A 57,671-nucleotide genomic window follows, 5' to 3' on the forward strand; every position below is an offset into this window, starting at 1 on the left:
GTAACGCCCCCAACCCCACCACTGTCACGCTGGAATACAGCATGTAAACGCACAAGCCAGAAAACAGCAGCGGCAAAACCGGATAAAACGGCACCCTGACCGGCCGGGGGATCTCGGGGAAACGCCGCCGCAGAATGATCAACGCCAGACTGCTCAGACTCAGAAACAACCAATACACCGGCGTCAGATACTCAACCATGGTGTTGAAACCGCTCTGGGTAAAACTGCCAAACAACACCAGCAACAACGCGACCGCCCCCTCCGCCAGCAACGCCTTGCGCGGCACGCCGTCGCGTTCGTCCCATTCGCCGAAACGGCGCAGTTGCGGCACATCGCGGGCGGCGGCGTAGGTGGTGCGGGCGCCGACCAGCAAGGTCGAGTTGATGGTGGCGATGGCCGCGATGCCGACCATCAGCAAAATCAGCAGCACGCCGGGAGCCCCGAAGGCGCGGTTCAACAGTTCCACCGCCGGCGCGTTGCTCGCGGCCAGACCTTCGAATCCCAGCCCTTGGACAAACGCCCAGTTCAGCGCCAGATAGATCGCCATTAGCACCGTCAGCGCACCGAGCATGGCAATGAAAATGCCGCGTCGACCGTCGCGCACTTCAGCCGATAACGTCGCCGCATCACTCCAGCCGCCGAAGGCCAGAAACACAAAAATCATCGCCGCAGAAAACCCCGCCGCGCCAGTGTGTTCGGGCACCACCGGATCGCTGGGCAGCGTTGGTTCGATCCCTTGCCACGCCAGCCAGACCCCGGCGCTGGCGATGCTCAGAAACCCGAGAGCAAGCAGCCCGACCAACACAGTCTGAGTAATGAAACCGATGTGCTTGCCCGTCAGATTCAACAGCACCAACGCGGCAATGATCGCACCGGCAAACACTCCCGATCCGTAATGCCCCAACGGCACGACCGCATTGAAGTAGTCGGCAAACATGAACGCCGACAAGGCGATCCACCCGGTGTGCATCACCGAGAATCGCGACCAGGCAAACAGGAAACCCATGCGCTCGCCGTAAGCGGTGCGCAGGAAATGATAGTCACCGCCCGGATGCGGAAACGCGGTGGCCATCTCGGCAAAGCACAAGGCCCCGGCCATCGACGCCAGTCCGCCGAGCACCCAGACCCAATAGAAATGTTCCGGCCCGACGTTCAAGGCAACGGTCGGCGCGGTTTTGAGAATGTCGGTGGTGATGACCATGCCCAGCGTGATCAGCAACGCCTGAAACACCGGCAGGTGCCGCTTGGGGCCATAGGTTTGAGTCATGAAGGTTCCCGCTGATGATCCGCCATCCATGGCGGAAAAAGCTCAGAAGCCGTAAGTAGCGGTGGCGTAGTAATAAGCGCCGTTGGTGCCGATCGGCGACAGCACGTCGTACGGCAGGTTGCCGCCGTAGTTGATGGCCGAACCCGAGCGTTCCGGGTAGTTGTCGGTCAGGTTGTTGCCACCCAGGGCGATGCTGAATTTCGGGGTGAATTTGTAGGTCACCTCGGCGTCCAGTTGCCATACCGCGCCGTAGGTTTGCTCAGGCTGCGAGTCGCCGAAATCGAACACCCGAGTGGTTTCGCCCTGACGGGTCAGACGCCCGAGCAGGCCCCAGTGTTCGCTGGTCCAGTTGGCGGAAAACACGAAGCGATCCTTGGGCGCGGCGTCGGTCAGGGTGTTGCGTTCTTCGACCCCGACCAGCGCGTCGTTGCCGATCCCTAAGGCGGTCAGTTGCGACGGCGTGCCCTTGGTGCTGGTGACCTTGGTGTGGTTGTAGGTGTACGCGGTGGTCAGGCCCAGTTGCCCGTCGTAGAACGGCTGATGGTAGTTGAGCACCAGTTCGGCGCCGTCGGTGCTGGTGTCAGCGGCGTTGGTGAAGAAGTTGACGTCGTGCACGCCTGCCACGCCGAAGTTGTCATTGATGTAGCTTTCCAGCGCGTCGCTGCCGATTCGCTGGGACAGGGTGATGCGGTCCTTGACGTCGATACGGAACACGTCGAGCGACGCATCGAAGCGTTCGTTCAACTGGAACGTCAGGCCGAGGCTGAAGTTCTTCGAGGTTTCCGGATCGAGTTTTTCCGCGCCCAGGGCACGGGCAATCGGATCGTTGACCGACAGCACGCGGATATCGGTGAGCGTGCCGCCGTCGCCGAAGTTGCTGGTGGTGTTCTGGAAGCCGCTCTGGGCCAGCGACGGCGCGCGGAAGTTATTCGACACCGCACCGCGCAACGCCCATTGATCGGTCAGCTTGTAGCGACCGCTGAGCTTGCCGGTGAGTTTGCTGCCGGCGTCGTCGTAATGTTCCCAGCGCGTGGCGGCATCAACGAAGAAGCGGTCGGTGAGATCACCGGACAATTCGGCGTAGGTGCCGAACACGTTGCGATCCAGATCCGACTCTTCACTCGGGCGCAGGCCGTTGGCGCCATCGGCCCCGGAACCGATGTAAGAGGCTTCATCTCCAGCAAAGGTCAGGTAGTTTTCGTAGCGATATTCACTGCCCACCGCCAGCACGAACGAGCGGCCGCCGAGGCGCAATTCACGGCTGAAATCCAGGTTGGTGGTGGTCTGGCGCAACTCGTAATCGCCGGTGTCGAAGCGGGTCGGCGAGTCCGCGCCGAGGCTGACGTTGAGGGTGCGGCGGGTCGCCGATTCGAAGCGGTTGCGCCCGTGGGTGACGCTGCTGTCGAAATCCCAGTCGTCGCCGATCAGGCCCTTGTAACCGGCGGTGGCGGAGATGTCGGTGTTGTCACCCAACGATTGCGGCAAGTAGCCGTTGGGGTAGAACTGCGGCTGCTCGGACGGATAGCGATAGAACTCAGCGCCGGTGGTGTGGCGTTCGTTGTAGGTGCCGAAGCTGTAGGCCTTGCCGCCGGCCAACGGCAATTCGCCGTTGAACCAGGCGTTGACGTCCCGCGCCACACCGTCGCCCATCACATAGTTGCGCTGGCCCGGGGTGTCGGCGAAGCCGTCGTAGCCGGCGCGGTTGGTCGGGTTGCGATCCTTGTACTCGGTGCCGCCGCGAATGAAGCCGCCCTCCTCGCCCAGCCGTGTGCCGATCTTGGCGGTGGTCACGCTGTTCTGGCCGTCGGTGGTGGTTTTGCCGATCGCGTCCTGATGGGTGTGGTAGGCGCCGTAGCTGGTGGAGACTTCGCCGCCTTCGGGGGCGTCGTCGAGGATGATGTTGATCACCCCGGCAATCGCATCGGAGCCGTACTGCGCACCGGCGCCGTCGCGCAGCACTTCGATGCGTTTGATCGCGCTGATCGGGATCGAGTTGAAGTCCACCGGCGCCGTGCCGCGACCGATTTTCGACGAGTCGTTGACCACCGCCGAGGTGTGCCGGCGCTTGCCGTTGACCAGCACCAGCACCTGATCCGGGCTCATGCCGCGCAGCTGCGCGGCGCGCACGTGGTCGGCGCCACCGGAGTTGGACTGGCGCGGAAAACTGAACGACGGCAACAGCGTCTGCAACGCCTGGCCCAGCTCGCCGCCACTGGCGCCGGCGGTCTTCAGGTCCTCGGCGGTCAGCACATCCACCGGCACCGGCGAATCCAGCACCGTGCGTGCGGTGCCCCGAGTGCCGGTGACCAGCACGGTACCCAGCCGTGTGTCATCGTCGACGCGCGCGGATGTCTCTTCGGCTTGCGCAGGAAGTTGCCAGATTGCACTGACAACAGCGATGGCGAGTAATGAACGCGAACGGTGAATCATGCGACAGCTCCTTGAATCGCAGTTAATAACCGGCCGCTGCCGAATCATGAAGTGTCAGCAATCGGTGCACGGCAATTTCTGCTGTAGTTTTGATATTCAGAAAGGCAGCCAAGTGTGCTGAACAACTATCGGCTGTTAGAGCGCAAGAACCCCAAAGTTAGTAGAACCCCCTGTTTACCGATCCTAGACGAGCGGTCGCACGCCGCAAAAGAACCAATAACGCTTAGGTTATGCCCGACGAACGGAGTGTTGCCTGAGCAACACTTGTGTTTGCGCAACAACATGAACGTCCAACTAACGAACAACTAATCACGCAAAAAAACGCACTCCACGTTGTTGTAGAGAGCGTTATTAATCTGTGTGTTTTTTTCGGAGCGAAGTTAGAGGCCGTCAGTCGAAGTCCTTTTCCCGCCAGGCATCTTCGGCAATGTCCAGCGCATCGCCGCTGAAGCGCTGCTCAATGAACGGATCGGCGTGCAAATGAAAGCCGTTGCGCTCCCAGAAGCCCGGTTGTTCCTGATCGGTGAACTCGAGCCCGCGCAGCCATTTCGCGCTTTTCCAGAAATACCGCCCCGCCACCACCAGCCGCAGTGGCCAACCGTGTTGCGCGGTCAGCGGCTGACCGTCGTAATGGGTGGCCAGCAGGCTGTGCGGATGCAGCAGGTCTTCGAGATGCAGGTTGGTCTGGTAACCGTGATCGGCGTGGGCCATGACGAAGGACGATGTCGGCCGAATGTCCAGGGCCTGCAACAGGTCTTGCAGGTGCACGCCGCTCCAGCGGGTGTCGAACTTCGACCAGCGTGTCACGCAATGAATGTCGCATTGCAACGAGCGTTGCGGCAGCGCTTGCAGATCGGCGTAGGTCAGCTCGACCGGGTTGGCCAAAGTGCCGAACAGGCGCAGCGACCACTTCGCCAGGTCATACGCCGGCACCTCGCCTTCGTGCAGGATCGGGAAACGCTCCGTCAGCACCTGCCCCGGTGGCAGCCGTTCGCCCAACGCCACATCGGCTTTCGGCGAACGGCTCTTGCGCAGACGCGCAGCCTTGTCGTGCATGTCGGCTCCTCAGTTCGCCACGGGAATCCACGGCGACCGCGCGACGTTGGCGGTGTCACCGAAGGCCGGCAGTTTCTGCCCAAGGTCGCGCACGTTTTTCACGTCCAGATCCAGCAGTTGCTGACGGGTAATGAGAGTCGGCGGCACCAGCACCTTGTGCCCCGGATTTTCCCCGGCAATCAGCATCGCCAGACTGCGCACGCTGATCGCCCCGGCCACTTGCGGATTGACCGCAGCGGTGGCGGCCCAGGCGCTGTCCGGTTCTTTCATGATCTGGATGTCGGCAGTGGAAATATCGGCGCTGTAGATCTTCACCTTGCGGCTCAGACCGGCCTCATCGACGGCGATCTTCGCGCCTTTGGCGAACTCGTCGAACGGCGCGAAGATCACGCTGATCCCCGGATTGGCCCGCAACACGGCGCTGGCCTGATCCGCCACCGAGTTGGCAATCGGCGGATTGAGCGTGCCGAAGCGCGCCTTCTCGATGATCCCCGGATTGCTCGCCTTGACCTGGCTCCAGATCTCGTCGCGGCGCTCCATCGGCGTGAAGCCGCTGATGTAGACATACCCGGCGTCGAAGCGGGTGCCGTTGTCCTTGAGCGCTTGATCGAGTGCCAGCCGCGCCAGTGCGTGGTGATCCTGCTCGACCTGAGTCACTTGCGGCGTGTTCAGGTCGACGTCGAATGCGACGACCTTGATGCCTTTGGCCAGCGCCCGCTCAATCGGCCCTTTGAGGGTTTCCGCCAGCCCCAGTTGCACGATGATCCCGTCGACACCGAGATCGGCGGCCTGATCGATCATCTCGCCCTGACTGGCTGCCTGCTGCCGCGCGTCGAACATCCGCAGGTTGGCGCCCAGCGCTTCGGTCTGTTTCTCCACCCCGCGCAGATAGGCTTCAGGGAAATCCCCGGAGAACAGATAGCCCACCAGCGCGATCTGTACCTGACCTTTATCGAACGGCGCCGGTGCGCCGGGCAAGGCCTTGGCCTGCGCATTGAAGGCCAGTGCCGAGAGCAACGCCCCGGCGAGGCAATGACGTGCGAACTGCTTGATTGAACCGTGCATGGATCTTTCCTTGAAGCATCAATGAACCGGCTCAGCGCGCCCGATGCGCGAGGCCGAAGGTGAACATCAGGGCCAGCACCAGCACCAGTCCCTTGACGAAATCCTGCGCGTAATACGGCGCGTTGAGCATGGTCAGGCCGTTGAGCAACGAAGCCACCAGCAACGCGCCGACCAGCGTGCCGAACGCGTTGGGCTTCTTCGCCCCGAGCACGGCAAAACCGATCAGCGCAGCGCCCAACGCATCGAGCACCAGGCCGTTGCCGGAACTGACATCCCCGCGCCCCAATCGCGCCGCCAGCAACAAACCGCCCAGCGAGGCCAGCAGCGCCGAGAGCACATAAGCCAGCAACTTGAAGCGCTGCACCGGCGCACCGGCCAGACGCGCCGCCTGCTCGTTGCCGCCAATCGCATAGAACAACCGGCCGATGCGCGTGCGTTCGAGAAACAGCCACACCGCCACCGCAACCACCGCCGTGATCAACACCGGAATCGGCACGATGTCCCACAGCCGTCCGCGACCCAGCGCCAGAAACACCGCACTGAACGAACCCTCGGCTTCGTCGCCATTGGGCAGGGTCATGCCCACCGCAATCGAACGACCACCCGTGGGAATCAGTTGCACGCCGATCACCAGGAACATGCTGCCGAGCGTCGCGAGAATGTCCGGCACGCGCATCTTCACGATCAGCCAGCCGTTGAGCAGCCCGACCAGTGCGCCACCGGCCAGGCTGATCAGCACCGCCGGCACCGCACCCCAGCCGAGCACCACCATCACGTAACTGGCGATCATCAGGCTCATGGCCGCCACCGCGCCGATCGACAAATCCAGCCCGCCCACGGCCATGGTCAGCGTCACGCCCAAGGCCAGCAGCGCGACAATCGACACCGACTGCAGAATGCTGAACAGGTTGCCAACGCGCAGGAACGCCGGTTCCGCGACACTGAAAAACACCACGATCAACGCCAGCACCCACAGCAGGCCATAGCGGATCAGCGCTTGCACGAAGCGCTCGGACGGCGCCAGGGCGGATGACAACAGGGAACTCGAATCAGGCACTCGCTCTACTCCTTGGCGCGGCGTGAACAATAGAATTTTGCGGATCGTTGCCGGCCAGCGCGGCGACCAGGGTGGCGCGATCCAGCCCGGCACGCGGGTACTCGGCCACCACCGCGTGATCGCGCACCAGCAGAATCCGGTCGGCGATCTCCAGCGCTTCATCGACGTCCGAGCAGATCACCAGCGTGGCGCGGCCAGCGGCGCTGTCGCGCAACAACTGGCCGATCTCGCGCCGGGCACGCACATCGACGCCCTGAAACGGCTCGTCGAGAATCAACACTCTGCCCTCGCCAAGCAACCAGCGGCCGAGCACGACTTTTTGCTGATTGCCGCCGGACAACGCACTCATCGGCACATCGATGCAGGCGGTCTTGATTCCCAGCGCTGCGACTTGCGCCTCCACCGCCGCCGCTTCGGCACGGTTGCGGATGAAACCGCCACGGGTGAAGCGTTCGAGGAACGGCAAGGTCAGGGTTCGGCGCAATGAAAAGTCCGCCACCAGCGATTGGCTCGCGCGATCCTCGGCGGCGAAGAACACGCCACTCTGGATCGCCTGGCGGGGCGAGCCCGGTTGCCACTCGATGCCGTCCAGTTGCAGAGAACCGGACAATGTTTTGCGCAGCCCGAACAGCACTTCGGCGATCTCGCTTTTGCCGGCGCCGAGCAATCCGGTCAGCACCACCACTTCGTTTCCGTGCAAGGACAAATCAAAGGCACGGGTGCGCGGCAGGACTGTCACGCCGCGCAGTTTCAGCACTTCGCGCCCCGCCGCTCGCGGTGTGTAGACGTGAGCCTCCAGCGCCTGACCAAGCATCGCTTCCAGTGCCTCTGGCAATTGCCGGGCACTGAACTCACCGGCCAGTTGCCCGTCGCGCAACACCACGGCGCGATCGGCCACTCGTTGCAGATCGGACAGCCGATGGGAGATGTACAGAATCGCCACACCACGACTGCGCAAGGTGTCGATCAGCCCGAACAGGCGCTGCGCTTCGGCATCCGACAGGGCCGCTGTCGGCTCGTCGAGAATCAGCAGGCGCGGTTGCAGGGCAAAGGCGCGGGCCAGCACCACCAGTTGCCGCTCGGCCTGGCCGAGGTGTTCGATCGGTTGCTCCAGCGGCAGCACCAGACCGAGCCCCGCAGCGATACTCGCGGCGCGTTCCAGCAGGCGTTTGCGGTTGAGCCAGAAGTCGGCGTCGGGGCGGCACAGTTCATCGAGCAGCAGGTTTTCCGCCACGCTCAATCCGGGCGCGATGCCCTCGTTGATCTGCTGATGAACCGCGACGATGCCGAAGCGGCGCGCCGACAGCGGCGAACTGAAATGCCGGGGCTGGCCATCGATCCGGATCTCGCCGCCGTCGTGGGCCTGACTGCCGGCGAGGATCTTTACCAGCGTCGACTTGCCCGCACCGTTGGCGCCGAGCAGCGCCACCACTTCAGCGGGAAAAATATCCAGGCTGACCCGGTCCAGCGCCCGGTTCGAGCCAAAGGTCTTGCTCAGTTCACGTACACGAATCAGTGGCTCGGAGACCACGGCGACAGGCGCACTCATAAAATTCCTTAACGTCGATGAGCCAGTGAACGCACCAGTCGATCGCCCAGGCTTTGCACACCCTGGACGAGGATGACCAACACCACGACGGTGGCGACCATCACTTCATTGTTGAATCGTTGATAGCCGTAGCGGATCGCCAGATCGCCAAGTCCACCGCCCCCGATCACCCCGGCCATGGAAGAAAAACCGATCAGCATCACCAGCGTCAGGGTGATGCCCGCCAGCAAGGCCGGCAGCGCTTCGGGCAACAGCACTTTGAAAATCACGTGGCGGATGTCACCGCCCATGGCGAGGATCGCTTCGATCCGGCCCTTTTCGACTTCGTCCAAAGCGTTCTCGACGATCCGCGCAAAAAACGGAAAGGCGCCGATGGTGATCGGCACCACGGCGGCAGTGCTGCCCAACGTAGTGCCGACCACCAGCCGGGTCAGCGGGATCAGGGCAATCAGCATCACCACGAACGGCAGCGAACGACCGAGGTTGATCACCGCGCCCAAGGCCTGATTGAGCCTCGGCAACGGATAAAGACCCTGACGGCGACTGATGAACAGCAACACCCCCAGCGGCAAGCCGATCAGCAAGGTGAACAGCCCGGCGAACAGCACCATGTACAGGGTTTCGCCGGTAGCGTTGAGCACCAGCTGCAGGATTTCATTCCAGTCGATCACGCGGTTCATGAGTGGGCCGCCCGTACGCCGTATTGCCGCAGAAAGCTCAAACCGGGCGCGTCATGCCCCAGCGGCAAACCGCAACTGGGCCGCAGCGAAGCGCCAAGGGCCGACTGCGGATCGGCGAGCAATCGGGCCACCGGCCCAGCCTCCACCAGTTTTCCATTGGCCATGGACGCGGCGTGATCGCAGATCGACTTGACCACGTCCAGCTCGTGGGTGATCAGGACGATGGTCAAACCGAGTTGCCGATTGATGTCGCCCAACAGCTCCAGAATCGACGCGGTGGTTTCCGGGTCGAGGGCGCTGGTGGCTTCGTCCGACAGCAGATACGCCGGACGCGCCGCCAAGGCCCGAGCGATGCCCACTCGCTGCTTCTGCCCACCGGACAGTTGCGACGGAAAGGCTTCGGCCTTGTCGCCCAAGCCCACCAGTTCCAGCAGTTCCCGAACCCGTTCATAACGCTGTGGCTTGGCAACCTTGGCGATTTCCAGCGGCACCGCGACGTTGTCGAACACGTTGCGCGAATGCAGCAGGTTGAAGCCCTGAAAGATCATGCCGATGCGCTGACGCTGGCGGCGCAACTCACGGTCGGACAGCGCCGTGAGGTCTTCGCCGTCCAGCAGAATCCGCCCGGCATCCGGGCGTTCGAGCAGATTGAGGCAACGCAGCAACGTTGATTTACCCGCGCCGCTGCGCCCGAGAATCCCGTAGATCGCGCCATCGGGAATGCTCAGCGACACCTGATCCAGCGCCGGGCTCGACGCTGACGGATAGGTCTTGCTCAACTGCTCGACGACGATCATGGCTTGGCATCCGCCACCGGGATCACCGAGCCCTTGAAGTTCTCGGCGATGTACTTGGCGACTTGCGGCGAGGTCAGGTCCTTGGCCAGTTGCTGAATGCGTGGATCGTTTTCCAGTTTCGGCGTGGTCACCAGAATATTGGCGTACGGGTTGTGCTCGGCCTTCTCCAGCCCCAGCGCATCCCTGGCCGGCACCAGCCCGGCTTCCAGCGCGTAGTTGCCGTTGATCACCGCCAGGTCGACGTCGTCCAGTGCGCGGGGCAGTTGCGGCGATTCGATTTCGAGGATCTTCAGCTGTTTCGGATTTTCGGCGATGTCCTTGGGCGTCGCCTGATCGGCCGCCGGGTCATTGAAGCCAGGCTTGAGCTTGATCAGGCCGTTGTCCTGCAACAGGTACAGCGCGCGGCTCAGGTTGGTGACATTGTTCGGCACCGCGACCGTGCCTCTGTCCGGCACCTGGGCGAAGGTTTTGTGGCGATGGGAATAGATGCCCAGCGGTTCGATGTGCACCGTGGCGGCCACCGCAAGTTTCTCGCCAAGAGCCTTTTCCTGGGATTGCAGGTACGGCAGATGCTGGAAGTAGTTGGCGTCTACATCGCCGTGTACCAGCAGTTCGTTGGAGTTCACGCCCTGCGGGATTTCGATCACCTTGAGGTTGAGCTGCGGATCGAGTTTCTGGATGTACGCCAGAATCTGCGCGTGGGGCACCGGGTCGGCGGCAACGCGCAATGGCTCCAGTGCCTGGGCGCTGAACGAAGTCACCAGCGCGCCGAGGACGGCCAGGGTCAAGCCTGCTTTTTTCAACATGGAAAGAGTCCTTCTGCGAATGATGGATCAGGCGTTGGCGGTCTTGCGAAGCGGTGTCTGGGTATTCGACGCATCGGCGTAGAAGCGCTGCGCGACATCGGGATGGGAGCGCAGTCGGCCCTTCAGGTAATTCCAGCCGACATCGCGAAACAACGGATTGAGCGGATCGCTGGCCGGGCCGCGCGCCTCACGCAACAGCGCCGTCGGCAACGGATACAGCGGCACCACCGCATCCAGTTGCGCACCGAGGAAAAACGCGATGGACAATCGCTCGCTGCCCACCGGTGGCGACACCACCCGATGCACCGTGGCGCGCAGGTAACCGTTGGTGGCCAGCTCCAGCAACTCGCCGATGTTCACCACCAAGGTGTTGTCCCGAGGCAGCGCATCAATCCAGCGCCCCTCTTCGATCTCCACTTGCAGCCCGGCCTGCCGGTCTTGCAGCAAGAAGCTGAGAAAACCCGAATCCTTGTGCGCACCGACGCCCTGATTGCTCGCCGTCGAGGCTTGCCCCGGATAGCGCATCAACTTGATGTGTTCGTTGGGTTTGTCGCCGTACAACCGGTCGAAGGCGTCTTCCGGCAAGGACAGCGCCTGAGCGAATGCGCGCAGCAGGCGCAGCGACATTTGGGTCATCGCCTGCTGCCAGTCGAGCAACAGCGGCTTGAGTTGCGGCAACGCCTCGGGCCATTGATTCGGCCCTTGCAGCCGCGCCCACAACGGACTGTCGGCGTTCAACGGCAAGACCTCACGCTCGGCGCCCAGATCAAATTGCTCACGCTGATCGGGCTGGCCACGGGTGATCTCGGAAGCGGCGCGGTTGTAGCCGCGAAAGTGCGGCGAATTGATCATGCCGACAGCGGTTTTCTCGCTGTCGGGCAAGGCGAAGAACTGGCGTGCGTGATCCTGCACTTGCTCGAGCAGGCCGGCGTCGATGCCATGGCCGGTCAGGTAGAAAAAACCCACATCGCGGGCGGCATGACGCAGGTCATCAAGAAAGGCCTGGCGTTGCGACGGCGTACCGTCGAGCTGGGACAGGTCGAGGATGGGTAATGCGGTGATGTCTGAGGTGTGCGGCATGATTCACTCCCGTGTGAATCAAACCTGAAGAGTCCGTGATCGATTCAGCGCGTGCCGTCATGGCAATCGGGAGGTCTATCGGTTTGATGCATTTGATTCGTCTATGAAACAAAACTAAACGATATTAAAAACACCGAACAAATACCTTTTTTGCATTAGCTTAGGTCTGTCTTACTACAGGGCTCAGCTGACCACCGCGCCCTTCGGGCCGCTGGCAATAAGCGCCGCCCCACACGCAGTTTTCATACCGTCGAGCGCAATGGGCACCCCATCGACGGTGTAGGTGCTGCTGCCCTCGGCAATCGGGAAAATCCCCTTGCACAATGGGCAACTGACCTTGTGACCGAGCCCGGCAATCGGCTTGCCGTTAAGGTCAGTCCGGGAGAAGGCTTCGAGGACCTTGCCACCGTGGGTGGTGGAGTCGCCGAGGCGGATTGCGTCTTTCATGTTGTCACTCCTTTGACCTGACTTCTGGCATGCCAAATGGGGCCGTGGAATCCATCAAACGTGAAAACGGCGGGCCTTGAGTCGTATCAGGGGAAGTAGCTTTCGATCTCGGGATACTCATCCAGGAACTCATCACTTCGAATAAAGGCGTCAAGATCCGGGGACTTCTTCGCAGCCGCGACAATCGCCTTGATCTTCTCTGCGTTGTCCGAGTTCACGACACGACCGATCAGAATAAGAGGCCATTCCTTGCCACTTGCCTGTCTTTGCAACGTTGAGAAGTTCACCGCAAGCCTTTCAGCAAAAACGCCCGCTTCAGCATGATCAAGAACACCCATCACGCGCTCTTGCACACCGTAGTCGTCTTCATCGCAAAAGGTCGACAGTAGTACATCAATGGTTTTTGCATCGAGTTCGTCGCGGACACTGCTCACGAGCGCCGAGAACTCACGAGCATCTTCCGGGTTCTCGTAGCGATCCAATGAAACCAGTTTATCTCGCCACACTTTGAACGCTTGATCATTCATGGTTTCTCTCACTTATCCAGAAATTTACGGCACTTGGCATACGCCAGCATTTCTTGCATTGCTTCATTGTACTTTCTGGGTTGTCCGACCTGAGTGGCTACACGGCGCACATCTCTGATCTCCATCGCCATTGCACCTCTCATGTCTCCCACTTCGATTTTTGACTGAACCTGAGCTCGATAGGCTTTTCCGGGATTACCCTGGTGGCCGTGACTCATTGTTTGGCTATGGTCATAGGGCTCCATTTGTATTGCTGGCCCCTGGCTTCTCTTAATCGGACTGGTGCTGTCTGCCGGCATGTGATGCGACTCGATCCCCGAGGCCGTGGTGCCTCCGTAAGATCCACCTCTGAATGGCCCGGTTCCTTCAGGGTTGCCTTTCTTCAGATCGGCACACGGACATCTTGCCAAGCCTAGCGGGTCAATCCAGCCCAGTGGACTCGGCGCATATACAAAGAGGTTCAACCCACCGTCATAACCGATGGGATCTTTGCTGATGAAGCGTCCAATCAACGGATCGTAATAACGATAACGATTGTAATGCAGCCCCGTTTCATGATCGTGATATTGCCCCTGGAAGCGAATCGGGTTGCCAATACCCTGTTGCTGCGCCAATGGCGAACGCTGCTCAGACACGCTCCCCCATGCCTTGTACTGAGCGCTCCAGGCTATTTCGCCATTCTGGTCGGTCAACTCCAGAGGCGTCCCCATTCGGTCGCATTGATACCAACTCAACACGTCGATTGGCAGTGCCACAGGTACGTGATTCCACAGCGGGTCGTCCTCCAATTGATACTCGCCGCTGAGGTCAGGCTGCCCCATCAGAATGATTGGCTGGTGTCGCAAAGCTTGCGCAACCGGAATGTAAGTACCCGGCTCATAGATGTAATGCACCGTGCGTCCGGGATCACCATCCAGCAGAGCCGGACTGCTCTCCCAGGCCAGCGTATCGCCGTCCCAGCCATACAATGTGAAACCACAACCCGACTCTCGCTGCTTGCGGACAAACTCATTGTCGTTCCACTGTGATCCGGCTTCAGGCCGCCGCTTGAAATGCGCAGTCGAGTTCTTGTAAAGGCGGCGTCCCAATACATCGTAGGCATACTCGACTTCCAGTCGGGCATCATCAAAGTGAACCAAACGGTCGAACAAATCCCAGCGCATTCTGGCGATACTGCCGTTGTGCCAGCGCTGTATCAGATTGCCTCGATCATCGTATTCATAGTGGGTACCCGAGTACTCGCGCAGCAGGTTGTCCACCCGCTTGCTACGCATCGGGTCCTGATCCAGAGGTCGGCGCATCTGTTCAACCGGCTCATCAAGCAAGTTACCGGCAGGATCAAAGGCGAAAGTTTCCACACCCTGTCGACTCGCCGCCTTGATCAGGCGCCCCACCGGATCGTACTGATACGTCAGCGGCCCGCGTCGCGTGTCGTTGAGAAGGATCAGTTGGCCCGCAGGATCATATTGATATTCACGCTTGAGCAACGTGCGCTTGTCATCGCTGCGACCCAACAATTGCTCCTGCAACTGCCCAGCCGGGTCCCACTTCTGCGTCTGCAATAAATGGTTGCCCTGATGACGGGCGATTTCGCGATGCAGATCATCACGCTCCCAGGCCAGCAACTCGTGGTCATCCACTTTCAATCCCAGCAAGTGCCCGCTGCCGTAGGTCATCCAACTGACTCTTTGGCCATCCGGACGCACAGTCGCTACTCGCTGATTCAGGGCATCGTATTCATGTTGCCAGACTGCGATCCGAGGCTGCTCCAGACTCAGATAATGCTGATGTTCACGCAGCAGGTTGCCCGCCGGATCGTGGAACCACTGCAAGCGACTGTGATCATTTTCAGCCAGTGTCATATTGCCGTTGCCATCGTAGGCAAATGTTTCACTTTGTACCTGTTCGCCCAGACTCGCACGGCGCTCTATCAGACGGCCCATCAGGTCGAATTGGAAAGCCACTCGCCGCTCGCCATCAAGCTTGCTGCTCAAACGACCTGATTCAGTGTCGTACTGGTAGCGCGTAATATGGCCGTCGAAACCTGTTTCCTCCAATAACCGCCCCATCGGATCGTAGTGAAAATGGGCGCTACGCTCATTTTCGTTCTCCAAAGCGGTCAAACGACCGAGACGGTCCCAGCGATAGCGCAACGTTTGCTCAGCCGCATCCACTCGCTCGGCGATAAGGCCGGCGGCGCTGTAGTTCCAGGTGGTGCAGCGGTTCAGGCCGTCGACATGGGCCAACAGTCGCCCTTCGGCATCGCGACTGAAACGCTCCTCAGACTTGTCCGGATGCCTGATCAACACCAGTTGACCTGCCACGTACTCATACTCGGTGCTTTGCCCTGCCGCATCGGTAAAGCAAATCAACTGACCCAGGCCGTTGTACTCCCAGGTACTGGTTTTGCCGGAACAATCGGTGTACCCGGTCAACTGACCGGCATCGTTGTATTCGAATTTCTTCTCTGCTCCGTTAGCATCCTTGACGGTCTCCGGATAGCCGGCAGATGTGTAGGTGTACTCCGTCTTGTTACCCAGAGGATCGACAGCTTCCACAAGATTGCCGCTGTCGTCATAAGCTCTGGTCCACTGTCCGCCCTCTGCATCACTAACCTTGATCAGTTGGTCCAGATCATCGTATGCGTAATGCACTACGGTGTTATCGGCACGGATGTGTTCGAGAAGATTGCCACGCTCATCGTAGCTGAACCGATCAACGCTTCCATCGGTGTGGACATGTCGCACGACATTTTTGGCCTCATCGCGGAACAACCATTCCGAACGCTCATCCGGATGACGGATACGGTACGTGTAGCCAAGAATGTCGTAGTAGTGCCAGGTCTCATTGCCGTGAGCGTCAGTGACGTAGGTCAGACGAATGTTTTCGTCCCACTCAAGTCGAGTATCGAAGCTTCCATCATCCGCCCATTCACGAATCGCTTTGGCATCGGAGCCGTCCCCCTGCCATTGCAAATTCATGCCCCGCCCGGTCCGGTCGGTGTATCGCGTGATCAGATGGCTGCGGAATTCATAATTCCAGGCATAACCGTTTTCATCCCGTGCCTGAACCAGATCGCCCAACGCATCATAGTGATAGGCACACAGTTGGCGCTGAGGAATGCCATCGGCGATCTCCCACAAACCTGTCAGACGTCCGTGGTCATCGATCAGTGTTCCGAGTTGTAGATGAACCTTTGTAACGTCCCCCTGATAGGTGAGCAGGTCAGAGAGCACCGGCTCATCACCATGCATGTGCTCATAGTGCAGCATGATTCCGGCACCGCTGCGCAGCTCGATGCCGGCGAGCAGAAAGCGTGCCCCACGACGCACGTAGGTCTCCTTTCGCTCGACGCCGCGGCACAGCAGCAATTGATTTTCACCTGAGCGAATCAGAGTCAGGTTTTCAATCGGGTCATGATGGGCTTCGCCGACTTTGGGCAACGCAAACTCATGACTTCGGCCATCGGCCGCATGAAAGACCAACCCGTCATCCACATAATCGAAACGAGTGGTGAACTCGTTGATCCAGCGAGCACCCAGGCTGCCTTTGTCGTAGGCCTCCAGATTCGAGTAATAAGTACGGTTCCAGACCACGGGAAACGGGCCCGGCAAACGGAAATCCGTGTGGGTGATGGTTTCCGTGCCGCGTGCAAAGCTGATGTTTCTTTTCGTGCCTGTCGGGACGCGATTCTTGCAATCACTGGCATCAGAACGGGCTCGAGCCTGGCTTTGCTGCAACTCCAGTTGGCCTTTGCCGGCGCGTTGTTCTGCCTTGCTCGTGGCCCCCGGTTTGACACTGGCGGCCTGACCATGAGAGCGACGTTTGCGCCAAGTTACTACAGAGCCCGCCAACATCTGCAACAGCCAGCCGATGGAATGCTGAACGCCTGGGTCACCAAGCTTTTTCATCTGGGATTGCAGCTCCACCCCCAGCGTGCGAAGCATCGATGTGTTGCTCAGTACCAGAGCCTTGGCTTTCTCCGGCAGCAAGTTCTTGGCGGCACTGTTGGCAACGCCTTTGCCTGCAGCTTTGTAGGCACTGAAAGCGGCACCGAAAATGTTGCTGATAGCCGCCTTGGGGTCATGCAACAACTGACCGCGCGCCGCCGTGATTTTCGAACCGGCCGCATTGAGGTCTCCCTTCGCATCGAGCTTGCCGTTGACCACCTTTTCCAGGCCCTTGGCGATCTCGTTCACCACGCTTTGACCCAGTTTTCCAGCGTCGTCGAGAATGCCCGCCAGTTTGGGTTGTGCCTGTTTGACGAAGTCATCGATGGTGCCGACGATGGTCGCGTTCAGATGCCCGATCAACACTTCAATCAGAGAGTCCCCCAGCAGCATCTTGGCGCTGTTACGCAGCTCCTGACGCACCAACCCCAGGGTCGGGCGTAGTGTCATGCGCGCAGAAGCCATGGTCGGTGGCGCAGGCAATACACCAATCAGGTTGATACCCAGGCTGACCCAATCCAGCACCTGACGCTGTTTGCTTTTGGCCAGGGTGACGATGTCTCCAAGGGCATCAACCAACGCCATGATGTTGCCCACGACAGGAAGAGCACCCGCGACGTTCTTGACCCGATCGAGTGTGACGACACCGCCGCTGATAGACTGCAACCAGGCATCGAATTTGGCAGCGCCGCGTCCAACATCCTGAATATCGATCGTGTTGAGTGGCACCACCGCGACTTGCGGCTCACGCTGTTTCGCACCACCGCCCCCAGTTGTCATGACAGCACCTCACCCGCCAGCAATTCCGGAGTTTTCAAAGAAGGTTTTGGAAGTGTCGGCGTTGGCAGACTCGGCAACTTGCCCGCCTTGCTCGCCGCCCCGAGAATCCCCGACGCACTCGGCATTGCCGCACTCGCCAGTTTCGGCAGCCCGGCCCCTCCGCCCTGCATCACGCCTTTCACCTGCTGCGCCGTTTGCATCGCACCTTGCGCGGTCTGCACGGCGCCCATCCCTGTTTTCGCCATGTCCTTGCCCTTCTCCAACATGTCCCAGTTCTTGCTTGGCAGCACCTGCGCCACCATGGCCTGCACCTGGCTCGGAATGTCTTCGGCCCCCGGCGGATTCAACGGCCATTCCGGTTTGCCGATGTAACTGCCTTCGCTCCAGGTGTCCGCCGGATCCTTGCCGAACAGCACCCGCGCTGGCCCCGGTGCGGCGCCGGCAACGCTGGCGAAACCCTTCGAGTCGAGCTTGCCCTTGATGCTTTTGCCCAAGGCATCGATGACTTCGTAGTCGCCGTCCTTGATGCCCTGGCGGCCGGCGTACTGGTTGAACAGTTCGAGGTTGCCCTTGCCCGGTTTCGGCGGTTCCGGGAACACGCCGGCCAGACTTTTGGCGCCGGTGTAGGCGAAGTTCGCCGCATGGGCGGTGTACGGGCCGCTGGTGGCGTGGGTGATGCCGCCGGCGTTGTAGGTCGTGGCGCTGCCGCCGCCCTGGATCACCAGTTCGGTCTTGGCGGTGATGGTGATGCGGTCGGCGTTGGCGGTGATGTTGAGTTTGGCCAGCAGGTTGATGCTGTCCTTGAGCGCCTTGACGTCGATGTCGCCGGAGGCTGCCACCAGACGCCAGCCCATGCTTTGCACGAACAGGCGCATGCCGCGACTGGCGCTGGCCAGCAGGCGTTTGCCGATGGAAAAACTGGTGTGCCCGGTACTGCTCAGCGCCAGGTGTTCGCCGGTGGCGATGTGGCTGGAGCGCGGCGTGGTCAGGGCGATGCCGGCGGGACTGGCGAGTACCAGATGCGGCTCGGTGAACTCGGGAAATTCGTTGGCGGTGAGGTTCGCCGGGCCACTGCCGAGTACGCCTTGATGCTGCGCGTGCAAGGCCTTGGCCACGTCGTCCTGATCGCCCGCTTCCTGGGCCTGAAGCTCTTTGGCTTGTGTGGCGAAACCGTCCTGTTGGTCGCTGGCGGTGGCCAGGCGCTCGGCGGTTTCCGGCAGGTCCTTGTGGTGTTTCGATTCGTTCGGACGCGGTTCGGTGGTGATCAGCAGACCGGCTCCGGCACGCACGGCGCCGTGGCGGTCGGTTCTTAACTCAAAACCTTCACCCCGAGGCTGACCGCCGCTTGGGCGCGGGTGGGTCAGGTAACCAAGGTTGATCGCGCTCGCGCCGTGATCGCTGCGCAGCGCGATGCTGATCTCGCTGGTGGTGTCGTCGATGCGCAGTTCGTTGGCGCGGCTGCCCTTGTATTCCTTGCTCTTGACCGTGGCCAGGGTCTTGAAGTCCGGCAGCTTGTACGGCGGCAGATTGGCGCCGTGGTACAGGCAACCGGTGATCAGCGGCTGATCGGGATCGCCTTCGAGGAAGGTGATCAGCACTTCCATGCCGACTCGCGGAATGTTGATCGAGCCAAAGGTTTCCGCCGCCCAACTGGAGGCCACGCGCATCCAGCAGGTGGTCTTGTCGTCGTGCTGGCCTTCGCGGTCCCAGAAGAACTGCACCTTCACCCGGCCGTACTGGTCGCAGAAAATTTCTTCGCCTTCGGGACCGGTGACCACGGCGCTTTGCGAACCGAGGACTTTGGGTTTCGGGTGGTCCAGCGGCGGACGGTACGGCACGTCCCACGGGATCGCGTTGAAGCGGTTGCGATAACCCTGATGGAAATCGTCTTTGTTGTCCGTGGTGTCGCTGGTCACCGACTCTTCCAGCACTTGCGGCTGCTTGCCTTCGTGGAAGATTTCGGTGAGCAGCCACAGGTCGTTCCACGTCGGATTGGCGTGGTCGGTCAGGGCCAGAAAATGCCCGGTGACCAGAATCGGCTGATCACTGTTGCCCTCGGCCAGGCGATAGTCGCTGCGGTGGCGTTCGAGGTTGCGGTTGGCCAGGTGCTTGCCACGCTCGCGATCCACGAAACGGCCTGGGTAATCGTAGTCTTCCAGGTCCGGCTGGGCGCTGCTCTTGGCGTCGCTTTCCAGCTCGATCTTCGGTTTGACGAAGTCGTAATCGCGGCGCGTGGTACGGCTGGTGCGGGTGGCCAGGCGCAGGCCGAAACGCTTGACCACCGGTTGGTCCGCCACCAGCCCGGAGTCCTGCTGATAGGCCACCGGCGCCAGTTTCGGGAACACCGTCTGGTCATCGCCGAAGGTCAGTTTGTGGCCGCTGGACGTGTGCTGGAAGTGGTAGTGAATACCCTCTTCTTCGCACAGGCGCTGGACGAAATGCAGGTCCGATTCGTCGTACTGCGTGCAGTAGACGCGCTCGGGATACACCGCACTCAACTGGAAGTGGTAATCGCTGGCCAGAATGCCGTGCTCTTCCAGCACCTGACTGATGATCTGCTGCACGGTCATCTGCTGAAAGATGCGCTGGTTGAAGCGGTGCGCCAGGTACGAAAGCTGCGGTCGCAGGGAGATCTTGTAGCGGGTCAGGCGCTTGCCCGCCTCGCCCTGGGCGATGCTGTAGATCAGCCCGTGAATACCGGTGCCGCTCGGCGACAGCTGAAGAAACGCCAGTTTGTGCAGCAGGTTTTCGAGGTTGATCGAGGCCTTTTCGCTGACCAGTTCCAGCTCGAATTCGAAGGGAGTGTTGAGGGCTTCCCGACCGGTGAACGACAGCACCTGAAAGTCGCTGTCCGCGCCATCGATAGTCAGATTGAAGTGAGGCTGGTTGGCCGGTGAGAACATTCCCTTGTCCCTCGTGCTGTGCTGCAACCCACGCCAGATGGATAAGCATCTGGCGGCAGTAATCCTTTAAGAACTCAGAGGTTCCGGCCAGTAACGCTGGCCGGAACGGTACAACCATCAGCCGCGATTAAACGACCGGAGCACGCCAGTCATCGGAGCCCGAAGTACCGGAGACTTCGTGGGTCCAGGTGATCTTGCGGTAGGTGAAATGCACCTCTTCCAGATGAGTGAAGTGGGCGTTTGCCGGGTCCTGGCAGTTGTGCATCTTGTTGTTGATGGCGACGATGATCGCGTCTTCCAGTTTGGTGGTGTAGTAGTGCTCTTGGGTGCCTTGCGCCGAAGTGCGGTACCACTGGATAACGATTTCGCTCATGCGCTCGCCGGAAGTCAGAGCCGCTTGCAGCAGAGGCGAAGCCTTGTCGTAGACCTTGGTGATCACGACTGGCTTGTGCACGCGCTGACCGGTTGGCTGACCGGACTGCGGATCACGTGGGATGATCACGTCGTGGGTGAACGCCTGAACCATGACCTGGTCTTCGTGGCCTTCCTGGTAGGTGTTGCCAACGGAGTCGGCGGTGAAGGCGCCGGCAGTGATCAGGCCTTGTTTTTCGCCGGTAACCGACATGTACGCTGGTGTTGCCATGGGGTGTGCTCCTTGCTCAAAAGACAGGACCGGACGGCGTGATTGCCTGCCCGGGTGGCCAAGGAGTTATCAAAAGTCGTGCCAGCCGTATCAGGGCTGTTACCCATCAAAGACTTACGACGTTTACGTGAGATTCGTTCGATTTTGGCTGTAGGAAACAGGGAAAAAGTGCGCAAGAAGTTGCGCAGTGCTGTGCAACTTCTTGCGCACTTGGCTGGAGGCCTTGATCTGCGAGGCCTCCAGCTATTTTTACCGTGATTTTATTACGGATTACTGCGCAACTTTTTGCGCAGTTCCGCCAATGCGAACAGAACTGCGGAATCAGTACTCCTGCAACGCCCGTGGTCGTTGACTGCGCTGCTGCGCCGCCGCATCCGGCGCCTGCTGCAACTGAAAGTCGAACTTCAATTCGGCTCGACGTCCCGCTGCATCCTCCAGAAATTCGACCTCCCCGACCAACCCTTCACGGGTCGCATACGCAAAGTCATCCCACAGGTATTTGTCACCCGACAGATTGATCTGCGTCGTCAGGTGCCGGTGCCCCGGTGCGGAAATGAAGAAGTGAATATGAGCCGGGCGCTGGCCGTGGCGGCCGAGCAGGTCGAGGCATTCCTGGGTCGGGCCTTTCGGGTCGCAGCCATAACCGGAGGGCACGATGCTGCGGGCGCGGTAGCGGCCTTCGGCGTCGGTGATGATCCGGCGGCGCAGGTTGTATTCGGATTGGCTCTGATCGAAGAACGAGTAAGTGCCTTTGGTGTTAGCGTGCCACAGGTCGACCGTGGCGCCGGCCAGCGGCTGGCCCTGCGGGTCGAACACCTGGCCTTCGAGCAACATCAGCGTGGCGACGCCCTCCTCGCTGCCGTCGTCCATGCGGCATTCACCTTCGTACAGCGGCGCGCCGGCCACGTACAACGGGCCTTCGATGGTGCGCGGCGTGCCGCCGGTCAAGCCGATCTGCGCATCCTTGGCGTCCTGCAGCAGGTCGAGGAAATGTTCGAGGCCGAGACCGGCCACCAGCAGCCCGGCTTCCGAGCGGCCGCCCAGGCGGTTGAGGTAATCGACGGCTTTCCAGAATTCGTCTTCGCTGATGTCCAGGTCTTCGATGATCCGGGCGGTGTCCTGCAACACCCGCAGGACGATGGTTTTCAGACGCGAGCTGCCGCCGTCGTTGGCGAAACCGGCGGCTTGTTCGAAGAACGCTTGCAGCTCGGCAGTGTGGGCAATCTTCACGGTCATGGTGTTCACCTCATCTTGTTGTTGTGGGGTCGGGTCCGGGCTCAGCGGTCGTCGGTGTGGATCGATGAGGGATGGCGGCAGAGGCCGTCGATCTCGATGTCCATGTAGGGAAACAGCGGCAACAGCATCAGGGTGTCGTGCAGCGCTTCGACGCTTGGGACGTCGAACACGCTGTAATTGGCGTAGTGCCCGGCGATGCGCCAGAGATGGCGCCACTGGCCTTCGCGTTGCAGGCGCTGGGCGAGTTCCTTTTCGTCGGCCTTGAGCTTTGTGGCAACGGCCGGGTCCATGTCGGCGGGCAATTTCACGGTCATTTTTACGTGGAACAGCATGGCGTTCTCCTTAAGGAATCAGTGCCGGCGAAAACGCGCCAGACGCTCTTCATCCAGCGTCAGGCCCAGGCCCGGGGTGCGTGGAATGTGCAGGTGAAAGTCGCGGTACTGCGGGCGCTCGGTGACGATGTCTTCGGTCAGCAACAACGGGCCGAACAGCTCGGTGTCCCAGGTCAGTTGCCTGAGCGTGAGGAACGCATGGGCCGAAGCCAGCGTGCCGACGGAGCCTTCGAGCATGGTGCCGCCGTACAAAGCGATGCCGGCAGCTTCGGCGATTTGCGCGGTGCGCAACACGGCGCGCGGGCCGCCGTTCTTGGCGATCTTCAGGGCGAAGACGCTGGCGGCTCCGTCGGCGGCGAGGCTGAACGCATCCTCGACGCTTTCAATGGATTCGTCGGCCATGATCGGCGCCGGGCTGCGCTGGTTCAGGCGAATCTGCCCCGAACGATTGACCCGCGAGATCGGCTGCTCGATCAGATCGATACCGTTGTCGCCGAGCACCTGGCAGCCACGAATCGCCTGGGATTCGTCCCAATACTGGTTGACGTCGACCCGTACGCTGGCGCGCTCACCCAGGGCTTTTTTGATCGCCACCACGTGTTTCAGATCCTGCTCCAACGGGTTGGCGCCGATCTTCAATTTGAAGATCCGGTGCCGCCGCGCTTCCAGCATTTGTTCGGCCTCGGCGATGTCGCGGGCGGTGTCGCCGCTGGCCAGAGTCCAGGCGACTTCGAGGCTGTCGCGGACCCGGCCACCGAGCAGTTCGCTCACGGGCAGACCGAGACGTTTGCCTTGGGCATCGAGCAAGGCGCTCTCGATGCCGGACTTGGCGAAGGTGTTGCCCTTGGCGATCTTGTCGAGTTTCTGCATCGCGGCGTTGATGTTGTCCGCGTCCATGCCGATCAGCGCCGGCGCCAGGTGCGCGTCGATGTTGGCCTTGATGCTTTCCGGGCTTTCGTAGCCGTAGGCCAGACCGCCAATGGTGGTGGCTTCGCCGATGCCTTCGATACCGTCACTGCAACGCAGGCGCAGGATCACCAGCGTCTGGTTCTGCATCGTGTGCATCGCCAGTTTGTGCGGGCGGATGGTCGGCAGGTCGACGATGACCGCCGACAGGTTTTCAATCAGGATCCGGTTCATTTCAGTGTCCATTCAAGCGTGATCAACCGAGGTCACCGCCACCGACCGGCAGGGTCACACCGGTGATGTAGGAGGCGTCGTCCGAGGCGAGAAACAGAATCGCACCGACCTGTTCGTCAATGGTTCCGTAACGTTTCATCAGGCTGCTATCGAGGGTTTGCGCGACGATTTCCTGATACCAGGCCTGCTCCTGCGCAGACTGTTCGGCGGCGTTGCGCGGAATGCGCCGGGGCGGCGCTTCGGTGCCGCCGGGCGCGGTGGCGTTGACCCGAATCCCGCGCTCAGCATTCTCGAATGCCAGGCAGGCGGTCAGCGCGTTGATCCCGCCCTTCGCCGCGCCATACGGAACGCGGTTCAGGCTGCGGGTCGCAATCGACGACACATTGACGATCGCGCCGCGCCCCTGCTTGAGCATGTACGGCAATGCGGCGTGGCAGCACCACAGCGTCGGGAACAGCGAGCGGCGCACTTCGGCCTCGATCTGCTCGACTTCGTAATGCTCGAACGGCTTGGCCCAGATGGTGCCGCCGACGTTGTTGACCAGCACATCCAGGCGCCCGAACGCATCGACGGATGCCCTCATCACCCGCGCACAATCGGCGTATTGCTCGAGGTCGGCGGTCAGCGACAGCACGCCCTCGCCTTGCAGTTCGTGAACCAGTTCGGAGCGGTCGACAGCAATCACCTGCGCGCCCTCCTCCAGCAAGTGCTCGCACACCCGGCGACCGATGCCCTGCGCCGCGCCGGTGACCAACGCGACCTTGTTGGCGAATCTGTTGCTCATGACAACCTCGCAATTCAGAAAGAAGACTCAGGCCGCCGCGAATTTCTCGTAGTAGAAGTTCGCCGGCGTGATGCCCTGCTCGCGGATGTACTGGCTGACCGCCTCGACCATCGGCGGCGGGCCGCACAGGTACACGTCGACGTCGCCTTCGTTGAGGTGGCGCGGTTCGATGTGTTGGGTGACGTAGCCCTTGAGCGGGTGCTGGCTCTGCGGATTGGCCACGCAGGCGCCGAAGCTGAAATTCGGAATGCGCGCGGCGAAGGCTTCGAGGCGGTCGAGTTCCACCAGATCGAAATCGTTGGTCACGCCGTAGATCAGGTGAACTGGATGCTCGCTGCCCTGCTCGGCGATCTTCTCCAGCATCGCCGTGAAAGGCGCCAGCCCGGTGCCGCCCGCCAACAGCAACAACGGCCGCTTGATCTCGCGCAGGTAAAAACTGCCCAGCGGCCCGGCCAGATTCAGGCTGTCGCCGGCCTTGGCCAGCCCGGTGAGGAAGCTGCTCATCAGGCCGCCGGGGACATTGCGGATCAGGAAACTGACCTCGCCGTTCTTCTGCAACGAGCTGAAGGAATAGGCGCGGGATTGCTCGCTGCCCGGCACTTGCAGGTTGACGTACTGACCGGGCAGGAACGCCAGTTTGCTCAGGGATTCGCCCTTGAGCGACAGCGCGATGGTGCTTTCGGAAAGCTGCCGGACATCGCTGATCGACGCCTGATAACTCGCCTGCTCGGTCTTGCACACCTGCGAGCCGACCGGCACTCGCACCACGCAATCGCTTTCGGCGCGCATCTGGCAGGTCAGCACATAACCCTGGGCCAGTTCGTCTTCACTCAGGGCGTCTTCGATGAAGTTGTCGCCCATGGCGTAGCGCCCGGCCTCGGCGAAACATTTGCAGGTGCCGCAGGCGCCGTCGCGGCAGTCCAGCGGGATGTTGATGCCTTGGCGATACGCCGCGTCGGCAACGGTTTCGTGGCCCGAGGCCTCGATGAAACGGGTGACCCCGTCTTCGAAATTCAGTGCGATCTGGAAACTCATGGTGCACCTCGCTCACAGCGTCGAGCCCGGCTCGCCGCCGTCTCGATCAGATGTGATAGATGTCGATGACCTGACGGACGTAATCGTTCTTCAGCACGACTTTCTTGGCCTTGATCAGCGGCTGTTCGCCGCGCAGGTCGAGGGTGTAGAAGCTGGTGCCGAAATAACTGTCGGTGACCTGATAGCGAAAGCTCAGGGTGTGCCAGTTAAAGCGCACCTGACATTGCCCTTCGCCTTGCTCGACGATCTCGATGTTGCTGAGGTTGTGCGAGGTGCGAGTGTCGGGGATGGTCGCGCTGGAGCGCTCGGTCTTGATCCGGAACACCCGGTCTTCGAGGCCGCCACGGTTGCCATACCAGATCAACGAGATTTCGCTTTGCGGGTCTTCGGTCAGGGTGTCGTGGTCGTCCCAGGCCGGCATCCAGAAACTGGCGTCGGCGGCGTAGAGTTCCAGCCACTGATCCCATTGGCCGTCGTCGAGGTAGCGTGCTTCGCGGTAGAGGAAGTCGCGCACGGTGTCGTAGAGGTTGCTCATCACACAGCCTCCACAGGGATCAGGTTTTTATCGCTGGCGGCGGCCTTGAGCATGGTTTCCTGCCAGTACTTGTGTTGCAGCACGAACAGGCCTTCGTCCTCGGTGCGCATGCCGGACAGCAAGGGCTTGAGGTCGATTTCCTCGGCCGCCGCGTCCGCGCCTTCGACCCAATGGGTCGCGCCACGGGACATGTCGTTCCAGCCGCGTCCGGCGCCGTAACCGGTCTGGCACGAGCGGAATTCTTCCAGATCATCCGGGGTGGCCATGCCGCTGACGTTGAAGAAGTCTTCGTATTGGCGAATGCGCTTGGCCCGGGCCTCCGCGCTTTCGCCTTTGGGGGCGATGCAGTAGATGGTGATCTCGGTCTTGTTGACGGAGATCGGCCGGGCGATGCGGATCTGCGAGCTGAACTGATCCATCAGATAGACGTTGGGGTACAGGCACAGGTTGCGCGAGTTCTCGATCATCCAGTCGGCGCGGGCCTGGCCGAAGTCCCGGGCCAGTTCATCACGACGCTCGTAGGCCGGGCGATCCTCGGGGTTGGCCCAGCGGGTCCAGAGCAGCAGATGGCCGTGGTCGAACGAGTAGAAACCGCCGCCCTTCTTCGCCCAGCTGCCGGCGCTCATGGTCTTGATCTCTTCGCCGGCGTCGCGCTGCTGACGCTGGTTCTGGGTGGCGGCGTAGTTCCAGTGCACGGAGCTGACGTGATAGCCGTCGGCACCATTTTCGGCGGTGAGTTTCCAGTTGCCTTCATAGATGTAGGAGCTGGAACCGCGCAGCACTTCCAGACCTTCAGGGGACTGATCGACGATCATGTCGATGATCTTGGCCGACTCGCCCAGATGCTCGACGAGGGTTTTCACATCGGCATTCAGGCTGCCGAACAGAAAGCCGCGATAGGACTCGAAACGCGCGACTTTGGTGAGGTCGTGGGAGCCTTCGCAGTTGAAGCCTTCGGGGTAGCCGGCTTCGCTCGGATCCTTGACCTTGAGCAGTTTGCCGCTGTTGTTGAACGTCCAGCCGTGGAACGGGCAGGTATAGCTGGAACGGTTGCCGGACTTGTGCCGGCAAAGCATGGCGCCGCGATGGCTGCACGCATTGAGAAAGGCATTGAGTTCACCGGCCTTGTTGCGGGCGATGAACACGGGTTGGCGACCCATGGTGGTGGTCAGAAAATCGTTGGCGTTGGGGATCTGGCTTTCGTGGGCGAGGTAGATCCAGTTGCCTTCGAAGATGTGCGCCATCTCCAGTTCGAACAGCCGCGGATCGGTGAACATCTCCCGCTTGCAGCGGTAGGCCCCCTTTTCGGGGTCCTCTTCAAGCATGGCATTGAGGTAGTCGATTCCCAGGGACATGGCCGGGGCCTCCATTGTTATTGTTCAGGCCAGGTCAGATTAGGGAGGCAACGCGGGCGGCAATATCCGAATCCTGCAGAGCGCTATCCGTTTTGTGCAGGACGGCGCAGCAGGTGCTTCAGATTGTTTCGAGGCGGGACTTCAGTGGCGGCGCTTGAAGGTCACGGACGGCAATTCGCCGAACTGCTGGCGGTAGCTTTCGGAGAAACGCCCGAGGTGCAGGAAGCCGTAGTCGAGCGCCAGTTCGGTGAGGTTGCGCACCGGGCAGCTCGGGTCGCTGAGACAGGCATGAATGCGTTCCAGCTTGCGCTGGCGGATGTATTGCATCGGGGTCACGCCGAGCTGGCGTTCGAACAGCGCGTACAGGGAGCGCGAGCTCATGTTTGCCTGGGCCGCCAGGTGTTCGGCGGGCAGATCCAGCTTCAGGTTGCGCTCTATATAGTCGAGGATCCGCTCGAAACTGACGCTCGGCGAACTCAGGCATTCACGGCTGACGTTGGTGTTCATCAGCGAGATCAGTTTGCTACCGACGATCTGCGCATAATGCTCCTGCACCCGCAGCAACGGGTCGCTGGCTTCAGCTTCCTGGCAGATCATGCCCAGCAGATTGGTAAAGCCTTCCAGTTCGTCGAGCCGGTAATGATTGCGCAGAAACCGGATGCCGCGGGCAGGATGCAGCCAGCGCTGTTCGTCGCACACCGATTCCAGCACGCTGACCGGCACCTTGAGGATGAACTTCTCGCAATCGTCGGAATAAGTCAGGTCCACCGGATCGTCCGGGTTGATCAGCAGCAATTCGCCCGGCACCAGATGATGCTCGCGCTTGTGCCCGCGCCACAGGCAGTTGCCTTGCAGCAGGACTTGCAGGTGATAGACCGTTTCCAGTGCAAGTGAAGTGACGCGAACGCTGCCGCCATAGCTGATGCGGCACAGATCGAGGTCGGCGAGTTTGCGGTGGTTGAGGCTGGCTTGCGGGTGGGTGGTTTTGGACAGGCCGATGAAATGCTGGCCGACGTGCTGGTTCACATAGTCGGAGACGGCATACGGGTCAGCGTGGCGAAACACGCTGCTGCGGTCGCTCAGCAGGCGGCTGTCCATGGGCAAGGCACTCGATCTTGTCGTTATGGTGATGGTCACGGTTTACGCCATCACCGGTCACAGTACGCCGGCGAACAAGATCGGGCAATTGGACGAAGGTTCGGGTGTCCGGTGATCGAACGCTTTCAGCGAATCGGGATTGACGGCCCCCAACGAAAAAACCACCTGCGAACAGGTGGTTTGATCTGGCCGGCACACCCGATCACTCAGCGATCGGCATGCTGCTCCAGCATCGCATAGGCCTCGCCGGTGAAACGGTAGCTTTTGTCGGGCTGAAACACGATGACGCCCTCCTCGCACAAACGCTTGAGCACTTCCCTCACGCTGATGAACTGAATGCCGCTGACAAATGCCTGCAGATACCCATGCACCCCGCGCCCGCCAACGGCGCGTCCTTCCCGTGTGGCAACCAGCAAGGCATCGATCACCTTGATCCGGATCAGACTGGTGCGCAGCCCGTAATAATGCAGCAGCTCACGGATATGCTCGTTGGTGCTGCGCTCGAAATCGAAGGCTCGCTGGACTTTCGGGATCGGCAATGGCGTACCAGAGGAAGTCGATGCCGGGCTGGTTAACATTCGAATACTCCTTTTCCTTGAAGGCTCTGTGATCAACCGCTGTGCGTAGCTCTATATATAAGAAGGCGCACCCGACAGTGGGCCCCCGGATCAGAAGTCGACGGTCGCCGACAACTGCAACGTGCGTGGATAGCCCGGGGAGAAAGCGCCATAGGACGCCACACCCGACCAGTACTCGCGATCAAACACGTTCTGCACCGTGGCGCGGAATGTCGTTGGCCGACCTTCGATCTTGGTGGCGTAGCGAGCGCCGGCGTCGATGCGGGTCCAGGAAGGCAGTTCCTGGGTGTTGGCCTGATTGACGTATTGGCTGTCGGTGTAGATCGCGCCGCCGGTCAGAGTGAAACCTTCGACCCACGGTGTGTCCCACTCGGCCCAGAGGTTGGCCTGGACATCCGGCACGCCCACCGGTTTGTTGCCACGGTTGGCGGCGGTGGCCGAATCCGTCAGTTCGCCATCGAGCAAGGTCACGCCGCCCATCAGGCGGGTGCCCGGCGCCACTTCACCGAACATGCTCAGCTCGACACCACGGTTGCGTTGTTCGGCCTGCACCGAGAACACGTTGCCGGCGCCGATTTCGCCGCTCGGCTTCTCGATCTGGAACAGCGCCAGAGTGGTCATGAACGTGCCGTGTTCGTACTTGACGCCGATTTCGTGCTGCTTGGATTTGTAGGGTGCGAAGGTTTCACCGGAGTTCGCCGCCGTGCCCGGAGCGATATCACCTTTGCTCAGGCCTTCGACGTAGTTGTAGTACAGCGAAACGTCTTCCCACGGTTTGACCACCACGCCTGCCAACGGCGTCGTCGCGTTGTCGTCGTAACGGGAGCTGACCGCACCCGAAGCGTTGTAGTTACGCGATTCGATGTCCTGACGGCGCACGCCGAGGGTCAACTGGATCCGGTCATCGAGAAAGCCCAGGGTGTCGGTCAACGCGATGCCGGACAGTTCCGATTCGGAAATGCGCAGCACTTTCGGCGAGTTGATGTACTGCTTGGGCACGTCCACCGGGTGGTAGATGTTCGAGCGGATTTCCGTGCCGTTGTTGATGCCCCGGGACAACTCATCCTGATAACGGGTCGCCATGACCGTGGTCGTGTGGGTGACCGGGCCGGTGGCGAACAGCGCACGCATGCCCACGTCGGCCGTCGAACGGTCGACGTTGAATTTGTAATAGCCGGGGATGTTGCTGGTGTCGCCGGCGTCGTTGAGGATTCGCGGCACCTGGTCGGACATGCGCTTGACGTCGGAGCGGCCACCGCCGGCGTGGGCGAATACCGTCAGATTATCGTTGAGGTCGTACTCGCCGCCGAGCAAGGCCGACTGCTCCCTGGTGTCCGACCAGCCCCAGTCCTGCGGCAGGTTGGTGCGGCCGTTCGGCGCCGATGGAATCTCGACGCCCGGTGCGATGGTGAACGGGCGCGACGCCGCCTCGAAGCTCTCTTTCTGGCTGATGAAATCCAGGTTCAGACGCAAGCGCTCGCCCTGGTAGTCGAGGGCGATTGCACCGATGTTGAGGTCCCTCTCCTGATCATCCACCGCAGTGTCGCCGCCCTGGAGGCTGCCATTGAAACGTACGCCGAACTGGTTTTCGTCACCGAAACGCCGACTGATGTCCAGGTGCCCGCCCACTTGCGAGTCCGACGCGTAACTGCCGGTGAAGCGGGTCAGGTCTTCGGCCAGCGGCCGTTTGGGTACGATGTTGATCACGCCGCCAACGCCACTGTTGGGCGAAATCCCGTACATCAGCGCGCCCGGACCCTTGAGCACTTCGACGCGCTCGGCGTATTCGGTGAACACGCGATAGTTGGGCGCAACGCCGTACACACCGTCATAGGCCAGCTCGCCGAGGTTGCCCTCGCCTATCGCAAATCCCCGGATGAAAAACGAATCGACGATCCCACCGGTCTGCCCGGTCGAGCGCACCGATGGGTCGCGTTCCAGTGCGTCAGCCACGGTGACCGTTTGCAGATCCGCGAGGGTTTTGGCGGTGTAGCTGGTCACGCTGAACGGTGTGTCCATCACGTCTTTGTTGCCCATCATCCCCAGCCTTGCACCTCGGGCGACCTGCCCGCCGGCGAGAACTTCCGGCAATGCGGTTGCGCCGTTGTAACGGGCGTTGACGTTGGTGGTGTCCAGCGTCAGCCCTTCGGTGGCGGCGGCGTCCTGTTGCTCGGGTTGCTTGGGGTCGGCTGCCCAGGCAGTGGCGCTTCCTGCGGCCAGGATAGAACTCAGCATCGCGGTGCGAATGGCCAGTGTGAGGGCGCGTTCACTGCAGGGTCGGCGTGCAACAGACATGACGATTGGGTCCTTCTCGAATGGCTGAAAATGGTAATGACTCCTATTTGCCAGTCGACAATCGAAAAAGTATCAGCGTGGCCGAATATTTTTTTTGCGCGGATCGCCCGCAGGGGAAAACGCCGGAGGATGGGGCAGTGAAACCCACCCTCCGACGCCGATCAGTCATACAGGCAGTGCAGCGGGATGGAGACCACCGGCAGCGCGGGGTCGAACGCGTGGCGGGTGGTCTTGTACGGGAACAATTCGCCACGCTCGATGGTGGTGAAAATCTGCGCCACTTCGAACGCTTGTCCGGTTTGCCAGTGGCGCACACAAACCCGTGGGTCGGCGTAGTCGAGCTGGATGCACGGCACCCGTTTTAACCCCAGTGCCCGCGCTGCGTTGAACCGGTGGTTGCCGTCCATCACGATGCCCCGGGAACGCTCGACGATGATCGGTTCCAGCCAATGCCCGGCCTGGATGATCGCCTCGCGCAGACGTTGCACGTTGAGCGGATCGACCTGCTCGGATTGCCGCACGTCGCACAGCGCACGCAAGGCAATCTGGTAACCATGTCCCATGCTTCACCCCCGGTTTCAGCAGGCATCCGCGTTGGCGACCAGCGCGTACTGGCTGGCCATGTCCCGCAGGCGCTGGGCCTGTTCGATGAGCGGCAGATCGACCATTTCGCCGTCGACCTGCACCGCGTGACTGCCCCCGGCCACCGCGTTCAGGACCCGATCCGCCCACGCCAGTTGGCGGGCGTTGGGCAGGAAGGCTTTCTGCACCGTAGTGATTTGCGAAGGATGGATACACAGCTTGGCGCCGAACCCCAGTGACCGGGCGTAACGCGAGTCGCGCTCGACCACCGCCATGTCGCTGATGGCCGGGGTCACGCCATCGATCGGCGCCGGTAACCCGGCCACCCGCGAAGCCAGCACGATGCGATTGCGGGCGAACAGAAACGCTTCGGGAATCTGGCTGCAATCGATGTCCAGGGAAAAATCCAGCGAACCGAATGCCAGCCGCGCCAACCCGGGAATCGCCGCAATCGCCTCGACCTGATGCAAGCCCTTGGCGGTCTCGATGATGGCGACGATCTGCAGCTCGGGGTTCCATTCCAGCAGTCGCCCGACGACATGGGACAGGCTCTCCGGGCATTCGGCCTTGGGCAGGAAAATCCCCGCGCAGCGCTCGGGGTAGCGCATATCGCCCAGCCACGTCATGTCCTGGCGAAACAGCGAACTGCCGACGCTGTTCAGCCGGATGTAACGCCGGCAGGCGGTTTCAGGCGTGCTCTGTTGCCAGGCCCAGATCGACGCCCGGGCCACGGCTTTGCTGTTCGGATGAACGGCATCTTCGAGGTCGAGAATGATCGCGTCCGGCCCGGCGTCGACCGCTTTGGAAAAACGCTCCGGGCGGTTGCCGGGAACGAACAGGTAGCTGATGGGAAGCGTAGCGTTGGTGCTGTGACGAACAGTCATCGGGACTCTCCTGAGCGTGCTTCAGTCGTGGGTTTTCAAAAAAAATTCGAACACCTGTTACAGGGGAAAAACCGGGTTGATTTCAGGCGCATTGAATCAATCGTCAACACCTTGAATAACAAGGCGTTAAGAGAATTTTTAATCAATACGCGAGCGCTTACTTGAGCAGGCGAACAAACGGCTTCGCACTCCCTTGTTGTGTGTGTTCATTCAAAAATATTTGAAAACCTTACTTGATAATCGTTCCCGTTCGCAATATTGTTCGAGCCGCTGACAGGGTCGAGACTCAAATCAAGACCTGCGATTTTGTTCACCGAAAGTTCGGCGCAATGATGTCATTTACATGTCAGGCAATGGCACTTCAAAAGCGACAAGGCCATATTTTATTGGCCTTCTCCTTGCCTGTCTGAGCCTTAAGGAGTGGGGTTCTCATGAAACAGATTTGTGAAAATTTTATGAAAGAACATGCCCCTTGTTTAATTCCAGAGCGGATCTGTCATCCGCCTCCACCTTTTTAAACATTCGTATCTGACGAGCAGCAAGAACACGCAACATACATATGGCGATTATTTACGCCAGAGGTTTCCTATGCCTGAATTAATTGCGCCGCCCGTTAAACACACAACTGAAGCTCATTACACAAAAGTGCTGAAACCGTTACTTGATCCTGTTATCGAAAACTTTCTTCAACATTCACCTGGAAAACTTGTTGAGCTTGTTAAACAACACGGATCGCCGCTGAATCTCGTGTGGCCACATGCCTTTGAGGCCAATGCCCAGGCGCTGCAATCGGTGCTGAAAAAGCATGACGTCGACTACGCGATTTTCTACGGCGCCAAAGCCAACAAGTCCCAGTGCCTGCTGGCTGCGGCTGCGTCTTCGGGCATCGGCACTGACGTATCGAGCCTGTTTGAGTTGCAAGCTGCACTGCGCGCCGGGACCGAAGCGGAACATTTGTGCGCAACCGGGCCGGCCAAAACCAACGCGTTTCATCAAGCGCTGGTGCAAGGCGGTTCGCTGATTTGTGTGGATTCCCGAGAGGAATTCAGCGAGCTAACAGCGTTGCTCGACACCTCGCCGCCACCGGCAAAAGCCCGAGTCCTGCTGCGTTACAGGCCAACAAATTGCTCGTCGAGCCGCTTCGGAATGGGCGCCGATGACGTGTTTCAGTGCTTGCAATGGCTGACGGAACATCGGGAGTCGTTGCACTTCGAAGGTTTCCATTTCCACCTCGGCGGATACGGCTACGAAACCCGAGTACAGGCCTTCCGTGAAGTGACCGGGTTCTTCGATGCCGCCAGGGAAATGGGCCTCGACCCGGTCATGATTGACATCGGTGGTGGCCTGCCGATGCGCTATGTCGACCCACGGCAGTACGACAGTTTTTTGCAGAACGACAACAACCCTGGTCATTATCAGAACCGTCGAGTACCCCACTCTTATTACCCTTATGGCAGCGGTCTGACGGCTTGCCAGTGGTTGGACTTATTCCTAACGTCGGAGCATTCCCCGGAAAAAACCATTGCCAGTTACTTGAAGAGTCAGAATATAAAACTGGCACTGGAGCCCGGCCGAAGTCTGGTGGATCAAGCGGCGATCACCGTCTTTCGCGTAACGCGCACCAAACAATTGGCCGACAACAAAGTTGTGATATTCGCCGAAGGCAGCAGTTTCAGCGCGTGCGAAACCTGGTTTTCATCTGAATACCTTGTCGATCCAATCCTGATCACTTCGAAAGAATCGAGACAAGTTCCGATGCAAGCCTACATCGCCGGACATAGTTGCCTGGATGATGACGTGATTACTCATCGATTGATCAACTTCGAAACAACACCGCAAACCGGCGATTTATTGATCTACGCCAATACCGCCGGTTATCAGATGGACTTGCTGGAAAACGAATTTCATCGCCACCCGTTGCCACGGCGACTGACGGCGACTTGTTGTACGGAAGGTAACTACGCATTCACACCTGACTATTAAGGGAAGACGTCCAGATGATACTGAATAAAGTTTCGGATCTTATTGGCAATACACCAATGTTGGGCATTGATGTTCCGGATACCAACGCTCGACTTTTGCTCAAGATAGAGAAGAACAACCCCGGCGGCAGCATTAAAGACCGTATGGCGCGCAACATGGTCTTGGCGGCGCTCAAGTCCGGAAAGTTGAAACCCGGTGGCGTGGTCGTGGAATCGTCCTCCGGCAATACCGGCATCGGCCTGGCAATGGCAGCCGTGGAGTTCGACCTGCATTTCATTGCGGTGGTCGATCACCATGCGGCGCAGGACAAGATCGCGGTGATGAAGGCACTGGGCGCCGAGATCCGCTTCGTCGCCGGCACGTACCGGGAAGACGAAGTGGCCGTGGTCGAGCGTCAACGGTTGGCCGCCGAACTCGCCTCGCAGATCCCCGGCGCGGTGTTCATGAACCAGTCCGACAACGCGGCCAATGCCGGCGGCTACAGCGACTTCGTCCGTGAAACCATCGCCCAGGCCGGTGGCCACATCGGCGCGTACGTTGGCTGCGTCGGCACTGGCGGTTCGATGACCGGCATCGCCCGCGGCCTGAAACTGCACAACCCGGACATCGTTACCGTCGCCGTCGAACCGGCCGGTTCCATCGTCTTCGGCCATCCCGGCTATCCGTACTACCAGTCGGGGACCGGCACCCCGGCCGGCGACACCGTTGGCCTGGTGCTCGACTACAGCTGCATCGACCTGGGCTTGCAGGTCACCGATTCTCAGGCCTTCGAAACCGCCCGCTACATCGCACGCAATCTGGCCCTGCTGGTCGGCGGTTCGACCGGCGGAGCGATCTTCAAGGCGCTGGAGCTGATTCACAAAGGCACGCTGACCGGCAACGTTGTGGTGCCGATTGCCGACGGTGGCGAGAAGTACCTGCACACCGTATTCGACGACAAATGGCTGGAAGAACGCGACCTGCTGGACCCGGACGTCGCCCCGCAACTGGACCGCTGGCTGGGCAAGACCCGCTGGCTGGAATCCGACGCCACTCCCCTGCAATTGAGCGTCGCCTGACGCGTCTCCCACACAGGAAAGTCTCTGTATGAAACCGCTGAAAGTCGCCATCTGCGGCGCAGGCCGGACCGGGCATCTGAATGCCATTCTGTTTAAACAGCTGCCCAATGTTCAGGTTTCGATGCTCACCAACAATCAAGAGGTGGTCGACCGGCACCTCGCCAACCAGCCGATGCAGGCGCTGATGCCGGACGGCTCGACGCTGAGCGCGCGACCGGACCGGGTCAGCACCGACGCCGGCGTCGTGGTTGCCGACGCCGACATCGTGATCATCACGGTGCCGGCTCACGCACGGCCGCAAGCCTTGCAAGCCATCGCGCCGCATTTGAGTTCGAGCAAACCGGTTTATGTCGGCGCGATCCCGGGTTTCTGCGGTTTTGACTGGCTGGCGGAAGCTTCGCTGGGCGAACGCTCCAATGTGGTGATCTGGGGCATGAAGGATGTGCCGCACACCGCGTTCGATCTGAAGCCTGGGGTGTCGGTCAAGATGGGCGGCGGCAAGAGCCAGTTGTATGTCGCGCTGCACGACCGCGAATCAGCGCAATCACGGCAGCACCTGGAAAAAATCCTCACCACGCTTTATGGCCCCTGTGTGACGATGCTCGACCACTACCTGGAAATCACCCTGACACCAGGCAACCCGATCATGCACAGCTCGGTGATCTACGGTTTGATCGGTCCTTACGGCCAATGGCATCGCAAGATCTTCCCGCAACGAATGTGCTGGTGGACCGAATGCCCCGAGCTGGGCGCCTATTTTCTGGAGCGCATGGATCAGGAAAGTCAGGAACTGTGCAGCGCGATCAGCCAGCGCATGGGCATCGACCTGTCATCGGTCAAATCCCTCAAGCAGGAAATCATCGAGGCCTATGGCGAGCAGATCCGCGATCAGAGCAGCATGCTGTCGATCCTGCGCACCAACCAGGCCTACAACGACATCCTCGCGCCAATGATTCCGGCCGACGACAACCGCGCCGGCTACGTGATCGAGCGCGAAAGCCGCGCCTTCAACGAAGACGTTGCCTACGGCCTCGTGCTGCTGGTGGAAATGGCCCGGCGCTTCGAACTGAAAGTCCCCTACATCGAAGAAGTCCTGCAATGGAGCGTTTCCTACATGCAGGGCCTGCGCGACTCGGCGCTCGACTACTTCCCCAGCCAATGGCCGCGCACCGCGTGAGCGGGTTCAACTTTTCATTAACTTCTCGACGAGCAGATAGCTGATATGGATGACTTCAAGACACTCATCGCCTACTCCCGCAAGAACGCCCTGCGACGGATGATCCGTTGCCTGTTTGCCGAAAACATTCTGGATCGCGCGGGCTTGCGCTTCTCTGAGGCCGGTAATGAGGCCACGTACGCGCTGAAAGACGGTCGTGCCCATGTGTTCTTTTCCAACATCGCCAAGGGCCCGGCCGATACCGTAGTCAATGACGGCGACGTGATCCTGATGACCGATGAAGGCGTACGCCAGGTGATCTACACCCATCATGACCTGCTGGATGTGCTGCGCGACAGCTTCGATTTCGAACCCACTGATGAAGGCATCGCCGGGCTCAAGTCGGACATGGAAAACAGCCTGATGAACGACGCCCACGCGCGTCAGCATCGCCAGCAATGGAACGCTCGACTGGCCGCCGCCGCCCGGGAACAGGGCCTCGACAGCCTGACCGATTACCTGCGCCAGCACGCAAGCACCAAGGACGCCGCGATCCTTCTCGACCAGTGGGGCTCGCTGGAAGGTCACCCCTACTATCCGACCTGGAAAGCGCGACCGGGCCTCAGCGATGAGGAAGTCGAGCAACTGTCACCGGAGTTCAACGCCCAGGTGCCGCTGCGCATTGCCGCGCTGCGGGCCGACATGGCGAAAAGCGAAAGCATGCCTCACGTCAGCGATTACCACAGCTGGTTCGCCAGTAACTTCCCAACGCAATGGGCGCAATGGAAGGCGTCGCTCAACGACAAGGGCCTGGACGAATCCCAGTGGTTGCCGCTACCGATTCACTCATGGCATTTGCAGGCTTACGTGCTGAAAAACTTTGCGGCGGAAATTGCAGAAGGCATTCTCATCACCGACGGTCCGGACATCCAGACCCTGCCGACCATGTCCTACCGCACGATGATGCCGGTGCTCAATGAGAGCGCGCCGCTGATCAAGTTGCCGATTGCCGTGTGGATGACCAGCGAGCTGCGCAGCCTGCAAGCCAAGTCGATTCACATGGGGCCACGCATCAGCACCGTCATCACGAAGATCCTCGAGGTCGAAAACGGTTTCGAGCAACGCCTGGAAATCTTCCCGGAGGAGATCGGCTTGCGTTACAAGCACGCGATCACTCAGGACGACCATCCCGGCCGGCATCTGTCGGTGGTGTTCCGTGCCAGCCAGCAAGCGTTCGAGCGTAACGACGATTGTCTGCCGATCACCGTGGCTTCTCTGTTCACTCGCTTGCCGGGCAACGGTCGACCACTGTTCACCGAGCTGATCGAGCGCGACGGCGTTCGGGCCAATGCCGCTCAGGTGGAAGACTGGTTCCGTCAGTACGCCAAAGTGGTCACTCATCCGGTAGTGGCGATCTACCTGATGTACGGGATCGGGCTCGAAGCGCACCAGCAGAACACGATGGTGCTGTTTTCCCCGGATGGCAAAGCACGTAGTCTGCTGATCCGCGATTTCGGCGATGGCAGGACCTACGCGCCATTATTGGAGGGACGCGGCTACACCCTGCAACCGCATGTGCAGCCGGGCATTCTGCCAACGGTGTTCGAGGGCGATATCGAGCCGGTGCGCATGTTCGTGCTCGACGCAGCCTTCCTCACGCACCTGCATGAAATGGCCCTGTGGCTGACCAAGGAGTACGCGCTGGACAACAACCGGATGTGGGGCATTCTGCGTGAAGAAACCGAGCAGGCGTTCGCAGCGGTGCGCGAGCGTGTTGCGCCGGATCTATGGGAAGTCGAACGCAAGGCCTTCCTCAATGATCCATGGCCGACCCGTTCGTTGCTGCGCATGCACATGATGCAGTATTCCAACTACCGGATTCAGCACACGCTGACCAACCCGCTCAATGTCGTTCAATAACCGAGGCTGACTCATGACCCAAGCAGGTGCCATCGCGGGTTCGCGCGTAAGAGTCCTGATTTATCTTCTGTTCGCGATCCAGCTCATTTCGATGGGCGCGATGGAAATGAGCGGGCCGTTCTGGCCTGTCCACCTGCGCGGGCTGACCTCCTCAGACTCGCTTTTCAGCTTCGCCAGCATCGCCGTGTACGTCGGGCCGATGCTGGGCATTATTCTGACCAGTGCATTCTGGGGCCGTATCGGCGACCGCTACGGCCACAAGTTGATGATGATCCGCGCCCTCGCCGGCCTGTCATTGACCCAGCTTGGGCTGGCCCTGTGCAGTGACATCTGGGTGATCCTGATCCTGCGCTTCCTGCAAGGCGCCTTCGCCGGCTACATCGCCCCGGCCCAGGCGTACGGCGTGAGCATTGAAGCACCTTCGCGGCGGGCACGGCTGTTCGCGATCCTGCAGATCTCCACCAACGTCGGCTCGTTGCTCGGCGCAGTGGTCGGCGGACTGATCCTCGATTACGCGACATTCTTCTGGATCAACATGATCGCCGCTGTGCTATGCGCCATCTGCACCGTGGTCGCAGCCGTGACGTTGCCGGATGTACCGCCAGTGAAGAAAGCGCCGGTCGCTGATAAAGCGGCTCCTGCCAGCCATAACACCAGCGTCTGGCAAGGCACGCCCCTGCTGTCGCTGCTGGGTGTCATGGGCATCCTGCTGCTGGCGCGGATGCTGCCGCAGACGTCGTTCTCGCTGTACGTCAGCTCGGTGTTCGAGGTCAGCAACTCGGTGGTCGGGCTGTGCTATGGCTTGCTGGCGCTGGGTTTCATTCTGTCGGCAACCGCGTGGTCGCGTTACTTCGAGCACCGTTCCCGGCAGGACACCTTGCAACGCATTACTTATGTCGTGATCGGCTGCATCGCGCTGACGGCACTCGCCGGCGTCACGCGTAATCCGATCGTATTCGTCGGCACCTACTTCATCTGGGGCGTATTGCTCGGCGCCACGACGCCGGTGCTGATGGCGCTGATCTCCAAGACCGCCGACAGCTCGCGCCAGGGCTATGTGCTGGGCATTGCCCAAAGCACTGCGCAATTCGCGTCCATCGCCGGCATTTCGGCCGGTGGGTTACTCAGCCAGATCTATGGTTTGCAGTACACCTACCTGTTTGTCTGCCTCGCCTACATGCTCGCGCTGATGCCCATCGTTGCCTTGCGCTACCGGCCGATGGTCATGCAACCGAGCCAGATGCCGCCGGGCGACTGACCAAGGAGTTTTCGTTGAACATTGAACAACTGCGCGCCGACACCCCTGGTGTCGAGCAACTGATTCACTTCAACAATGCCGGCGCGGCGCTGATGCCCAATCCAGTCATCGAAGCGGTGACCCGTCACTTGCAACTTGAAACCCGGATCGGCGGTTACGAAGCCGCCGGGCAACAGGCCCGGGAAGTGGAGGATGTCTACGACGCCATCGGCCAACTGATCAACGCGCGTCCCGAAGAAATCGCGGTGATTGAAAACGCGACCCGCGCCTGGGACATGGCCTTCTATTCATTGCCGCTGCGGCCTGGCGATGTGGTGCTGACATCGACCACCGAATACGCCGGCAACTACATTCCCTACCTGCAACTCAAGCAGCAGCGCGGCATCGAGATCAGGGTGGTTCCCAACGACGAACAGGGTCAGGTGTCAGTGCCGGCGCTGCGGGGCATGCTCGGCGATGATCGGGTCGCCCTGGTGTCGCTGCCGGTGATCGCCACCAACGGCGGCCCGGTGCAGCCTATCGAACAGATCGGCGCCCTCGCCCGCTCGGCCGGGGTTCTGTTTCTGCTGGATGCCTGCCAGGGCGTCGGGCAGATGCCGATCGATGTGCAGAAAATCGGCTGTCATATGCTGGCGGCCACCAGCCGCAAATACCTTCGTGGCCCTCGGGGCATGGGGTTTCTCTACGTCGAAAAAACCTTGTGCGAAAACCTCGAACCGACGTTTCTCGACCTGCACGCGGCCTCATTGCTGACCCCGGATACCTTCAAGATCCGAGGCGATGCCCGACGATTTGAAAACTGGGAATGCAACGTTGCCGCGAAACTGGGCATGGGGGCGGCGGCCCGTTACGCCCTGGCGCAAGGCATCGAACCGATGTGGCAGCGCATTCAACGATTGTCGGCACACTTGCGCAATCGCCTGACCGACCTGCCCGGGGTGACGCCGCAGGATCGAGGGGCGGTCAAGTCAGGCATCGTCACCTTCACCTGCCAGGGCGCCAGCGCGGCGCAAGTTCAGACATGGCTGGCGCAGCAGGAAAAACGCGTCAATGTCACCACCTCGACTTTCCGCTCGACGCTGCTCGACATGCAGCAGCGGGACCTGCTGGAAGTCAGCCGGGCATCACTGCACGCCTACAACACCGAGGCGGAAATCGATGCCATGGCGGACGCGTTGATGAGAATGCCACGCGCCTGAAAACGGATACGAATCGCGCTTGCGTCGCAGGCTCTTTGTAAACTAGCATTGGGAATACTTCTCAATTGCAAAACACTGCAGCCATGAGCGAAACCCTTCCCGCGAACAACGACAACCATCTGCGCGTGATCGAAGCGCTGTACAGCGGCCATCACGGCTGGCTGTACGCCACGCTGAAGAAAAAACTGGGTAACGCCATGGATGCGGCGGATCTGGCGCAGGATACCTTCACCCGGATCCTCGCCTCCCAAGTCACGACCATCGAGCAACCCCGGGCCTACCTGAGTTGCGTGGCGAAGGGCATCCTCATCAACTGGTATCAGCGCAAGGCTCTGGAACGCGCCTACCTTGATGCCCTCGCGCATTTGCCCGCACCGGAAGTGCCCTCCCCCGAGTTGCGCTTCGTGGTGCTGGAAACCCTGCACGAAATCGACGCGATGCTCGACACCCTGCCGCCACTGGTCAAACGCGCGTTCCTGCTGTCGCAGATCGGCGGCTTGAAATACGCCGACATCGCCGAGCAGCTGGACGTCTCGCTGATCACCGTCAAGCGCTACATGAAACAGGCTTTCGTGCAGTGCCTGATGCTGGTGGAATGAATGCTTACGCGCCGCAGTGAACCGCCGCTCGATCCGAAAATACTCGAAGAAGCCGCCGAGTGGCTGATGCGTCTGAGCGAAAACGACCTCAGCGAAACCGAGCGTGCGGAGTGGGAGTACTGGAAAGTCAGCAGCCCCGAGCGCAACCGGGCGTGGGCCCGCGCGCAGTTGCTGCAAAGCAAGTTCGGCGGCCTGCCGCCGTCGCTGGCGATGTCGGCGCTGGATCGCCCGAGTAACCCGGAACGCCGCGCAGCGCTGGGCAAACTGGCCTTGCTGCTGGCGGCGATACCCGCCGGTTGGGGCAGCTGGAAACTGGCGCAGTCGCAGCAATGGTCCGCCGATTACCACACCGCCGTCGGGCAGCGTCGCGAACTGACCCTGGCCGACGGCTCGCAAATCACCCTGAACACCGACACGGCCATCGACGTTCTGTTCGACACCCGGCAGCGGCTGATCCATTTACGCGAAGGCGAAATCCTGGTGCAGACTGCGCCGGACAACGCCGCGCAGCCTCGACCTTTTCTGGTCAGCACCCGTCAGGGCCGGATGCAGGCGCTGGGCACGCGCTTCACCGTTCGTGAATGGCAGCCGCGCACCCAACTCGCAGTGCTCGAAGGCGCTGTGCAAGTCGAGCTGGCCGACAGCCCACAGAGCGCGCCGATCATCGTCAACGCCGGGCAACGTACCGACTTTTCATCACAGGCCTTTGGCTCGCTGAACCCGACCGACCGCAACGTTGGCGCCTGGACCGAGGGCATGCTGATGGCGGACAAGATGCGGCTGGCGGATTTTGTTGTCGAACTGGCGCGCTATCGCCGAGGCATTGTGCGGTGCGATCCAGCCATTGCCGACCTGCGCATTTCCGGGGCCTTTCCCATCAGTGATACCCAACGCTCGCTGAACATGCTGGCGCAGACCTATCCCGTGCGCGTCTCCGGGCACTTGAGTGGTTACTGGGTGACGCTCTCACCCGCCTGAGCAAAAAAATCACCGCACGGGTGATACTTTTTTTGATCTCGGCTGGCTATGAAAGGAACAACCATTCCACCTCGTCCATAGGGTCATCCCTTCATGCTCGTTGCACGACCCTTGCTTGCGGATCGTCTGCTAAAGCCCGTTATGCGCGGCGTGTTGCTCAGCGTTGTGCTGGGCCTGGCCAGCAGCGCGCTCGCCGAGGCAGCCAGGCCGGTGCAGCTGGACGCGGTCACTGTGCGAGCCTACAACATCGGGCCCGGCCCGCTTGGCGTGACCCTCTCGAGCTTTGCCGTGGACGCCGGTATCGCCTTGTCGTTTCAGCCGTCGATCACCGAAGGCCTCGTCAGCCCTGGATTGTCCGGCAGCTACTCGGTGCAGGAAGCGGTGTCTCGACTGCTCGAAGGCAGTGGCCTGGAGATGGTCGCTCGCAGCGACGGGACCTGGACGCTGGTAGTGCGCCGGGTCACGTTGTCGGACACCACGGTCGAAGGCATCGACACGCGCACCGACAGCTTGCCGCCGGTGCTTGCGGGCGGTCAGGTCGCCCGCGGCGGACGCCTTGGCATTCTGGGCAACCGCGATGCGATGGACGCTCCGTTCAGTGTCAGCAGCTACACCTCGACACTGATCAAGGACCAGCAGGCTGTCACCGTCGGCGACTTGCTGGAGCGCGACTCATCGGTGCGTTCCACAGGGCAGACAGGCGGGATTGTCGACTCGTTCTTCATCCGTGGTTTTCCGGTCGGCGAAGGCAACCTCGGTGAACTGGCGTTCGACGGCGTGTACGGCGTGGCCTCCAACTACCGGGTGTTCACCGAGTACGCCGAACGGATCGAACTGGTCAAAGGCCCCGGCGCCCTGCTCTACGGCATGTCGCCCAACAGCGGTGTCGGCGGCGTGATCAACGTGGTACCCAAGCGTTCACTGGACGAAGACCTGACTCGTTTCACCACCAGTTACGCCTTGAATACCCAGCTCGGCGGCCACCTCGATGTCAGCCGACGCTTCGGTGAAGAACGCCGCTTCGGCGTGCGGATCAATGGCAGCGTCCAGCAAGGCGATACGGCTATCGACAAGCAATCCCGAGAGGTCGGTATCGGCGCGATGTCCCTCGACTACCAGGGCGAACGCCTGCGCACCACCCTGGACCTGATCAATCAGAAAGAGAGTTTCGACGCCGCATCCCGCCCCTTCCTGATTGCCTCCGGCGTGGAGATTCCGTCCGCAGCCAACGGCCGCACCAGCGTCAGCCAGGAATGGGGCTGGTCGGAAACCCGCGACAAATCGGCGTTGCTCGGCGGCGAATACGACCTCAACGACAACCTGACCGTGTTCGCCCACGCCGGCGGTGGCCGATCGGATGTCGCGCGCATGTCCGACCAGACGCCGACCATCATCAATGAAGCGGGCGACACCTCGTCGATCCCCGGCTATTACAAATTCGAAGTCCAGCGCTACACCGTCGATGCCGGTGCGCGGCTGCGGTTCGACACCGGGCCGATCAGTCATAGCACGGCGCTACAAGTCACCCGCTACCGCGATAACTTGTCCCGGGGGATTATTTCCGGCCCGGCGATCCTGTCGAACATCTATCACCCGCTCGATCGCCCGAAACCCGCGATCGCCAAGCCGGATACCCCGAAGGTTTCCGAAAGCGAGCTGTCGGGCGTGGCCCTCGCCGACACCCTGTCGGTGCTCGATGAACACCTCCAGGTCACGCTCGGCGTGCGCCAGCAGAACATCAAGTCGGATAACTACAACACGGCAGGCTCAATCACCACGTCCTACGACAAAAGCAAATCCACGCCGCTGTTCGGGATCGTCGCCAAGCCCTGGGACCATGTCTCGTTCTACTACAACTACGTCGAAGGCCTGAGCAAGGGTGACATCGCGCCGTCCGCCGCTGCCAACGCGGGCGAGATCTTTTCCCCTTATGTGTCGCGCCAGCAGGAAGTCGGGGTCAAGCTCGACTACGGCCGTTTCATGTCCACCATCGCCCTGTTCCAGCTTGAAAAGCCCAGCGGTGAACTGGCATCCGGGGTGTTCTCGGTCAACGGCGAACAGCGCAACCGTGGCGTCGAACTGAACATGGCGGGCGAGATTGCAACAGGCACACGCCTGATCGGGGGCGTGACGCTGCTCGACGGCGAACTGACCCGAACCGGTGTCGCTGCCAACCGTGGCAACAAACCGGTCGGGGTTCCCGAAGTGCAAGCCAACCTCTGGGCCGAGTGGGACGTCCCGCAGGTCGAAGGTCTGACGCTGACCAGCGGCGCGATCTACACCGGCAACCAGTACGTCAATCAGGCCAACACCCAACAACTGGACGCCTGGACCCGCTTCGATGTGGGCGCTCGCTACGCCACTCGCATCGCCGAACGGCCGACCACTTTGCGGGCCACCGTGCAGAACGTGTTCGACCGTGAATACTGGTCGGGCGTCGCCTCCTACGGCGCGTTCTCCCAGGGCGCGCCTCGGACCTTATTGCTCTCGGCCACTGTCGATTTCTGAAACGTCCGGCCCGGAGCGGCGCCTGGCGTCGTGGTCCGATCCGGCTTTTGCAAAGGCATACACCATGGTTAATGTTTTTCGCCGCCGCCAGACCTTCGCCGCCCTGCTGATCGCCGGGCTGCTGGGTTTGTCGATTTCTTCCTTGATGCCAAGCCGCGTACAGGCTGGCGAAGCGGATCCGGCACTGGGCACCGTGACTGACTTGCAGGGCCGCACGGTCAAGGTTCACCTGCCGGTGCGCCGGGTCATTCTGGGTGAAGGTCGCCAGCTGTATCTGGTGGCCGCGCTGGATACGCAGAACCCTATCGAACGCATCGTCGGCTGGCGCAAGGATTTGATCCAGTCCGACCCGGACACCTATAACGCCTACCTGCGCAAATTCCCCGACATCGCGAAAATCCCGACCTTCGGCGGTTTCGAGAGCGGCACCTTCGACATCGAGCAGGCGATCTCGCAGAAGCCTGACGTGATCATCCTCAACATCGAAGCGCAGCACGCAACCGAGGATGCCCGCTACATCGAGAAACTCGATGCCCTGGGCATCCCGGTGGTGTACGTCGACTTTCGCAACAACCCCATGCAGAACACCGAGCCGACCATGCGTCTGTTCGGCAAGTTGTTCGGCAAGGAAGAGCGCGCCGAAGCGTTCATCGATTTTCGTAACCAGCAGATCCACCGCGTCACCGACGTGATCGAGAAATACCATCCTGCCCGTCCCAACGTGTTCATCGAGCGCATCGGTGGCTATACCGATGATTGCTGCCTGAGTTTCGGCAACGAGAACTTTGGTCTGTTCGTCGACATGGCCGGTGGCAATAACATCGCCCGTCGGATCATTCCGAGCACCTTCGGGCAACTTAACCCTGAGCAAGTGATCGTCGCCAATCCCGACCATGTGGTGGTTACCAGCGCCGACTGGGAAGCCTTTGCGCCGCGGGGCCATTGGGTCGGCGTCGGCCCGGGCGCAGACCTGACCGAAGCCCGGCGCAAACTGGCCTGGTACACCCAGCGCCCGGCCTACGCCGGCATCAAGGCGCAGAACACTCAGGCGTTTCATGCGATCTGGCACCAGTTTTACAACAGCCCTTACCAATTCGTGGCCATTCAGCAATTGGCCAAATGGTTCCACCCGGAACTGTTCGCCGATCTTGATCCCGATGCGGAATTTCGCGAAATGCACGAGCGCTTCCTGCCGGTGCCGTATGAACCGGGCTATTTCGTCAGCCTGCAAAAAACCGAGGACAAGCCATGAGTTCGCTGGGCGAAGCACCGATTGTGCAGAGCGTCACCTACCGGCGGCTGGTGCTGCGTAAACGGCTGATTCTGCTAGGGCTGGCCGTGCTGCTGATCTTCAGCGTGTTGCTCGATCTGGCACTGGGCCCGGCCCGTTACAGCCTCAGCGAAGTGCTCGGTGCTTTGATCTCGCCGGAAACCGCATCGGCACAAGTGCGGGTGGTCATGTGGGACATCCGCCTGCCGGTGGCGTTGATGGCGGTCGCTGTCGGCGCGGCGCTTTCGCTCGCCGGGGCGCAGATGCAGACCATCCTCAACAACCCGCTCGCCAGCCCGTTCACCCTCGGTATTTCGGCGGCGGCCGGTTTCGGCGCAGCGCTGGGGCTGGCCTTCGGCGTGGCGCTGTTTCCGCTGGCGGCGCAATACATGGTGCCGCTCAACGCGTTCATCATGGCGATGCTCTCGGCGCTGTTGATTCACTTCATGAGCATGCGTCGTGGCGTGACCGCCGAAACCATCGTGCTGCTCGGCATCGCCCTGGTGTTTACCTTCAATGCGTTACTGGCGCTGGTGCAGTTTTTCGCCACCGAACAAGCCGTGGCAGCCGTGGTGTTCTGGACCATGGGCAGCCTGACCAAGGCCACGTGGCCGAAACTCGGGGTGATCTGCGTGGTGATCCTCATCACCCTGCCGATCTTCGCCAAACGTGCGTGGGCGATGACGGCCCTGCGCCTGGGCGACGACAAGGCTGCGAGTTTCGGCATCAACGTGCGCAGCCTGCGCTTTCAAACGCTGATCATGGTCAGTCTGCTCGCTTCGTTTCCGGTGGCGTTCGTTGGCACGATCGGTTTCATCGGGCTGGTTGGGCCGCACATCGCGCGGATGCTGATCGGCGAGGATCAGCGGTTTTTCCTGCCGGCCTCGTTGCTGACTGGCGCGCTGATCCTGTCCGCCAGTTCGGTGGTCAGCAAGACGCTGATCCCGGGAGCGATATTCCCCATTGGCGTGGTCACATCGCTGATCGGTGTGCCGTTCTTCATTTCTCTGATTCTCAACGGTAAGAAAAACTCATGGTGAAGATCCGGCTCGACAACCTCGGCGCCCGCTACGGGCAGCGCGAGATCATTTCCGGTGTCAGCACCGCGACGTTTACCGGTGGCCAGGTCGTGGCCGTCGTCGGCCCCAACGCGGCAGGCAAATCGACGCTGTTCAAGCGCATGGCCGGGCTGATCGACGGGCCGGGCGAAGTGATTCTGGAAGGCTCGAAAAAAGGCACTCAAGGCATCAGCTACATGCCCCAGGGCCTGAACGCCAGCGCCCGGCTCACGGTGTACGAATCGGTGCTGCTGGCGCGCAAGCAACTGACGCCCAACTGGGCGGTTCACGATGATGAACTGAAACTGGTGGACGAGATTCTCGAAGCGCTCGGGATCACCGAACTGTCGTTTCGCAACCTCGGTGAGCTGAGCGGCGGTCAGCAGCAATTGGTGTCAATCGCCCAGACGCTGGTGCGCGAACCGGAAATCCTGCTGATGGACGAACCCACCAGCGCACTCGACATGCACCGGCAGGTTCAGGTGTTGAACTTCATGAAAGCCCTCGCGCGCCGTCGCGAAGTGATCGTCTTCATCGCCATCCACGACCTGAATCAGGCGCTGCGCTTTGCCGATCAGGTGCTGGTCATCGCGGGTGGCACGGCCCATGGCAGCGGACCCAGCCATGAAGTCATCACCGAGCCGATGCTGCGCGCGGTCTACAAGGTCGAGGCGCGGATCGAGCAATGCAGTCGCGGGCAGCACCATATTCTGATCGATGACATTGTTTGAGGGTTGCACCGTCAAACCGCAAACGCAGGGATGCCGAGAGCTATTTCGTGACGGGTAGAAATTTCAGGCAGGCGAAACCGGTCTTGATACGCAATTGTTGGATGGGCTGGACACTTTCCTGATCGCCGACCTTTTTCACTACACCGATCCCGCAGTGATACTGGTCGTACTTGAACACCGGAATGATGCCGGGCTTGGTCTCGCTCCAGAAACCGGTCTTTATGGTGTAGACAGCGCCTTCCTGAGGCGTGAAGGAAAAAGGTATCTGGCACTGAGTACCGCCCACTACATCGCGGTAAGTCAGCACCAGTTCTTTACCGACGGCGACTTTGGACTCGATGAAGTCGCCGTTATAGGAAAGCGGCGTAAAGCCGGCATAACAACTTTTTTCGTTGAACGTCATCGCGTCCAGCGTTGTGCCACGATCATATTTAAGGCGAACGGTCGCAGAAGGCTCATCCGGGCGGGGAAACTCGTACTGTTTGCCCATGAACAGTGACGTGCAACCACTGAGCGCAAACGACCCGGCCAACAGTGCACACCAACCAAACTTGTATTTACCGACCATCAACCAGTCCTTGAGACGTTTGAATAGGGAACTGCCTGCCCCTCAGAGCAAACTCCACGACACCCCGACATACATCGCCATGCCCTCACCCGGCGTGGAGCGTGCGGCGTCCAGACCTTTATCGTCATAGCCCGGCGTAACTGTAGCGGCGTAGTGCTTGTCGGTCAGGTTGCGCATGTCCAGCCAGGTCTGCCAGTCGCCTTTCGGTGCGTTGTAGCCGAGGGTCGCACCGAAGGTGGCGTAAGGATCGGCGTAATAGCTGTTGGCGTAATCCACTGCGGTTTTCGAGACCAGTTGCGTGTTGACCGCCGCGAAGAAACCCTGCGGGAAGTCGTAGCGCAGTTCGCCCTGGTAGTAATGCATCGGCAGGCCCGGCAGGCGGTTATCACCGAAGCGGTCGTCGTCGCGGTAGTGGAAATCGCTGAAGGTGTAGGCCTGACGCAGGCTCAACTTGCCGCCATCGTTTGCTGACCACAGGTTGCTGTTCAGGCTGGCTTCAATACCTTGGTGCACGGTCGGGCTGGCGTTGAGTTCGTAAGGCGTGGTGGCGTTGGCGTCCGGCAACACCGAAAGCAATTCGTGTCGCACCTGAGCGTAGTACCACGCCAGACTCCACTCGCCGAACGCGCTGTCGCCACGGCCGCCGAGTTCCAGGGTGGTCGCGGTCTGGTTTTGCAGCTTGACCGGGTCGCGCTGGGCGCCGGTGGCGGCGCCGCTGCCGGTCGGGAAGCGTACGTTGGAGCTGTAGATCAGCGACCACGGATGCGGCGCTTCGACCGAGCGGCTCAGGTTGCCGAACAGTTGCAAGTCCGGCGTCAGCTGATAGCGCAGACCCAGACGTGGCGCGTAATCCCAGTCACCGAGGCTGGTCTTGCCGCCACCTTCCGGGTAGGTCACGGCGCTTTCGCGACGGGTGTAGATCGCGGCGAGGCCGGTGGTCAGCCACAGGTCATCGGCGATTTCCAGGTCGTTGCCCACGTGCAGGACAGAATCCGAACCCTGATACGTAAAGTTGCGCATGTGAGTGCCCGGCGCATAGCCGGCGGTGTTGCCGGTAGGAATCCGCACCAGCTCGCTGGCCCCGTCGTTGGGCAGGTGTTTGGTCACTCGCAGGCCCACGGTGCTGTTGCTCTCCATCCCCCAGAGCGTGTCGCGGCGCTTGTAGTCAAACGTGCCGCTGACATCGGTGTACGCCACTTTCAGGCGATTGGGGCCTTCGCGCAGGTCCATCGGGTAATCGTGATAAACCAGACCGGTCTGGATGCTCGAATCGTCATCGATGTAGTACGTGGTCTTGTTGCCGATGAAGGTGCTGCCGGGCTGATCGCGGCTGTCGTTGCGCGTCACGTAGGCCGGGTTGGCTGCGCGCGGATCGTGCTCGATGGAGTGTTTGGTCACCCGGCCGGCGAGGTCGTTGTCGGTCTCGCGGTGACGAATGTAGAAGCGGGTTTCCAGATTCGGATTGAAGCGATAACCGAAGTTGGCGATCACGCCCTGGCTCTTGCTGGCGGTGTGATCCTGATAACCGTCGGAATGCGCGTCGGTCATCGACAGGTAGTAATCGAAGTCACCCAGCACCTGGCCCGAGCTGACTTGCCGCTGGGAATAACCGTGGCTGCCCATGACATAGCGCACATTCAGCAGTGGCGCGTTATAGCCCGTGTGGCTGACGTAATCGACGGCGCCACCGAGGGCCAGCGCACCGCGATCAAAACCGTTGGCGCCGCGCAGCACTTCCACATGATCCAGCCACAGCGGCTCCAGCAGTTCATAAGGCGTGCCGCCGGGGCCGGTCAGCGGCAGACCGTCGAGCATCGTGTACAGCCCCGAGGCGTGGGCGCCGGGGGCACGGTTGATGCCAGAGCCACGGATCGAGATTTTCGTTCCTTCGTTGCCCGCCGACTGGGCATAGACACCGGGCTGATACGCCAGCACGTCCTGATTGCTCGCGACCCGGCCCTGCAATGGCTGGCGCATATCGACCACATTGCTGCCACCCGGCACCTGGGCCAGACGAGCCTTCGCCTCTTCCACCGACAGATCGTCACCGCTCTGATCCTCGGCCCCGATCAGCACTTGCCCCAGTTCCAGCCCCTGGGATTGCGCCTTGACCGGACAGACAAGGGCCAGCCCCAGCAAGGCAGCGGGCAGGGTTTTCAGCGAAGGCATCGGGTGAACTCCAGACAGGCGGGAACGGACAGTGACAACTGCGACGTATGAAAGAACGAAGGAAACACATGGCGATTTTGTTTTTTGTCAGGTAAACAGGCGGCTGAAATGCCGGGCTGTGATTTGAACAAGGAGATGCAGGGATGGCCGAAGAAGTTCTGAAGTCGAAGATGGTCAACTTTCTGGTGACCGATGCTGAACTGAACTACGACGATGTGGGCGAATTCTACGAGGTCGTGGGGAGCGGCAATGTCGGCGTACTGGCCGGGGTGCTCGAGGGATTCAGAAATCACTATGGCGGATTGTGGGTGGGCGGCAGAGTCACCGTCACCGAAAACGCCGTTTACTTGAATGCCAATGCCATGAACCGCATGGTTCAGGACGGGACACTGGATGTCGAGATACCAATGCCGGCGATCCGCAAGGTCACCGTCGAAGGCGGTTTCGTGACAAAGATCGTCCGTCTCGACACAGACGCCTACAGTGTCAAATTCCGCTGCTACGGTGCCAAGGACGTTGCCTCACTGATCGCCAGACTGGCCCTTTCGCAGTCGTTGAAACGCGCGCGGTAGTGCTGGTCTGAAGACAACAGCGCCACCGGCCTTTGAGGTGGCGACTGGGTCCCCCGTCAATTCTTGCACTTGGCCAACACCACCTGACAGGTATCGGGCGTTCCGCCCGAACGTCCGGCATAGCGCACGCAGTTATTCATGGATTTTTTTTGCGCGATACCCAGGGTCGCTCCCCACGCGAGACCACCCTCCCCTGATGTCGGCACCGCTTTGGCATAGCAGCGATCACCGGTGGTCGCATAGTGAGCATTGCTCGAACAGGACGCCGTCAGCGTCAGCAGGATCGCGCACAGGCCATACGAGCATCGGCGTACCCAGAATTCGCTCATCTCGTTTCACCTGCAGCAAGTGGGGCTGACCTGTTCAGTCTAGCCGCGATGACTCGCAAACCGCTCATTACTCTGTCGCCTGCCGGTACTGACGCGGGGTGAACCCGGTCGAGGCCTTGAACTGCCGGGTGAAGGCGCTGTGATCGGTGTAGCCGCATTGCAGCGCCACCTCGGTGATCGGCAGCTCGGTGTGCAACAGGCGATGGGCATGTTCCAGCCGCACTTTCTGAATCATCTGCCTCGGCGTAAGGTGAAAGACCCGTTTGCAGTAGCGCTCCAGTTGCGCCACCGAAATGCCGGCGATCCGGGTCAGCTCACCCAGCGTCACCCGACGATTGAAATGCGCGCGGATGTGTTCGTCGACCGCCGCCAGGCGCTGAAACGCCGGGTGGGTTTCGCTGGCCGATTGCAGGTCCACCGAAATCCCCGCGAGGCCGATGATCTCGCCGTCGCGGTTGTACAGCGGACGCTTGTGCGTCAGGCACCAACCCGGTTCGCGGCTGCCGTACAGATGCAGTTCCAGTTGATCCTCCAGCACGAACCCCTCTTCCAGCACCCGCCGATCCTGCTCGGTATAACCGGGCCCGAGTTGCGCCGGAAATACCTGCGCACTGGTCTTGCCGAGCAGCGGTTTCAGGTCTTTCAGGCCGCAGCGCTGCACCAGCGTGTGATTGGCCAGGACGTACCGCGCCTGCACATCCTTGATGAAGATCGCCGCGTTCGGAATCACGTCCAGCATCGGCAACAGCGGCGCCACCCCCGCCAGCAGCGCCTCGAGGGTGTAGGGACGATTGTGCGCATCGCCCTGGCTCAGGATCGCAAATGCGTTCTGCATGGTGACGGTTTTCCCCGGTGAGTGGATCGGGCTGAGGCGTTCGCGTGCAGATTGCAGCAACGTTTGCGGCGTGTCGAGCGCCGCTGTCTTTCTTCGCAACTGTGCCGATTTCGTCATCCGCAGCTGCGCAAAACATCAATCGCCCGACGCACGATGAGTTCACTGTTTAGCCGTTCCAGTGACTCACACCTGCCTATCCAATAACTCACAAGAAGGCGATGCCATGTCAGGCCAAGGCAAGTTCAAAAAACAACTTTCATTGATCGACCTCACCTTTATCGGGTTGGGGGCGATCTTCGGTTCCGGCTGGTTGTTCGCGGCCAGTCACGTGTCGGCGATTGCCGGGCCGGCGGGAATTTTTTCCTGGTTGCTGGGCGGGTTCGCCGTGTTGCTGCTGGGCATCGTCTACTGCGAACTGGGCGCGGCATTGCCCCGCGCTGGCGGTGTGGTGCGCTACCCGGTTTACAGCCACGGGCCGCTGCTCGGTTACCTGATGGGTTTTATTACGCTGATCGCGTTTTCCAGTCTGGTGGCGATCGAGGTGGTCGCTTCGCGCCAATACGCGGCAGCCTGGTTTCCGAGCCTGACCAAGGCCGGCAGCGGTGACCCGACCCTGCTCGGCTGGCTGGTGCAGTTCGGCCTGCTGTGCGTGTTCTTCCTGCTCAACTACCGCAGCGTGAAGACCTTCGCCAAGGCCAACAATCTGGTCAGCGTGTTCAAGTTCATCGTACCGCTGCTGGTGATCGGCGTGCTGTTCACCTTCTTCAAACCGGAAAACTTTCAGGTTCAGGGCTTCGCCCCATTCGGACTCTCGGGTATCGAGATGGCCGTCTCCGCCGGCGGTGTGATCTTCGCCTATCTGGGCCTGACCCCAATCATTTCGGTGGCCAGCGAAGTGAAGAACCCGCAACGCACCATCCCGATTGCGCTGATCCTGTCGGTGCTGCTGTCCACCGCGATCTACGTGTTGCTGCAAACCGCCTTCCTCGGCGGCATCCCGACCGAATTGCTCGCCAATGGCTGGGCCGGGGTATCCAAGGAATTCGCCCTGCCGTACCGCGACATCGCCCTGGCACTGGGCGTGGGCTGGCTGGCGTATCTGGTCGTCGCGGACGCGGTGATCTCCCCCAGCGGCTGCGGCAACATCTACATGAACGCCACCCCTCGGGTGATCTACGGCTGGGCGCAGACCGGCACCTTCTTCAAGGTCTTCACTCACATCGACGCGAAGTCCGGCATCCCGCGTCCGGCGTTGTGGCTGACCTTCGCCCTGTCGGTGTTCTGGACTCTGCCGTTCCCATCGTGGGAAGCACTGATCAACGTGGTGTCCGCCGCGCTGGTGCTGAGTTACGCAGTGGCTCCGGTGACCGTCGCCGCGCTGCGTCGCAATGCCCCCGACATGCCGCGCCCGTTCCGGGTCAAGTGCATGGGCGTGCTGGGGCCGGTGTCGTTCATCATCGCTGCGCTGATCGTTTACTGGTCGGGCTGGAACACCGTGTCCTGGCTGCTCGGCCTGCAAATCCTGATGTTCGTCGTCTACCTGCTCTGCGGCCGCTTCGTGCCGACCGCCCACCTCAGCCTGTCCCGCCAAGTGCGCTCGTCGGCGTGGCTGATCGCCTTCTACGCGGTGACCATCGTCCTGTCGAAACTCGGCACCTTTGGTGGTCTGGGCATCCTCACCCATCCGTTCGACACCCTGGTCGTCGCAGCCTGTGCGATGGGCATCTATTACTGGGGCGCCGCCACCGGCGTACCGGCACACCTGCTGCGTCTGGAATCGGAAGAGGATGAAAGCGAAGTCGCTTCGCCGTCCCCCGCCTCCGCCGCCAATCCTCGCGCTGCCGGCGCTTACTGAAATCACTCAACGGGACCTGTCCATGAAACGAATACACGTCATTGATTCCCACACCGGCGGCGAACCCACGCGTCTGGTGATGAAAGGTTTTCCCGACCTGCCGGGCCGCACCATGGCCGAGAAGCGCGATGCCCTCTGCAACCAGCATGACCAATGGCGCCGCGCCTGCCTGCTGGAACCGCGTGGCAACGATGTGCTGGTGGGCGCGCTGTATTGCGAGCCGGTGTCGCCGGACGCTACCTGCGGCGTGATCTTCTTCAACAACGCCGGCTACCTCGGCATGTGCGGCCACGGCACCATCGGCCTGGTCGCATCGCTGCAGCACCTGGGGCTGATCGCACCGGGGGTGCACAAGATCGACACGCCGGTCGGCCCGGTCAGCGCCACGCTGCATGAAGACGGTGCCGTGACGCTCGGCAACGTGCCCGCTTATCGCTCACGCAAACAGGTGGCGGTGGAAGTGCCGGGGTACGGCCGCTTCCTCGGTGACGTCGCCTACGGCGGCAACTGGTTTTTCCTGGTCTCCGAACACGGCCAGACCCTGACGATGGACTACGTCGAAACCCTGACCGACCTCACCTGGAAAATGCTCAAGGCCCTCGAGGACCAAGGGATCCATGGCGAGGACGGCGCGGTCATCGACCACATCGAACTGTTCGCCGATGACGCCGAGGCCGACAGCCGCAACTTCGTCATGTGCCCCGGCAAAGCCTACGACCGCTCCCCTTGCGGCACCGGCACCAGCGCCAAACTGGCGTGCCTGGCCGCCGACGAAAAACTCGCGCCGGGCGAGCGCTGGGTGCAGGCGAGCATCACCGGCAGCCAGTTCGAAGGCCGCTTTGAATGGGAAGGCGATCGCATCCGCCCCTACATCACCGGCCGCGCCCACATGACCGCCGACAGCACGCTGCTGATCGACGAAACCGATCCGTTCGCGTGGGGCATCTGAGCCGCTGCGCTGCACTTCAAACCCCTCTGAATGACCGTTCCAAGGAGAACAATAATGAGCGACAACATCTTCACCGGCTGCATGCCCGCCCTGATGACCCCGTGCACCGCCGCGCGCAAACCGGACTTCGATGCGCTGGTGGCCAAGGGTCGCGAACTGATCGACATCGGCATGAGCGCGGTCGTGTATTGCGGCTCCATGGGCGACTGGCCGCTGCTCACCGAAGCCGAGCGTCAGGAAGGCGTGGCGCGGCTGGTGGCGGCCGGGATTCCGACCATCGTCGGCACCGGCGCGGTCAACACCCGTGAAGCGGTGTCCCACGCTGCCCATGCGGCGAAAGTCGGCGCGCGGGGCTTGATGGTGATTCCTCGGGTGCTGTCCCGTGGCGCTTCGGCGGCGGCGCAAAAAGCCCACTTCGCGGCGATTCTGCAAGCCGCGCCGAACCTGCCGGCGGTGATCTACAACAGCCCTTACTACGGCTTCGCCACCCGCGCCGATCTGTTCTTCGAGCTGCGCCGTGAATACCCGAACCTGATCGGTTTCAAGGAATTCGGCGGTGGCGCCGATCTGCGCTACGCCGCTGAAAACATCACCTCCAAGGACGATGACGTGACCTTGATGGTCGGTGTCGACACCCAGGTCGTGCACGGTTTCGTCAACTGCAACGCCACCGGCGCCATCACCGGCATCGGCAACGCCCTGCCCCGCGAAGTGCTGCAACTGGTGGCCCTGAGCAAGCAGGCCGCCAAGGGTGACGCCAAGGCCCGACGTCAGGCCCGGGAGCTGGAATCGGCGCTGGCGGTGCTGTCGTCCTTCGACGAAGGCACGGATCTGGTGCTGTATTACAAACACCTGATGGTGCTCAACGGCGACAAGGAATACACCCTGCATTTCAACGAAACCGATGCCCTTAGCGACTCACAGCGTCGTTACGCAGAAGCCCAGTACGCGCTGTTCCGTCACTGGTACGAAAACTGGTCGGCGGAACAGAACTTCGCCTGACCTGCCGCTGCGCTCAAGCCCGCCGCCACCCACGGCGGCGGGCCTTATTCGTGACCTGTTTTATTGATAAGGAATGCGCCATGACTCTGACGGGCCAACTGCTGATCGGTCAGCAAACCCTCACCGGCGACCGCGACGTCATCCACGGAATCAACCCCGCTACAAACTCGCCTTTGCAACCGGCCTACGCCGGCGGCTCTGCCGAACATGTCGAGCAGGCCTGCGCACTGGCCTGGGCGGCGCTCGACCATTACCGCGAGACATCGCTCGAGGCACGGGCCGAATTCATTGACACCATTGCGAGCGAAATCGAAGCGCTGGGCGACGAACTGATCGACCGCGCCCTGGCCGAAACCGGCCTGCCGCGCCCGCGCCTGCTGGGTGAACGGGGCCGTACCTGCCAGCAACTGCGCTTGTTTGCCCGCACCGTACGGGCCGGTGAATGGCTGGACGTGCGAGTCGACACCGCGCAACCACAGCGCCAGCCGATGCCGCGTTCGGATCTGCGTCAGCGGCAGATCCCACTGGGCCCGGTGGCCGTGTTTGGCGCGAGCAACTTTCCACTGGCGTTCTCGGTGGCCGGTGGCGATACCGCTTCGGCACTGGCCGCTGGCTGCCCGGTGATCGTCAAGGCCCACGGCGCGCATCCCGGCACTAGCGAGTTGGTCGGACGTGCAGTGGCGCGCGCGGTGAAGGCCTGTGATTTGCCGGAAGGTGTGTTCTCGTTGTTGTACGGCTCCGGCCGCGAAGTCGGCATTGCGCTGGTCAGCGATCCACGGATCA

At 61.0% G+C, this 57,671-nt stretch carries 48 protein-coding genes (1 of these 48 running past the window's edge); 17 read left to right on the plus strand and 31 right to left on the minus strand.

The genetic code is table 11. The features are described from left to right. The 27 genes from AC07Y2_RS14865 to AC07Y2_RS14995 all read right to left on the minus strand — a co-directional run. Nucleotides 1-1,267, minus strand: a 1,267-nt coding sequence (locus AC07Y2_RS14865) for an APC family permease (protein ID WP_103386226.1), incomplete at its 3' end; no start/stop codon positions are given. A gap of 42 nt (nt 1,268-1,309) precedes the next feature. Beyond that, nucleotides 1,310-3,697: a TonB-dependent receptor plug domain-containing protein gene (locus tag AC07Y2_RS14870; protein ID WP_103386227.1), complete on the minus strand. Its 2,388-nt coding sequence runs from the start codon at nt 3,695-3,697 to the stop codon at nt 1,310-1,312. Between the two features lie 390 nt (nt 3,698-4,087). Next, complete coding sequence (locus AC07Y2_RS14875; protein WP_103386228.1) at nt 4,088-4,753, minus strand: sulfite oxidase-like oxidoreductase; 666 nt, start codon at nt 4,751-4,753, stop codon at nt 4,088-4,090. Nucleotides 4,754-4,762: 9 nt separating this feature from the next. Further along, nucleotides 4,763-5,818 carry a substrate-binding domain-containing protein gene (locus tag AC07Y2_RS14880; protein ID WP_103386229.1) on the minus strand — a complete coding sequence of 352 codons (1,056 nt, stop codon included), beginning with the start codon at nt 5,816-5,818 and terminating at the stop codon, nt 4,763-4,765. Between the two features lie 31 nt (nt 5,819-5,849). Continuing rightward, nucleotides 5,850-6,875 carry an ABC transporter permease gene (locus tag AC07Y2_RS14885; RefSeq protein WP_085667202.1) on the minus strand — a complete coding sequence of 342 codons (1,026 nt, stop codon included), beginning with the start codon at nt 6,873-6,875 and terminating at the stop codon, nt 5,850-5,852. Next, nucleotides 6,868-8,424 (minus strand): sugar ABC transporter ATP-binding protein, encoded by a 1,557-nt coding sequence (locus tag AC07Y2_RS14890; RefSeq protein ID WP_103386230.1) that lies wholly within the window; start codon nt 8,422-8,424, stop codon nt 6,868-6,870. The genes AC07Y2_RS14885 and AC07Y2_RS14890 overlap by 8 nt, the downstream gene beginning before the upstream one ends. Nucleotides 8,425-8,432: 8 nt before the next feature. Further along, nucleotides 8,433-9,104, minus strand: coding sequence for a methionine ABC transporter permease (locus AC07Y2_RS14895; protein ID WP_103386231.1), 672 nt, complete (start codon nt 9,102-9,104; stop codon nt 8,433-8,435). Continuing rightward, nucleotides 9,101-9,901 carry a methionine ABC transporter ATP-binding protein gene (locus AC07Y2_RS14900; protein WP_103386232.1) on the minus strand — a complete coding sequence of 267 codons (801 nt, stop codon included), beginning with the start codon at nt 9,899-9,901 and terminating at the stop codon, nt 9,101-9,103. The genes AC07Y2_RS14895 and AC07Y2_RS14900 overlap by 4 nt, the downstream gene beginning before the upstream one ends. Continuing rightward, nucleotides 9,898-10,707, minus strand: a complete 810-nt coding sequence (locus AC07Y2_RS14905; RefSeq protein ID WP_103386233.1) for a MetQ/NlpA family ABC transporter substrate-binding protein — start codon at nt 10,705-10,707, stop codon at nt 9,898-9,900. Before AC07Y2_RS14905 ends, AC07Y2_RS14900 begins: the two co-directional genes overlap by 4 nt. A gap of 27 nt (nt 10,708-10,734) precedes the next feature. Continuing rightward, nucleotides 10,735-11,787, minus strand: coding sequence for an isopenicillin N synthase family dioxygenase (locus AC07Y2_RS14910; RefSeq protein ID WP_103386234.1), 1,053 nt, complete (start codon nt 11,785-11,787; stop codon nt 10,735-10,737). Nucleotides 11,788-11,970: 183 nt separating this feature from the next. Beyond that, the gene (locus AC07Y2_RS14915) at nt 11,971-12,234 is read right to left on the minus strand and encodes a PAAR domain-containing protein (protein WP_039771176.1); all 264 of its coding nucleotides are present in this window, start codon (nt 12,232-12,234) and stop codon (nt 11,971-11,973) included. 86 nt (nt 12,235-12,320) lie between these two features. After that, the gene (locus AC07Y2_RS14920) at nt 12,321-12,761 is read right to left on the minus strand and encodes a hypothetical protein (protein ID WP_103386235.1); all 441 of its coding nucleotides are present in this window, start codon (nt 12,759-12,761) and stop codon (nt 12,321-12,323) included. An 8-nt stretch (nt 12,762-12,769) separates the two neighbouring features. Beyond that, a complete protein-coding gene (locus AC07Y2_RS14925; protein WP_103386236.1) occupies nt 12,770-17,491 on the minus strand; it encodes an RHS repeat-associated core domain-containing protein in 4,722 nt (1,573 codons plus the stop codon). Then, the gene (locus AC07Y2_RS14930; RefSeq protein ID WP_103386237.1) at nt 17,488-20,394 is read right to left on the minus strand and encodes a type VI secretion system Vgr family protein; all 2,907 of its coding nucleotides are present in this window, start codon (nt 20,392-20,394) and stop codon (nt 17,488-17,490) included. The genes AC07Y2_RS14925 and AC07Y2_RS14930 overlap by 4 nt, the downstream gene beginning before the upstream one ends. Before the next feature lie 127 nt (nt 20,395-20,521). Beyond that, a complete protein-coding gene (locus AC07Y2_RS14935; RefSeq protein WP_011333753.1) occupies nt 20,522-21,037 on the minus strand; it encodes an Hcp family type VI secretion system effector in 516 nt (171 codons plus the stop codon). A 321-nt stretch (nt 21,038-21,358) separates the two neighbouring features. Then, entirely contained in the window at nt 21,359-22,273 is a 915-nt protein-coding gene (catA, locus tag AC07Y2_RS14940; protein WP_103386238.1) for a catechol 1,2-dioxygenase, read from the minus strand. A gap of 41 nt (nt 22,274-22,314) precedes the next feature. Then, nucleotides 22,315-22,605, minus strand: coding sequence for a muconolactone Delta-isomerase (gene catC, locus AC07Y2_RS14945; protein ID WP_039771165.1), 291 nt, complete (start codon nt 22,603-22,605; stop codon nt 22,315-22,317). A gap of 18 nt (nt 22,606-22,623) precedes the next feature. Beyond that, nucleotides 22,624-23,745, minus strand: coding sequence for a muconate cycloisomerase family protein (locus AC07Y2_RS14950; RefSeq protein ID WP_074690772.1), 1,122 nt, complete (start codon nt 23,743-23,745; stop codon nt 22,624-22,626). Nucleotides 23,746-23,767: 22 nt separating this feature from the next. Further along, complete coding sequence (locus AC07Y2_RS14955) at nt 23,768-24,529, minus strand: 1,6-dihydroxycyclohexa-2,4-diene-1-carboxylate dehydrogenase (protein WP_074690771.1); 762 nt, start codon at nt 24,527-24,529, stop codon at nt 23,768-23,770. 27 nt (nt 24,530-24,556) lie between these two features. Further along, nucleotides 24,557-25,564, minus strand: coding sequence for a benzoate 1,2-dioxygenase electron transfer component BenC (benC, locus tag AC07Y2_RS14960; RefSeq protein WP_064381965.1), 1,008 nt, complete (start codon nt 25,562-25,564; stop codon nt 24,557-24,559). A 46-nt stretch (nt 25,565-25,610) separates the two neighbouring features. Beyond that, nucleotides 25,611-26,099 (minus strand): benzoate 1,2-dioxygenase small subunit, encoded by a 489-nt coding sequence (benB, locus tag AC07Y2_RS14965; protein ID WP_011333747.1) that lies wholly within the window; start codon nt 26,097-26,099, stop codon nt 25,611-25,613. Then, nucleotides 26,099-27,454 carry a benzoate 1,2-dioxygenase large subunit gene (gene benA, locus AC07Y2_RS14970; protein WP_103386239.1) on the minus strand — a complete coding sequence of 452 codons (1,356 nt, stop codon included), beginning with the start codon at nt 27,452-27,454 and terminating at the stop codon, nt 26,099-26,101. The genes benB and benA overlap by 1 nt, the downstream gene beginning before the upstream one ends. Nucleotides 27,455-27,595: 141 nt before the next feature. Continuing rightward, a complete protein-coding gene (locus tag AC07Y2_RS14975) occupies nt 27,596-28,552 on the minus strand; it encodes an AraC family transcriptional regulator (protein ID WP_074690769.1) in 957 nt (318 codons plus the stop codon). A 206-nt stretch (nt 28,553-28,758) separates the two neighbouring features. After that, nucleotides 28,759-29,130 (minus strand): fe2+ zn2+ uptake regulation protein, encoded by a 372-nt coding sequence (locus AC07Y2_RS14980; RefSeq protein WP_074690768.1) that lies wholly within the window; start codon nt 29,128-29,130, stop codon nt 28,759-28,761. Between the two features lie 90 nt (nt 29,131-29,220). Further along, nucleotides 29,221-31,425, minus strand: a complete 2,205-nt coding sequence (locus tag AC07Y2_RS14985) for a TonB-dependent receptor (protein ID WP_103386240.1) — start codon at nt 31,423-31,425, stop codon at nt 29,221-29,223. 161 nt (nt 31,426-31,586) lie between these two features. Next, entirely contained in the window at nt 31,587-31,988 is a 402-nt protein-coding gene (locus AC07Y2_RS14990; protein ID WP_039771147.1) for a ParB N-terminal domain-containing protein, read from the minus strand. A gap of 15 nt (nt 31,989-32,003) precedes the next feature. Continuing rightward, nucleotides 32,004-32,891 (minus strand): HpcH/HpaI aldolase/citrate lyase family protein, encoded by an 888-nt coding sequence (locus tag AC07Y2_RS14995; RefSeq protein WP_052266598.1) that lies wholly within the window; start codon nt 32,889-32,891, stop codon nt 32,004-32,006. Nucleotides 32,892-33,479: 588 nt separating this feature from the next. Here AC07Y2_RS14995 and AC07Y2_RS15000 point away from each other — a divergent pair. From AC07Y2_RS15000 to AC07Y2_RS15055, 12 genes are all read left to right on the plus strand, one after another. Further along, nucleotides 33,480-34,874 (plus strand): Y4yA family PLP-dependent enzyme, encoded by a 1,395-nt coding sequence (locus AC07Y2_RS15000; RefSeq protein ID WP_103386241.1) that lies wholly within the window; start codon nt 33,480-33,482, stop codon nt 34,872-34,874. 14 nt (nt 34,875-34,888) lie between these two features. Next, nucleotides 34,889-35,932 carry a PLP-dependent cysteine synthase family protein gene (locus AC07Y2_RS15005; RefSeq protein WP_039771145.1) on the plus strand — a complete coding sequence of 348 codons (1,044 nt, stop codon included), beginning with the start codon at nt 34,889-34,891 and terminating at the stop codon, nt 35,930-35,932. 28 nt (nt 35,933-35,960) lie between these two features. Beyond that, complete coding sequence (locus tag AC07Y2_RS15010) at nt 35,961-37,109, plus strand: NAD/NADP-dependent octopine/nopaline dehydrogenase family protein (protein ID WP_103386242.1); 1,149 nt, start codon at nt 35,961-35,963, stop codon at nt 37,107-37,109. Nucleotides 37,110-37,154: 45 nt separating this feature from the next. Beyond that, nucleotides 37,155-39,008, plus strand: coding sequence for an IucA/IucC family protein (locus AC07Y2_RS15015; RefSeq protein WP_103386243.1), 1,854 nt, complete (start codon nt 37,155-37,157; stop codon nt 39,006-39,008). A 13-nt stretch (nt 39,009-39,021) separates the two neighbouring features. Then, complete coding sequence (locus AC07Y2_RS15020; protein WP_103386244.1) at nt 39,022-40,266, plus strand: MFS transporter; 1,245 nt, start codon at nt 39,022-39,024, stop codon at nt 40,264-40,266. Between the two features lie 14 nt (nt 40,267-40,280). After that, nucleotides 40,281-41,465: an aminotransferase class V-fold PLP-dependent enzyme gene (locus AC07Y2_RS15025; RefSeq protein WP_103386245.1), complete on the plus strand. Its 1,185-nt coding sequence runs from the start codon at nt 40,281-40,283 to the stop codon at nt 41,463-41,465. A gap of 83 nt (nt 41,466-41,548) precedes the next feature. Beyond that, nucleotides 41,549-42,064 carry a sigma-70 family RNA polymerase sigma factor gene (locus AC07Y2_RS15030; RefSeq protein ID WP_039771138.1) on the plus strand — a complete coding sequence of 172 codons (516 nt, stop codon included), beginning with the start codon at nt 41,549-41,551 and terminating at the stop codon, nt 42,062-42,064. After that, nucleotides 42,065-43,042: a FecR domain-containing protein gene (locus AC07Y2_RS15035; protein WP_085667217.1), complete on the plus strand. Its 978-nt coding sequence runs from the start codon at nt 42,065-42,067 to the stop codon at nt 43,040-43,042. Between the two features lie 93 nt (nt 43,043-43,135). Next, nucleotides 43,136-45,550, plus strand: coding sequence for a TonB-dependent receptor (locus AC07Y2_RS15040; protein ID WP_103386246.1), 2,415 nt, complete (start codon nt 43,136-43,138; stop codon nt 45,548-45,550). 64 nt (nt 45,551-45,614) lie between these two features. After that, nucleotides 45,615-46,802 (plus strand): ABC transporter substrate-binding protein, encoded by a 1,188-nt coding sequence (locus AC07Y2_RS15045; RefSeq protein WP_074690760.1) that lies wholly within the window; start codon nt 45,615-45,617, stop codon nt 46,800-46,802. Then, a complete protein-coding gene (locus tag AC07Y2_RS15050) occupies nt 46,799-47,860 on the plus strand; it encodes a FecCD family ABC transporter permease (protein ID WP_085667220.1) in 1,062 nt (353 codons plus the stop codon). The genes AC07Y2_RS15045 and AC07Y2_RS15050 overlap by 4 nt, the downstream gene beginning before the upstream one ends. Beyond that, nucleotides 47,854-48,609, plus strand: a complete 756-nt coding sequence (locus AC07Y2_RS15055) for an ABC transporter ATP-binding protein (RefSeq protein WP_039771128.1) — start codon at nt 47,854-47,856, stop codon at nt 48,607-48,609. Before AC07Y2_RS15050 ends, AC07Y2_RS15055 begins: the two co-directional genes overlap by 7 nt. A 40-nt stretch (nt 48,610-48,649) precedes the next feature. Here the strand turns inward: AC07Y2_RS15055 and AC07Y2_RS15060 are convergent, their stop codons facing one another. Both AC07Y2_RS15060 and AC07Y2_RS15065 read right to left on the minus strand, forming a co-directional pair. Continuing rightward, nucleotides 48,650-49,177 carry a hypothetical protein gene (locus AC07Y2_RS15060; protein WP_039771126.1) on the minus strand — a complete coding sequence of 176 codons (528 nt, stop codon included), beginning with the start codon at nt 49,175-49,177 and terminating at the stop codon, nt 48,650-48,652. Nucleotides 49,178-49,219: 42 nt separating this feature from the next. Beyond that, entirely contained in the window at nt 49,220-51,346 is a 2,127-nt protein-coding gene (locus AC07Y2_RS15065) for a TonB-dependent receptor family protein (RefSeq protein WP_103386247.1), read from the minus strand. 143 nt (nt 51,347-51,489) lie between these two features. Between AC07Y2_RS15065 and AC07Y2_RS15070 the strand changes: the two genes are divergently transcribed. Beyond that, nucleotides 51,490-51,918 carry a hypothetical protein gene (locus AC07Y2_RS15070; RefSeq protein ID WP_103386248.1) on the plus strand — a complete coding sequence of 143 codons (429 nt, stop codon included), beginning with the start codon at nt 51,490-51,492 and terminating at the stop codon, nt 51,916-51,918. A 56-nt stretch (nt 51,919-51,974) separates the two neighbouring features. On the opposite strand, the gene AC07Y2_RS15075 is transcribed toward AC07Y2_RS15070, so the two are convergent. Beyond that, nucleotides 51,975-52,247: a hypothetical protein gene (locus tag AC07Y2_RS15075; protein ID WP_103386249.1), complete on the minus strand. Its 273-nt coding sequence runs from the start codon at nt 52,245-52,247 to the stop codon at nt 51,975-51,977. 67 nt (nt 52,248-52,314) lie between these two features. Then, complete coding sequence (locus AC07Y2_RS15080) at nt 52,315-53,082, minus strand: AraC family transcriptional regulator (RefSeq protein WP_103386250.1); 768 nt, start codon at nt 53,080-53,082, stop codon at nt 52,315-52,317. A gap of 223 nt (nt 53,083-53,305) precedes the next feature. Between AC07Y2_RS15080 and AC07Y2_RS15085 the strand changes: the two genes are divergently transcribed. The 4 genes from AC07Y2_RS15085 to AC07Y2_RS15100 all read left to right on the plus strand — a co-directional run. Then, the gene (locus AC07Y2_RS15085; RefSeq protein WP_064595752.1) at nt 53,306-54,937 is read left to right on the plus strand and encodes an APC family permease; all 1,632 of its coding nucleotides are present in this window, start codon (nt 53,306-53,308) and stop codon (nt 54,935-54,937) included. A gap of 22 nt (nt 54,938-54,959) precedes the next feature. Further along, a complete protein-coding gene (locus tag AC07Y2_RS15090; RefSeq protein WP_103386251.1) occupies nt 54,960-55,886 on the plus strand; it encodes a 4-hydroxyproline epimerase in 927 nt (308 codons plus the stop codon). Between the two features lie 54 nt (nt 55,887-55,940). Next, on the plus strand, nt 55,941-56,888 hold the full coding sequence (locus tag AC07Y2_RS15095) for a dihydrodipicolinate synthase family protein (protein WP_039771114.1): 948 nt from the start codon (nt 55,941-55,943) through the stop codon (nt 56,886-56,888). Nucleotides 56,889-56,968: 80 nt separating this feature from the next. Further along, nucleotides 56,969-57,671: the beginning of an aldehyde dehydrogenase (NADP(+)) gene (locus AC07Y2_RS15100; RefSeq protein WP_103386252.1), read on the plus strand. Its footprint extends 890 nt past the window's final position; 703 of the gene's 1,593 nt are visible here — the first part of the coding sequence; its start codon is at nt 56,969-56,971; its stop codon lies off the right edge, out of view.

The organism is Pseudomonas sp. GW456-12-1-14-TSB6 (assembly GCF_059424205.1).

What these genes read in the sequence shown, in the direction of transcription:
- AC07Y2_RS14870 (WP_103386227.1), bottom strand. Translation starts at nt 3,697, where the DNA reads ATGATTCACCGTTCGCGTTCATTACTCGCCATCGCTGTTGTCAGTGCA.
- AC07Y2_RS14875 (WP_103386228.1), bottom strand. Translation starts at nt 4,753, where the DNA reads ATGCACGACAAGGCTGCGCGTCTGCGCAAGAGCCGTTCGCCGAAAGCC.
- AC07Y2_RS14880 (WP_103386229.1), bottom strand. Translation starts at nt 5,818, where the DNA reads ATGCACGGTTCAATCAAGCAGTTCGCACGTCATTGCCTCGCCGGGGCG.
- AC07Y2_RS14890 (WP_103386230.1), bottom strand. Translation starts at nt 8,424, where the DNA reads ATGAGTGCGCCTGTCGCCGTGGTCTCCGAGCCACTGATTCGTGTACGT.
- AC07Y2_RS14895 (WP_103386231.1), bottom strand. Translation starts at nt 9,104, where the DNA reads ATGAACCGCGTGATCGACTGGAATGAAATCCTGCAGCTGGTGCTCAAC.
- AC07Y2_RS14900 (WP_103386232.1), bottom strand. Translation starts at nt 9,901, where the DNA reads ATGATCGTCGTCGAGCAGTTGAGCAAGACCTATCCGTCAGCGTCGAGC.
- AC07Y2_RS14905 (WP_103386233.1), bottom strand. Translation starts at nt 10,707, where the DNA reads ATGTTGAAAAAAGCAGGCTTGACCCTGGCCGTCCTCGGCGCGCTGGTG.
- AC07Y2_RS14910 (WP_103386234.1), bottom strand. Translation starts at nt 11,787, where the DNA reads ATGCCGCACACCTCAGACATCACCGCATTACCCATCCTCGACCTGTCC.
- AC07Y2_RS14915 (WP_039771176.1), bottom strand. Translation starts at nt 12,234, where the DNA reads ATGAAAGACGCAATCCGCCTCGGCGACTCCACCACCCACGGTGGCAAG.
- AC07Y2_RS14920 (WP_103386235.1), bottom strand. Translation starts at nt 12,761, where the DNA reads ATGAATGATCAAGCGTTCAAAGTGTGGCGAGATAAACTGGTTTCATTG.
- AC07Y2_RS14925 (WP_103386236.1), bottom strand. Translation starts at nt 17,491, where the DNA reads ATGACAACTGGGGGCGGTGGTGCGAAACAGCGTGAGCCGCAAGTCGCG.
- AC07Y2_RS14930 (WP_103386237.1), bottom strand. Translation starts at nt 20,394, where the DNA reads ATGTTCTCACCGGCCAACCAGCCTCACTTCAATCTGACTATCGATGGC.
- AC07Y2_RS14935 (WP_011333753.1), bottom strand. Translation starts at nt 21,037, where the DNA reads ATGGCAACACCAGCGTACATGTCGGTTACCGGCGAAAAACAAGGCCTG.
- catA (WP_103386238.1), bottom strand. Translation starts at nt 22,273, where the DNA reads ATGACCGTGAAGATTGCCCACACTGCCGAGCTGCAAGCGTTCTTCGAA.
- catC (WP_039771165.1), bottom strand. Translation starts at nt 22,605, where the DNA reads ATGCTGTTCCACGTAAAAATGACCGTGAAATTGCCCGCCGACATGGAC.
- AC07Y2_RS14950 (WP_074690772.1), bottom strand. Translation starts at nt 23,745, where the DNA reads ATGAACCGGATCCTGATTGAAAACCTGTCGGCGGTCATCGTCGACCTG.
- AC07Y2_RS14955 (WP_074690771.1), bottom strand. Translation starts at nt 24,529, where the DNA reads ATGAGCAACAGATTCGCCAACAAGGTCGCGTTGGTCACCGGCGCGGCG.
- benC (WP_064381965.1), bottom strand. Translation starts at nt 25,564, where the DNA reads ATGAGTTTCCAGATCGCACTGAATTTCGAAGACGGGGTCACCCGTTTC.
- benB (WP_011333747.1), bottom strand. Translation starts at nt 26,099, where the DNA reads ATGAGCAACCTCTACGACACCGTGCGCGACTTCCTCTACCGCGAAGCA.
- benA (WP_103386239.1), bottom strand. Translation starts at nt 27,454, where the DNA reads ATGTCCCTGGGAATCGACTACCTCAATGCCATGCTTGAAGAGGACCCC.
- AC07Y2_RS14975 (WP_074690769.1), bottom strand. Translation starts at nt 28,552, where the DNA reads ATGGACAGCCGCCTGCTGAGCGACCGCAGCAGCGTGTTTCGCCACGCT.
- AC07Y2_RS14980 (WP_074690768.1), bottom strand. Translation starts at nt 29,130, where the DNA reads ATGTTAACCAGCCCGGCATCGACTTCCTCTGGTACGCCATTGCCGATC.
- AC07Y2_RS14985 (WP_103386240.1), bottom strand. Translation starts at nt 31,425, where the DNA reads ATGTCTGTTGCACGCCGACCCTGCAGTGAACGCGCCCTCACACTGGCC.
- AC07Y2_RS14990 (WP_039771147.1), bottom strand. Translation starts at nt 31,988, where the DNA reads ATGGGACATGGTTACCAGATTGCCTTGCGTGCGCTGTGCGACGTGCGG.
- AC07Y2_RS14995 (WP_052266598.1), bottom strand. Translation starts at nt 32,891, where the DNA reads ATGACTGTTCGTCACAGCACCAACGCTACGCTTCCCATCAGCTACCTG.
- AC07Y2_RS15000 (WP_103386241.1), top strand. Translation starts at nt 33,480, where the DNA reads ATGCCTGAATTAATTGCGCCGCCCGTTAAACACACAACTGAAGCTCAT.
- AC07Y2_RS15005 (WP_039771145.1), top strand. Translation starts at nt 34,889, where the DNA reads ATGATACTGAATAAAGTTTCGGATCTTATTGGCAATACACCAATGTTG.
- AC07Y2_RS15010 (WP_103386242.1), top strand. Translation starts at nt 35,961, where the DNA reads ATGAAACCGCTGAAAGTCGCCATCTGCGGCGCAGGCCGGACCGGGCAT.
- AC07Y2_RS15015 (WP_103386243.1), top strand. Translation starts at nt 37,155, where the DNA reads ATGGATGACTTCAAGACACTCATCGCCTACTCCCGCAAGAACGCCCTG.
- AC07Y2_RS15020 (WP_103386244.1), top strand. Translation starts at nt 39,022, where the DNA reads ATGACCCAAGCAGGTGCCATCGCGGGTTCGCGCGTAAGAGTCCTGATT.
- AC07Y2_RS15030 (WP_039771138.1), top strand. Translation starts at nt 41,549, where the DNA reads ATGAGCGAAACCCTTCCCGCGAACAACGACAACCATCTGCGCGTGATC.
- AC07Y2_RS15035 (WP_085667217.1), top strand. Translation starts at nt 42,065, where the DNA reads ATGCTTACGCGCCGCAGTGAACCGCCGCTCGATCCGAAAATACTCGAA.
- AC07Y2_RS15040 (WP_103386246.1), top strand. Translation starts at nt 43,136, where the DNA reads ATGCTCGTTGCACGACCCTTGCTTGCGGATCGTCTGCTAAAGCCCGTT.
- AC07Y2_RS15045 (WP_074690760.1), top strand. Translation starts at nt 45,615, where the DNA reads ATGGTTAATGTTTTTCGCCGCCGCCAGACCTTCGCCGCCCTGCTGATC.
- AC07Y2_RS15050 (WP_085667220.1), top strand. Translation starts at nt 46,799, where the DNA reads ATGAGTTCGCTGGGCGAAGCACCGATTGTGCAGAGCGTCACCTACCGG.
- AC07Y2_RS15055 (WP_039771128.1), top strand. Translation starts at nt 47,854, where the DNA reads ATGGTGAAGATCCGGCTCGACAACCTCGGCGCCCGCTACGGGCAGCGC.
- AC07Y2_RS15060 (WP_039771126.1), bottom strand. Translation starts at nt 49,177, where the DNA reads ATGGTCGGTAAATACAAGTTTGGTTGGTGTGCACTGTTGGCCGGGTCG.
- AC07Y2_RS15065 (WP_103386247.1), bottom strand. Translation starts at nt 51,346, where the DNA reads ATGCCTTCGCTGAAAACCCTGCCCGCTGCCTTGCTGGGGCTGGCCCTT.
- AC07Y2_RS15070 (WP_103386248.1), top strand. Translation starts at nt 51,490, where the DNA reads ATGGCCGAAGAAGTTCTGAAGTCGAAGATGGTCAACTTTCTGGTGACC.
- AC07Y2_RS15075 (WP_103386249.1), bottom strand. Translation starts at nt 52,247, where the DNA reads ATGAGCGAATTCTGGGTACGCCGATGCTCGTATGGCCTGTGCGCGATC.
- AC07Y2_RS15080 (WP_103386250.1), bottom strand. Translation starts at nt 53,082, where the DNA reads ATGCAGAACGCATTTGCGATCCTGAGCCAGGGCGATGCGCACAATCGT.
- AC07Y2_RS15085 (WP_064595752.1), top strand. Translation starts at nt 53,306, where the DNA reads ATGTCAGGCCAAGGCAAGTTCAAAAAACAACTTTCATTGATCGACCTC.
- AC07Y2_RS15090 (WP_103386251.1), top strand. Translation starts at nt 54,960, where the DNA reads ATGAAACGAATACACGTCATTGATTCCCACACCGGCGGCGAACCCACG.
- AC07Y2_RS15095 (WP_039771114.1), top strand. Translation starts at nt 55,941, where the DNA reads ATGAGCGACAACATCTTCACCGGCTGCATGCCCGCCCTGATGACCCCG.